This is a genomic window from Alkalilimnicola ehrlichii (assembly GCF_003399765.1).
In the GTDB taxonomy this organism is placed as follows: domain Bacteria; phylum Pseudomonadota; class Gammaproteobacteria; order Nitrococcales; family AK92; genus AK92.
Genome location: NZ_NFZV01000003.1, coordinates 114,380 through 170,965, shown reverse-complemented (window position 1 = coordinate 170,965; position 56,586 = coordinate 114,380). Strand labels below are relative to the sequence as shown.

60 protein-coding genes and 1 pseudogene (2 of these 61 only partly in view) are annotated in these 56,586 nt (G+C 57.5%); 46 read left to right on the top strand and 15 right to left on the bottom strand.

The features are described 5' to 3' along the window. The 5 genes from CAI21_RS04495 to CAI21_RS04475 all read left to right on the top strand — a co-directional run. Positions 1 to 1,502: the 3' portion of an acetyl-CoA carboxylase family protein gene (locus CAI21_RS04495; protein ID WP_220347758.1), read on the top strand. It extends 1,417 nt beyond the left edge of the window; only the last 1,502 of its 2,919 coding nucleotides appear in the window; its start codon lies beyond the left edge, outside the window; its stop codon occupies positions 1,500 to 1,502. Between the two features lie 163 nt (positions 1,503 to 1,665). Further along, positions 1,666 to 2,133: an Mpo1 family 2-hydroxy fatty acid dioxygenase gene (locus CAI21_RS04490; protein WP_116301202.1), complete on the top strand. Its 468-nt coding sequence runs from the start codon at positions 1,666 to 1,668 to the stop codon at positions 2,131 to 2,133. Between the two features lie 47 nt (positions 2,134 to 2,180). Further along, entirely contained in the window at positions 2,181 to 2,699 is a 519-nt protein-coding gene (locus CAI21_RS04485; protein ID WP_116301201.1) for a GNAT family N-acetyltransferase, read from the top strand. 44 nt (positions 2,700 to 2,743) lie between these two features. After that, a complete protein-coding gene (tesB, locus tag CAI21_RS04480; RefSeq protein ID WP_220347757.1) occupies positions 2,744 to 3,601 on the top strand; it encodes an acyl-CoA thioesterase II in 858 nt (285 codons plus the stop codon). A 458-nt stretch (positions 3,602 to 4,059) separates the two neighbouring features. Beyond that, on the top strand, positions 4,060 to 4,431 hold the full coding sequence (locus CAI21_RS04475) for a VPLPA-CTERM sorting domain-containing protein (RefSeq protein ID WP_116301200.1): 372 nt from the start codon (positions 4,060 to 4,062) through the stop codon (positions 4,429 to 4,431). A gap of 4 nt (positions 4,432 to 4,435) precedes the next feature. Here the strand turns inward: CAI21_RS04475 and CAI21_RS04470 are convergent, their stop codons facing one another. After that, positions 4,436 to 5,059, bottom strand: a complete 624-nt coding sequence (locus CAI21_RS04470) for a GNAT family N-acetyltransferase (RefSeq protein WP_116301199.1) — start codon at positions 5,057 to 5,059, stop codon at positions 4,436 to 4,438. 136 nt (positions 5,060 to 5,195) lie between these two features. Here CAI21_RS04470 and otsB point away from each other — a divergent pair, with 136 nt between their 5' ends. The 15 genes from otsB to CAI21_RS04400 all read left to right on the top strand — a co-directional run bounded on the left by otsB (position 5,196) and on the right by CAI21_RS04400 (position 22,025). Next, positions 5,196 to 6,725 carry a trehalose-phosphatase gene (gene otsB / locus CAI21_RS04465; protein WP_181919264.1) on the top strand — a complete coding sequence of 510 codons (1,530 nt, stop codon included), beginning with the start codon at positions 5,196 to 5,198 and terminating at the stop codon, positions 6,723 to 6,725. After that, entirely contained in the window at positions 6,722 to 9,145 is a 2,424-nt protein-coding gene (locus CAI21_RS04460; protein ID WP_116301197.1) for a glycoside hydrolase family 65 protein, read from the top strand. Before otsB ends, CAI21_RS04460 begins: the two co-directional genes overlap by 4 nt. Before the next feature lie 59 nt (positions 9,146 to 9,204). After that, positions 9,205 to 9,969, top strand: coding sequence for a MipA/OmpV family protein (locus CAI21_RS04455; protein ID WP_116301196.1), 765 nt, complete (start codon positions 9,205 to 9,207; stop codon positions 9,967 to 9,969). 288 nt (positions 9,970 to 10,257) lie between these two features. Further along, entirely contained in the window at positions 10,258 to 10,401 is a 144-nt protein-coding gene (locus CAI21_RS23075; RefSeq protein ID WP_181919263.1) for a DUF2628 domain-containing protein, read from the top strand. After that, the gene (locus CAI21_RS04450) at positions 10,371 to 10,667 is read left to right on the top strand and encodes a hypothetical protein (protein WP_116301195.1); all 297 of its coding nucleotides are present in this window, start codon (positions 10,371 to 10,373) and stop codon (positions 10,665 to 10,667) included. Before CAI21_RS23075 ends, CAI21_RS04450 begins: the two co-directional genes overlap by 31 nt. A gap of 242 nt (positions 10,668 to 10,909) precedes the next feature. Then, a complete protein-coding gene (locus CAI21_RS04445; RefSeq protein WP_116301194.1) occupies positions 10,910 to 11,362 on the top strand; it encodes a DUF2628 domain-containing protein in 453 nt (150 codons plus the stop codon). 78 nt (positions 11,363 to 11,440) lie between these two features. After that, complete coding sequence (locus tag CAI21_RS04440; RefSeq protein WP_116301193.1) at positions 11,441 to 12,358, top strand: alpha/beta fold hydrolase; 918 nt, start codon at positions 11,441 to 11,443, stop codon at positions 12,356 to 12,358. Next, entirely contained in the window at positions 12,330 to 13,934 is a 1,605-nt protein-coding gene (locus CAI21_RS04435) for an asparagine synthase-related protein (protein ID WP_181919262.1), read from the top strand. The genes CAI21_RS04440 and CAI21_RS04435 overlap by 29 nt, the downstream gene beginning before the upstream one ends. After that, the gene (locus CAI21_RS04430; protein WP_116301191.1) at positions 13,931 to 14,131 is read left to right on the top strand and encodes a DUF3565 domain-containing protein; all 201 of its coding nucleotides are present in this window, start codon (positions 13,931 to 13,933) and stop codon (positions 14,129 to 14,131) included. Before CAI21_RS04435 ends, CAI21_RS04430 begins: the two co-directional genes overlap by 4 nt. A 305-nt stretch (positions 14,132 to 14,436) precedes the next feature. After that, positions 14,437 to 14,916, top strand: coding sequence for a hypothetical protein (locus CAI21_RS04425; protein ID WP_116301190.1), 480 nt, complete (start codon positions 14,437 to 14,439; stop codon positions 14,914 to 14,916). 774 nt (positions 14,917 to 15,690) lie between these two features. After that, entirely contained in the window at positions 15,691 to 17,643 is a 1,953-nt protein-coding gene (locus tag CAI21_RS04420) for a putative bifunctional diguanylate cyclase/phosphodiesterase (protein ID WP_116301189.1), read from the top strand. Positions 17,644 to 17,677: 34 nt separating this feature from the next. After that, positions 17,678 to 19,381 (top strand): HAD family hydrolase, encoded by a 1,704-nt coding sequence (locus tag CAI21_RS04415; RefSeq protein WP_116301188.1) that lies wholly within the window; start codon positions 17,678 to 17,680, stop codon positions 19,379 to 19,381. A gap of 998 nt (positions 19,382 to 20,379) precedes the next feature. Then, on the top strand, positions 20,380 to 20,727 hold the full coding sequence (locus CAI21_RS04410) for a hypothetical protein (RefSeq protein ID WP_116301187.1): 348 nt from the start codon (positions 20,380 to 20,382) through the stop codon (positions 20,725 to 20,727). A gap of 163 nt (positions 20,728 to 20,890) precedes the next feature. Further along, entirely contained in the window at positions 20,891 to 21,430 is a 540-nt protein-coding gene (locus CAI21_RS04405) for a cytochrome b (protein ID WP_116301186.1), read from the top strand. A gap of 16 nt (positions 21,431 to 21,446) precedes the next feature. Then, complete coding sequence (locus tag CAI21_RS04400; protein ID WP_116301185.1) at positions 21,447 to 22,025, top strand: YceI family protein; 579 nt, start codon at positions 21,447 to 21,449, stop codon at positions 22,023 to 22,025. Between the two features lie 188 nt (positions 22,026 to 22,213). On the opposite strand, the gene CAI21_RS04395 is transcribed toward CAI21_RS04400, so the two are convergent. The 3 genes from CAI21_RS04395 to CAI21_RS04385 all read right to left on the bottom strand — a co-directional run bounded on the left by CAI21_RS04395 (position 22,214) and on the right by CAI21_RS04385 (position 24,091). Beyond that, a complete protein-coding gene (locus CAI21_RS04395; protein WP_116301184.1) occupies positions 22,214 to 22,468 on the bottom strand; it encodes a Smr/MutS family protein in 255 nt (84 codons plus the stop codon). A 26-nt stretch (positions 22,469 to 22,494) separates the two neighbouring features. Beyond that, entirely contained in the window at positions 22,495 to 23,355 is an 861-nt protein-coding gene (gene panB, locus CAI21_RS04390) for a 3-methyl-2-oxobutanoate hydroxymethyltransferase (RefSeq protein ID WP_116301183.1), read from the bottom strand. Between the two features lie 250 nt (positions 23,356 to 23,605). Then, positions 23,606 to 24,091 carry a hypothetical protein gene (locus CAI21_RS04385; protein ID WP_116301182.1) on the bottom strand — a complete coding sequence of 162 codons (486 nt, stop codon included), beginning with the start codon at positions 24,089 to 24,091 and terminating at the stop codon, positions 23,606 to 23,608. 328 nt (positions 24,092 to 24,419) lie between these two features. Here CAI21_RS04385 and CAI21_RS04380 point away from each other — a divergent pair, with 328 nt between their 5' ends. Continuing rightward, positions 24,420 to 25,868, top strand: a complete 1,449-nt coding sequence (locus tag CAI21_RS04380; protein WP_116301181.1) for a glyceraldehyde-3-phosphate dehydrogenase — start codon at positions 24,420 to 24,422, stop codon at positions 25,866 to 25,868. A gap of 20 nt (positions 25,869 to 25,888) precedes the next feature. On the opposite strand, the gene CAI21_RS04375 is transcribed toward CAI21_RS04380, so the two are convergent. The 4 genes from CAI21_RS04375 to flgA all read right to left on the bottom strand — a co-directional run bounded on the left by CAI21_RS04375 (position 25,889) and on the right by flgA (position 29,461). Continuing rightward, a complete protein-coding gene (locus CAI21_RS04375; protein WP_116301180.1) occupies positions 25,889 to 26,854 on the bottom strand; it encodes a 1-phosphofructokinase family hexose kinase in 966 nt (321 codons plus the stop codon). A gap of 93 nt (positions 26,855 to 26,947) precedes the next feature. Then, entirely contained in the window at positions 26,948 to 27,379 is a 432-nt protein-coding gene (locus tag CAI21_RS04370) for a winged helix-turn-helix domain-containing protein (protein ID WP_116301179.1), read from the bottom strand. 397 nt (positions 27,380 to 27,776) lie between these two features. Continuing rightward, positions 27,777 to 28,610: a flagellin N-terminal helical domain-containing protein gene (locus CAI21_RS04365; protein ID WP_116301178.1), complete on the bottom strand. Its 834-nt coding sequence runs from the start codon at positions 28,608 to 28,610 to the stop codon at positions 27,777 to 27,779. A 167-nt stretch (positions 28,611 to 28,777) separates the two neighbouring features. After that, on the bottom strand, positions 28,778 to 29,461 hold the full coding sequence (gene flgA / locus CAI21_RS04360) for a flagellar basal body P-ring formation chaperone FlgA (protein ID WP_181919261.1): 684 nt from the start codon (positions 29,459 to 29,461) through the stop codon (positions 28,778 to 28,780). A gap of 227 nt (positions 29,462 to 29,688) precedes the next feature. On the opposite strand from flgA, the gene flgB reads away from it, so the two are divergent. The 15 genes from flgB (at position 29,689) to CAI21_RS04290 (ending at position 40,746) form a co-directional block, all read left to right on the top strand. Next, the gene (flgB, locus tag CAI21_RS04355) at positions 29,689 to 30,051 is read left to right on the top strand and encodes a flagellar basal body rod protein FlgB (protein WP_116301176.1); all 363 of its coding nucleotides are present in this window, start codon (positions 29,689 to 29,691) and stop codon (positions 30,049 to 30,051) included. 4 nt (positions 30,052 to 30,055) lie between these two features. Next, positions 30,056 to 30,484: a flagellar basal body rod protein FlgC gene (flgC, locus tag CAI21_RS04350; protein WP_116301175.1), complete on the top strand. Its 429-nt coding sequence runs from the start codon at positions 30,056 to 30,058 to the stop codon at positions 30,482 to 30,484. Next, positions 30,484 to 31,158, top strand: coding sequence for a flagellar hook capping FlgD N-terminal domain-containing protein (locus CAI21_RS04345; RefSeq protein WP_116301174.1), 675 nt, complete (start codon positions 30,484 to 30,486; stop codon positions 31,156 to 31,158). Before flgC ends, CAI21_RS04345 begins: the two co-directional genes overlap by 1 nt. 45 nt (positions 31,159 to 31,203) lie before the next feature. Next, the gene (flgE, locus tag CAI21_RS04340) at positions 31,204 to 32,391 is read left to right on the top strand and encodes a flagellar hook protein FlgE (protein WP_116301173.1); all 1,188 of its coding nucleotides are present in this window, start codon (positions 31,204 to 31,206) and stop codon (positions 32,389 to 32,391) included. Between the two features lie 10 nt (positions 32,392 to 32,401). Then, positions 32,402 to 33,127 carry a flagellar basal body rod protein FlgF gene (locus CAI21_RS04335; RefSeq protein WP_116301172.1) on the top strand — a complete coding sequence of 242 codons (726 nt, stop codon included), beginning with the start codon at positions 32,402 to 32,404 and terminating at the stop codon, positions 33,125 to 33,127. 70 nt (positions 33,128 to 33,197) lie between these two features. Then, positions 33,198 to 33,983: a flagellar basal-body rod protein FlgG gene (gene flgG, locus CAI21_RS04330; RefSeq protein WP_116301171.1), complete on the top strand. Its 786-nt coding sequence runs from the start codon at positions 33,198 to 33,200 to the stop codon at positions 33,981 to 33,983. Between the two features lie 8 nt (positions 33,984 to 33,991). Next, on the top strand, positions 33,992 to 34,654 hold the full coding sequence (gene flgH / locus CAI21_RS04325; protein WP_116301170.1) for a flagellar basal body L-ring protein FlgH: 663 nt from the start codon (positions 33,992 to 33,994) through the stop codon (positions 34,652 to 34,654). Between the two features lie 9 nt (positions 34,655 to 34,663). Next, entirely contained in the window at positions 34,664 to 35,761 is a 1,098-nt protein-coding gene (locus CAI21_RS04320; RefSeq protein ID WP_116301169.1) for a flagellar basal body P-ring protein FlgI, read from the top strand. An 8-nt stretch (positions 35,762 to 35,769) separates the two neighbouring features. Beyond that, positions 35,770 to 36,252 carry a rod-binding protein gene (locus CAI21_RS04315; protein WP_116301168.1) on the top strand — a complete coding sequence of 161 codons (483 nt, stop codon included), beginning with the start codon at positions 35,770 to 35,772 and terminating at the stop codon, positions 36,250 to 36,252. Between the two features lie 2 nt (positions 36,253 to 36,254). After that, on the top strand, positions 36,255 to 37,622 hold the full coding sequence (flgK, locus tag CAI21_RS04310) for a flagellar hook-associated protein FlgK (protein WP_116301167.1): 1,368 nt from the start codon (positions 36,255 to 36,257) through the stop codon (positions 37,620 to 37,622). A 36-nt stretch (positions 37,623 to 37,658) separates the two neighbouring features. Beyond that, entirely contained in the window at positions 37,659 to 38,579 is a 921-nt protein-coding gene (gene flgL, locus CAI21_RS04305) for a flagellar hook-associated protein FlgL (RefSeq protein ID WP_116301166.1), read from the top strand. Positions 38,580 to 38,588: 9 nt separating this feature from the next. Next, positions 38,589 to 39,386: a hypothetical protein gene (locus CAI21_RS04300; protein ID WP_220347756.1), complete on the top strand. Its 798-nt coding sequence runs from the start codon at positions 38,589 to 38,591 to the stop codon at positions 39,384 to 39,386. After that, positions 39,383 to 39,622: a hypothetical protein gene (locus CAI21_RS23635; RefSeq protein ID WP_220347755.1), complete on the top strand. Its 240-nt coding sequence runs from the start codon at positions 39,383 to 39,385 to the stop codon at positions 39,620 to 39,622. The genes CAI21_RS04300 and CAI21_RS23635 overlap by 4 nt, the downstream gene beginning before the upstream one ends. A gap of 164 nt (positions 39,623 to 39,786) precedes the next feature. Further along, a complete protein-coding gene (locus tag CAI21_RS04295; protein ID WP_116301165.1) occupies positions 39,787 to 40,137 on the top strand; it encodes a PilZ domain-containing protein in 351 nt (116 codons plus the stop codon). Between the two features lie 258 nt (positions 40,138 to 40,395). Further along, positions 40,396 to 40,746, top strand: coding sequence for a PilZ domain-containing protein (locus tag CAI21_RS04290; RefSeq protein ID WP_116301164.1), 351 nt, complete (start codon positions 40,396 to 40,398; stop codon positions 40,744 to 40,746). A 48-nt stretch (positions 40,747 to 40,794) separates the two neighbouring features. Here the strand turns inward: CAI21_RS04290 and flhA are convergent, their stop codons facing one another. The 7 genes and pseudogenes from flhA to CAI21_RS04255 form a co-directional block, all read right to left on the bottom strand. Beyond that, complete coding sequence (flhA, locus tag CAI21_RS04285) at positions 40,795 to 42,891, bottom strand: flagellar biosynthesis protein FlhA (protein ID WP_116301163.1); 2,097 nt, start codon at positions 42,889 to 42,891, stop codon at positions 40,795 to 40,797. Next, positions 42,888 to 44,026, bottom strand: a pseudogene (gene flhB / locus CAI21_RS04280) (flagellar biosynthesis protein FlhB). The gene flhA and the pseudogene flhB overlap by 4 nt, the downstream one beginning before the upstream one ends. Beyond that, positions 44,019 to 44,813 carry a flagellar biosynthetic protein FliR gene (gene fliR / locus CAI21_RS04275; protein ID WP_116301162.1) on the bottom strand — a complete coding sequence of 265 codons (795 nt, stop codon included), beginning with the start codon at positions 44,811 to 44,813 and terminating at the stop codon, positions 44,019 to 44,021. The pseudogene flhB and the gene fliR overlap by 8 nt, the downstream one beginning before the upstream one ends. A gap of 1 nt (position 44,814) precedes the next feature. Continuing rightward, the gene (locus CAI21_RS04270; protein ID WP_116301161.1) at positions 44,815 to 45,084 is read right to left on the bottom strand and encodes a flagellar biosynthetic protein FliQ; all 270 of its coding nucleotides are present in this window, start codon (positions 45,082 to 45,084) and stop codon (positions 44,815 to 44,817) included. A 7-nt stretch (positions 45,085 to 45,091) separates the two neighbouring features. Next, a complete protein-coding gene (gene fliP, locus CAI21_RS04265; protein ID WP_116301160.1) occupies positions 45,092 to 45,847 on the bottom strand; it encodes a flagellar type III secretion system pore protein FliP in 756 nt (251 codons plus the stop codon). Continuing rightward, complete coding sequence (gene fliN / locus CAI21_RS25495) at positions 45,844 to 46,230, bottom strand: flagellar motor switch protein FliN (protein ID WP_116301159.1); 387 nt, start codon at positions 46,228 to 46,230, stop codon at positions 45,844 to 45,846. The genes fliP and fliN overlap by 4 nt, the downstream gene beginning before the upstream one ends. Continuing rightward, positions 46,227 to 46,916: a FliM/FliN family flagellar motor switch protein gene (locus CAI21_RS04255; RefSeq protein WP_220347753.1), complete on the bottom strand. Its 690-nt coding sequence runs from the start codon at positions 46,914 to 46,916 to the stop codon at positions 46,227 to 46,229. Before CAI21_RS04255 ends, fliN begins: the two co-directional genes overlap by 4 nt. Positions 46,917 to 48,010: 1,094 nt before the next feature. Between CAI21_RS04255 and CAI21_RS04250 the strand changes: the two genes are divergently transcribed. The 10 genes from CAI21_RS04250 to fliD form a co-directional block, all read left to right on the top strand. Further along, positions 48,011 to 49,441 carry a sigma-54 dependent transcriptional regulator gene (locus CAI21_RS04250; protein WP_116301157.1) on the top strand — a complete coding sequence of 477 codons (1,431 nt, stop codon included), beginning with the start codon at positions 48,011 to 48,013 and terminating at the stop codon, positions 49,439 to 49,441. Further along, complete coding sequence (gene fliE, locus CAI21_RS04245) at positions 49,438 to 49,770, top strand: flagellar hook-basal body complex protein FliE (protein WP_116301156.1); 333 nt, start codon at positions 49,438 to 49,440, stop codon at positions 49,768 to 49,770. The genes CAI21_RS04250 and fliE overlap by 4 nt, the downstream gene beginning before the upstream one ends. Positions 49,771 to 49,790: 20 nt before the next feature. Next, positions 49,791 to 51,437 carry a flagellar basal-body MS-ring/collar protein FliF gene (gene fliF, locus CAI21_RS04240; RefSeq protein ID WP_116301155.1) on the top strand — a complete coding sequence of 549 codons (1,647 nt, stop codon included), beginning with the start codon at positions 49,791 to 49,793 and terminating at the stop codon, positions 51,435 to 51,437. Continuing rightward, positions 51,409 to 52,473, top strand: coding sequence for a FliG C-terminal domain-containing protein (locus CAI21_RS04235; RefSeq protein ID WP_116301154.1), 1,065 nt, complete (start codon positions 51,409 to 51,411; stop codon positions 52,471 to 52,473). The genes fliF and CAI21_RS04235 overlap by 29 nt, the downstream gene beginning before the upstream one ends. 9 nt (positions 52,474 to 52,482) lie before the next feature. Further along, entirely contained in the window at positions 52,483 to 53,211 is a 729-nt protein-coding gene (gene fliH / locus CAI21_RS04230) for a flagellar assembly protein FliH (RefSeq protein ID WP_116301153.1), read from the top strand. A gap of 10 nt (positions 53,212 to 53,221) precedes the next feature. Beyond that, entirely contained in the window at positions 53,222 to 54,547 is a 1,326-nt protein-coding gene (fliI, locus tag CAI21_RS04225) for a flagellar protein export ATPase FliI (RefSeq protein ID WP_181919260.1), read from the top strand. Further along, positions 54,544 to 54,969 (top strand): flagellar FliJ family protein, encoded by a 426-nt coding sequence (locus CAI21_RS04220; protein WP_116301151.1) that lies wholly within the window; start codon positions 54,544 to 54,546, stop codon positions 54,967 to 54,969. Before fliI ends, CAI21_RS04220 begins: the two co-directional genes overlap by 4 nt. Before the next feature lie 200 nt (positions 54,970 to 55,169). After that, positions 55,170 to 55,451 (top strand): flagellar biosynthesis anti-sigma factor FlgM, encoded by a 282-nt coding sequence (flgM, locus tag CAI21_RS04215; RefSeq protein ID WP_116301268.1) that lies wholly within the window; start codon positions 55,170 to 55,172, stop codon positions 55,449 to 55,451. Then, positions 55,448 to 55,891 (top strand): flagellar export chaperone FlgN, encoded by a 444-nt coding sequence (gene flgN / locus CAI21_RS04210; protein WP_116301150.1) that lies wholly within the window; start codon positions 55,448 to 55,450, stop codon positions 55,889 to 55,891. Before flgM ends, flgN begins: the two co-directional genes overlap by 4 nt. A 364-nt stretch (positions 55,892 to 56,255) precedes the next feature. Then, positions 56,256 to 56,586, top strand: partial view of a flagellar filament capping protein FliD gene (gene fliD / locus CAI21_RS04205; RefSeq protein WP_220347752.1) — the beginning only. 971 nt of this gene lie beyond the right edge of the window; 331 of the gene's 1,302 nt are visible here — the first part of the coding sequence; its start codon is at positions 56,256 to 56,258; its stop codon lies beyond the right edge, outside the window.

Here is a 56,586-nt window from a genome sequence, read left to right as displayed (position 1 = left end):
GACGCCCGGAAGCGGTCGCTAAACGCCACAAGCTTGGGCTGCGAACCGCGCGGGAGAACGTCGAAGACCTCTGCGATCCGGATAGTTTTATCGAGTACGGGGCGCTGACGCTAGCCGCGCAACGAAGCCGACGCTCGATGCAAGATCTGCTCAAGATGAGCCCTGCCGACGGCTTGGTGACCGGGATCGGCAGTGTTAATGGGGCGCAATATCCGGAAGATCGCGCGCGCACCCTGGTCATCGCCTACGACTACACGGTATTCGCCGGCACCCAGGGCGCCATCAACCACGGCAAGAAAGACCGCATGTTTCAGTTAGCCGAGCAATGGCGGCTGCCGGTCGTCCTGTTCGCCGAAGGCGGCGGTGGGCGCCCGGGCGAAACGGACTCTTACAAAGTTGCCGGCCTGGATGTCCCGACCTTCGCGCAATATGCGCGCCTAAGCGGCTTGGTGCCCCGCGTCGCTGTGGTCAATGGCCGCTGTTTTGCCGGTAATGCGGCGCTGGCCGGCATGAGCGATATTTTAATCGCCACCGAACCCACCACGCTCGGCATGGGCGGCCCGGCAATGATCGAAGGCGGCGGTCTTGGCGTCTATCAGCCGGAAGAGGTCGGGCCGGTTGCCATGCAAGCCCCCAACGGGGTCATCGATGTAGTCGTGCGCGACGAAGCCGAGGCCGTTCAGTGCGCCAAACAAGCCTTGTCGTATTTCCAAGGCGACCAAACGGATTGGGAGGCCGAGGACCAACGCTGGCTACGCCGCAGCATTCCGGAAAACCGCCTCCGGACTTACGATATTCGCGCATTGATCGACACGCTGGCCGACCGGGGCTCGGTGTTAGAGCTGCGGCGCGCTTTCGCACCTGGCATGATCACCGCTTTTATTCGTATCGAGGGCAGAGCGTTCGGGCTGATCGCTAACAATCCCGGCCACCTGGCCGGCGCGATCGAAGCCGATGGCGCCGACAAGGCCGCTCGCTTCATGCAACTGTGCGATGCCTTCGATCTTCCCATCGTCAGCCTCTGCGATACGCCGGGGATCATGGTAGGGCCCGCTGCCGAGGAAACGGCTTTGGTGCGCCATGCCGCCCGCATGTTTACCACTGCCGCCAATATCGATGTACCGCTGTTCACGCTCGTCCTGCGCAAGGGTTACGGCCTCGGCGCCCAAGCCATGGCCGGCGGCAGCTTTCGCGATAACGTGTTCATTGCCTCTTGGCCTACCGGGGAATTCGGCGGCATGGGTTTGGAAGGTGCGGTACGGCTTGGCTATAGGAAAGAACTCGCCGCCGTCGAAGACCCGACGGAGCGACAAGCGCTGTTCGAGCAAATGGTGGCCAAGGCCTACGAGCACGGCAAAGCCACGAACATGGCTTCGGTATTCGAAATCGACGCCGTGATCGATCCGGCTGACTCCCGTCGCTGGCTGCTGCGAGGCCTGCGCTCGATGCCGCCGGCGCCGCCACGCCACGGCAAAAAGCGCGCGTTCGTCGACACATGGTAACGCTCCGAAGAAGCACCGAACCTGCCTTGTCCGAAAGGCCTGGGAGGTTCGGTGTTTTCCTAAGACGCAAGTAGTGGTATTAAGAAAGATGCCGTTCCCGATAAAAAAGAATAACGGTCGTAGGGTACGGGACACAGGCCGCTGTCATGAGGAGGAGAGAACCATGAAAACAATCGACCAATGGTTCGACGAGTATGGCGAAAGCCATAAGAACCCGACGAACAAACTGATTCACTGGATCTGCGTGCCGCTGATCACCTTCAGCGTCATAGGGCTGCTATGGTCCGTGCCGGTGCCGACGGCAATGGCCGCTATTTCGCCGTTACTAAACTGGGCGGTGATTTTCTCGATCCTGGCCGGATTCTTTTACCTGCGGCTATCGGTACCGATATTCCTGGCCATGGCGGTTATGACGATTGCTTTTCTTGCCATCTGCTATGCGCTCGCACAATCGTCGGTCTCGTTGTTGTGGCTGTCGATCGCGATCTTCGTCGGTGCTTGGATAGGGCAATTCATCGGTCATAAGATCGAAGGTAAGAAGCCTTCCTTCTTTAAAGATTTACAATTCCTGCTGGTAGGGCCGGCTTGGCTGTTGGGCTTCGTTTACCGCGCCCTGGGCCTGAAGTATTAACGATAAGCGAGCCCTGTGCGCCGACGCTCGGGGCTCGCGCGAGAGCCATGCTTATACGAAACGCTACGGAAAGCGATTACCCGGCCATTTGCCGGCTGATTCATGATAGGGAAGAACTCTTTCGTGTCTATCCCCGCGGCCGCTATCCGCTAACGGTCGAGCAACTGGCCGAGCTGGCCAAGCAACGGCGCGAGCTACGTGTCGGCGAAGTCGACGGCCGCGTGGTAGCCTTTGCCAACTTCTACAAGTTCGTTCCCAGGCGGTATACCTTTATCGGCAACGTGATCGTTGATCGCGACTATCGCGGCCAAGGCCTCGGCCAGCGCCTTATCAAGCACATGTTGAAATTGGCCTTTGCCGAACATTATCTCCCCGAAGTGCGCATTTCGGTGTTCACCGATAACACAGCGGCCCTACTGCTATACGGCCGCCTGGGCTTTCAGCCGTATGCGCTGGAAGAACGGCAAGCACCCGGCGGCGCGGCCACCGCATTGCTGCATATGCGCATCGCTCGCGCAGGACGACATCAGGGCTGGACTAAAGGTGACAACAGCGTCATATTGTAGCCCCGATACGATTCATCGCAGCAGAAAGAGAGGGGGAGTAGCCGGTGAGCGGTCTGAACAACCTGCTGGAGCTGTTTCAGCTAGAGCAAATCGACGACGACCTGTTTCGGGGCGTCAGCCAAGACCTTGGGTTTCGCTCCGTCTTCGGTGGGCAAGTCCTGGGGCAAGCACTTCATGCCGCCAATCAGACCGTAAGCGACGAGCGCATCTCCCACTCGCTGCATGCCTATTTCCTACGCCCCGGCGACGCCCAGGCGCCGATCGACTATCAAGTCCGCCGCATCCGCGACGGCCGTGGCTTTACCACACGCCACATCGAAGCCATCCAAAATAATCGGCCGATCTTCGACATGCTTGCCTCTTACCAGGTTCCGGAGGAAGGGGCCGATCATCAAGATAGCATGCCGCAGAAGGTACCGGGGCCGGAGGGGCTCAAGTCGGAAGTCGAATTATTAAAGGCGCTGGCCGATAAACTACCCGAGCGGATGCGTGCCGGTTTGGAAGCAGACCGGCCGATCGAGACTCGCCCGGCGGACGAGTTCGATAAACTGGACCCAAAACCGCGCGATCCGGTCAAGTACGTCTGGGTCCGGGCGGCCGGGCGGATGCCGGACGATCCCCGCCTGCATCGCGCCGTGCTGGCCTATGCGTCCGATTTCGAGATGCTCGGCACATCGATGCGTCCGCACGGGGTATCGTTCTTCCAGCCTGATGTCTTGGCAGCCAGCCTCGACCACGCCCTATGGATACACCGTCCGTTTCGTATCGACGATTGGTTGTTGTACAGCCTCTACAGCAGTAACGCGCACGGTGGCCGCGTGCTGGTTCGGGGCCAGTTTTTTACGCAAGACGGAACCTTAGTCGCCTCCTCCACCCAAGAAGGATTGGTACGCGTCCGTTAGCCACACCGCATCAAGCTCACATTGGCGGCGTGCCGGCGACGTGACCAGCGCGCCGTCAAGGGACGCCAACGCTGTCACTGCATTCTGCTCGGTTCGTAGCAGGGCAAAGGTCAGCTAGGCCGTTCGGACCATCGCACCGACACCGCCTTAATGGTAGAAAGCTGTTGTGCGACAGCAGCTTAGGCTTCCCCTGCGTGGGCAAGCCCAATAAATAACGCCATTGAGGCTATTAATAATGAAGAAAATACTTATTTCTCTGGCATTGGGCCTCTGCGCCTTATTCGCCGGCACCTCGCTTTACGCCTCGACCATCGCTTTCGAGGTGGGGAGCGACTCTTCCGTGTCGTTAAACGGCTCGGGCTGGAACTCTGCCAGCGCCTTTCTCGACGCGGATCTCGCAGGTTTACGTTTCGAGCTCGGCGCCGGCGATAGTTATACGTTCGATTTTTCCATATTCAGTGCTGGCACTGCAACACGACATTCGACATCGAGGCCAACCTCAGCTTTCTGTCGCCAGCCGCGAGCGCCGAGGGCAACGGGTCGGCAGTACCAAAACACGGCTGAGCATCATTCCCTTCGGCTGGGTTACCGACGGCAACCTGGTATGGGATACACAGCCGGGAGCCATCGAAAGCGAGCTGGGCGTTTTTTCGGTGTTCTTTGAAGAAATTAACGGCATCACACCCGGTAAACTGGTCACCGTTCGCGCCACGATTACGGATGTGACCCCAGTACCGTTACCGGCTGCCGCTTGGCTGTTCGGCTCGGCATTACTAGCCTTCGGCGGCATTCGCCTACGGCAACGGCGACGCCAAGCGATCGCCGCCTAAGCACTCACGGCTCCGCCGGCGGTCTCCACATCAACCACACGCTGGGACCGCCGGCCGGCAGCTGCACCGTATCGGTCACCATGAAGCCGTGGCGCAGAAAAAACGGCAGCACATCGCGATTGGCCGTTTCCAGATAGGCGCCAACCTGCTCTCCGTCGCAGACACGCAACATCGGCTTTAATAACGCGGTCCCTACACCACGGTTTTGCACGGCCGGGTCGATTGCGAATTGGCCCAGGTAGTAATGCGGCAATCTAGGGTGTCGCGCGGCTAGAACCTGCAACCCATGCATTCGCAACGGCAATTGCTTCAGCCCGACACTGCCGACGATTTGCGGTAGGCGCGCCAACTGAGAGAGCAGACTGGTACGCCAAGCACCCGGCGGAAACCAAACGGCGGCGCCTTCGCGGTTGCCGGTGCTAAAGACGGTCTCATAGGGCACCGCTAGTTTAAGATGCGCCGCCAACACGCGTTCGCGCTGCCGTTGCCCAGGCGCCAGCCAACGTAGCAAAGGGTCTCGTGCCAACGCGCGCGCCATAGCAGCGGCTAGTACCGAAACGTCATCGCGACCGGCTAAGCGTAGCATGACCGGTCGGCGGTTCAGTCTCGTCACCTCCTCAGCTGTCATGATCTCCCCTTGCTTGACACACCTTATTTTTTATCGGCCGGCTCGGCACGAACCAAAGCCGCCAAATTACTATTTAAACAATATTCAACTAATCCCCACCTGTCTTCTAAGGACACGAACTGCTCCGACTCGGAAGATGCTAAGAACCGAACCGGCAACCGTTGCGCTCTCTCGGCAGCACTTTGATGCGGTGATATTCGACCTCGACGGCGTGCTCACCGATACGGCCTCTGTGCACGCTAATGCGTGGCAGCGTAGCTTCGACGAATGGTTGACGGAGCACACGCCGGAACAAGCATGCTTTGACATCGAAGAAGACTATCGCCGTCATGTCGACGGCAAACCGCGCGAGGAAGGCATACGAGCGTTCTTCCACGCGCGGGGCATTCCCATAACCACACATGCGGTACGCCGCATCGCCCGCCGCAAGCAGGCCTATTTCCTAGAGTTACTCGAACATCGGGGCGTGGACTTAATCGGTACCAGCGTACGGGTTTTACGTTTATTGCGAGCGCTTGGGTACAAGACGGCAGTCGCCACCAGCAGTCGCAACGGCCGGCTTATTCTGGAGAAAACCGGCCTGATCGACGATTTCGACGTTCACGTCGACGGCGAGACAATCGCCAAGCACGGTCTGCCTGGCAAGCCGGCACCGGATACATTTCTCTTGGCAAGCGATGAGCTGGGGACGGCTCCCGGCAAAACCGCTATCGTCGAAGATGCGCTAGCGGGAATCGCGGCCGGCAAAGCGGGCGGTTTCGGCATGATCGTGGGCTTAAGCCGCACCGATCGACTTGCCTCGTTCGAAAGGGCGGGCGCCGATATTGCGGTACCGGATTTGGCGGAACTCGACATTACGGAGGTTTATCATCGCGAGTCCGCAGAACGTCTACCCGATGCGCTGCGGAGTCTTAAGGTAGCAACGACGCCGATTCTGTTACTGGATTACGACGGCACACTGACCCCGATCGTAGCACGCCCCGAGGATGCGGCTTTAGCCCCCACCATGCGGGCCGAACTGGAACGGCTAGCGCGTTACTGTCCGGTTGCCATCGTCAGCGGACGCGACGTACCGGTGGTACAGGACTTTGTCGGGCTCGACACGCTAGCTTACGCCGGGAGCCACGGCTTTGAAGTCGTGACGGCCGATGGCCGGCGCTACGAGCAAGCGATTGCCGAGCGGCACCTGCCTTTGCTGAATCAATTACACGCCCGGCTGCAAGAAGCCCTAGGTAGTACCCCGGGCGTACAGTTCGAGCGCAAACGTTTCTCCATTGCGGTGCATTATCGCCGCGTGGCTGCCGCCGATCGGCCGCGGGTGCAAACCATTTTGAAGGCCTTGAAGAATGGGTTTTGCGAGCTACGGACCACCCCCGGCAAGGAAGTCCTGGAATTCTTGCCGGGGATCGACTGGAACAAAGGCCGTGCCGTCGAGTGGTTGCTACAAGCGCTTGACCCCGCAGCCCGCCATTACCCGATCTACATCGGCGACGACCTTACGGACGAAGACGCATTCCGCATCCTGCAAGGCATCGGCCACAGCATTCTGGTACGAGATCGAAGCGACCGCGGCACCTATGCCGATAGCACCCTGCCCGATACTACTGCGGTACGCGCCTTTCTAGCGAGACTGGCGGACCGACTTGAAAACGAGGCACGCCTATGAGTTCTTGGGCACTTAACTACGACGGCTGGCAACCGGAGCAGGAAGGCCTACGGGAAGCCTTGTGCACCCTGGGCAATGCGTACTTCGCCACCCGCGGCGCAGGCGAAGAAAGCGAGGCGAATGACATCCACTACCCAGGCACGTATCTTGCGGGCTGTTACGACCGTTTATCCAGTCAAGTGGCCGGACGCACGGTCGAGAACGAAGATCTTGTCAACCTCCCCAACTGGTTACCCTTGCGCTTTCGGATCGAGCGGGGGCCGTGGTTTCACCCTGGGCACGTCGAGCTGCTGCATTATCGACAACGGCTTGACTTACGGCAGGGCATCCTGCGCCGACGGATACGGTTTCGGGACGCCGCAGGCCGTATTTGTCGCGTCGAAAGCCGACGGCTCGTGCACGCTAGCGCTATTCATCTCGCCGCCCAGGAGATAACGGTAACGGCCGAGAACTGGTCCGGCATCGTCGAGTTTCAGTCCGCGTTGGACGGTCGAATCGTCAATGCCGGCGTGGAGCGTTATCGGGCGCTTAACGGTAACCATCTGCGACCGCTTGCGACAACGGCGGAACACGGTCAGCCCTTGGTATTGGAAGTGGAGACGCGAGCGTCTCATATTCGCCTTGCGCAGGCGGCAAGAACACGGCTTTTTCATAACGGGAGCGAGACAGCGACGCGCGGCACGAACACATCGCAACCGGGCTATGTAGCTGCCCATTTTCGGGTACGCCTTAGCAAAGGCGAACAGGTACGAGCGGAGAAAGTGATCGCAATCTATAGCGCGCGCGACCGCGCCATCTCCGCACCGGCTTTGGAAGCAAAAGAGGCGGTACGCACCGCCGGCGACTTTGCAAGCTTACTGCGTAGCCACGCCCGCGCCTGGACTCAACTCTGGCGGCGCTTCGATCTGGAACTAAAGCTCCGCAGCTGTCCCGGCAACACAGAGTGTATGCGCCTGCTTAGGCTGCATATCTACCACCTGCTCGCGGTCGCCTCGCCTAATTTGCAACACGTCGATGCCGGCATTCCGGCACGCGGCCTCCATGGTGAAGCCTATCGCGGGCATGTGTTCTGGGACGAATTGTTTATTCTGCCGACGCTGACCTATCGCATGCCGGAAGTCACGCTGGCGGCGCTCATGTACCGCTGGTATCGACTCGATCGAGCGCGTCAAGAAGCCCGTACAGTGGGCTATAAGGGCGCCCTCTATCCGTGGCAAAGCGGCAGCAACGGACGCGAAGAAACGCAGCACATGCATTTAAACCCGCAATCGGGCCGCTGGTTGCCGGACAATAGCCATCGACAACGACACGTAAGCCTCGCCATCGCCTATAACATTTGGCATTACTATGAGACCACCGACGATCACGAGTTCATGCTCGCCTACGGTAGCGAAATGCTACTTGAAATCGCCCGCTTCTGGGCCGATTTGGCAAAGTATAATCCGGTAAACGGCCGCTACGAGATAAAGGGCGTCATGGGGCCGGATGAGTTTCACGAAGGCTACCCGGAAGACAACCCACCGCGGGGCATTGATAACAATGCCTATACCAACGTGATGGCATCCTGGGTTTTACGACAAGCGCTGACCCTGCTCGAACAGTTACCGCAAGAGGTCAATAAGACACTGCGAGCCCAACTCGATCTTGAGGAAAACGAGCTGGCACATTGGAAGAGCGTCAGTCGTCGTCTGCGCGTCGATTTTCATAACGGCCGTATTATCAGTCAATTTCAAGGCTACGAATCTTTAGCCGAGTTCGAGTGGAAAACGTATCGGGAACGGTATGGGGACATACACCGTCTGGACCGGATATTAGAAGCGGAAGGCGATACGCCCAACCGCTATAAGCTATCGAAGCAAGCCGACGTACTTATGCTCTTCTACCTTTTCTCCGCAGAGCAATTACAGGAGAACTTTGCCTACCTCGGCTATGTCTTCGAAAGCGAATGGATACCGGATAACGTGGCCTATTACCAAGCGCGCACGAGTCACGGCTCTAGTCTCAGCCGGGTGGTACACGCCTGGGTGCTCAGTCGCACCCACCGCGCCCAATCCTGGGATCTTTTCCAAGAATCGCTGCGAACCGACTACAACGGAACCGCCGGCAGCACGACACGGGAGGGCATTCATTTGGGTGCTATGGCGGGTACCATCGACCTGATCTTCCGCTGCTATACCGGCCTTGAAGTACGTGACGAGGCACTCTGGCTCAAACCGCAATTGCCTCACGAAGTCGACCGGCTCTGCATGCATCTGACTTTCCGCGGTCGAACCCTGCACCTCGTGTTCGAGAAAAACCAACTCAGCGTACAAGTCGGCGGGCACACGGAGGGAGTCTTCGTCGGTGTGCAGGACACCCTGCACCGGATACTTCCCGGCGAGCGCAAAGTCTTTCAGCTACCCCGGCGACAGGCAGACTAGGGCGCCCTCAAGCTGATAATATCTGTCGGCTCAAAACCGAACAAAAGGAATCGACCGAGATGGCGAGCGCACGCACCTGCCTCGTAGCGGCCTATACCTTGGCGCTAGCATATTGCGGTACCGCTATAGCCGACCAGCCTCCGACACGGGGCGGCAGCGGTTGGTCGGTAGGCATTGGAGCAGTTGGCTCGACGGGCCCCTACCCAGACAGCAGCACCGACATCACACCGATCCCTTTCCTCGGCTACGACAACGGCACCTTCTATTGGCGCGGCCTTGCCGCCGGCCTGCGAACCGAACTGGCGGACGGGGTCGAAGGCCGCGGCTACTTGCGCGGGCGCATGCAACGTCGGCGCGCCTCCGATTCCGATGTACTCGAGGGAACCAAGGACCGCAGCCGCACCCTGGAAGCCGGCGTCGGCATATCTGCCGGACCGCGCTGGCTACGCGGCTCGCTCGATGTCTCCGGCGACCTCCTTAGCCAGCATAGCGGGCAGGAAGTCCGCGCTAGCGTAACCGTCCCCTGGCTGATCGGAGACTGGGTCGTCCTTAGCAGCGTCGGTGCCAATTGGCAGTCGGCTGAATTTGCCAACTATTACTACGGCGTGAGAACTAACGAGATCGGACCGGATAGGCCGGCCTATGAGCCTGGCTCGTCGCTCAACCCGAGTATGGCAATCAGCTTAATTCAACGCTCGGAAGGCCGAACCGGCTGGTTTATTCGCATCGAGCACGAGTGGCTCGACAGTAATATCCAAGATAGCCCAATCATCGACTCCGGCCACCGCTGGTCAGGGATCGCCGCATTTACCTATCGCCTATGAGCACCCGCAATCGCTCGGGACGAGCCGATAGCAAAATGTGATTCAATATTCTTCTATAAGATTGATTATGAGTTAACCTATATCTACTATACGCGGTTCTGCGCCCGCTTTATCCGTCCTGGCGTAGTCCGGGTAGTATAGCCGTTCGGTACTTTGGCTTTAGTCTAAGCGCACGCATCCGATCTGCCTTGCAGCAACAAAAAAGAAGCGCTGTAGCACTCAGAGCACACGGGTAAAGAAAAAGGGGGCTGGCGACCAGCTTGTATTTTTCACCTATGGGGGGTAACCATGAAAACCTTTAATATGTTCCACCATCCGCATCATGGCCATAAAGCGGTTAAGGTCGGCTTCTCCTGGCCCGGTTTCTTCTTCGGAATCATCTGGGCGGCAATCAAAGGCCTATGGTGGTTGGTGGGGTGTTTGTCGGCCTGATTGCGTTTATGGTCGTGTTCGATATCATCCTGGTCGAATCGGGAATCAGCTACGATGCCTATCTCGCAATCGACATGCTACTAAACTTGGTCGGCATTGGTATTGCGATCTTTGTCGGTATGCGCGGCAATAGCTGGGTGGAAGATAACCTGCGGAAGAAAGGCTACACCGACGTCGGTCGCCTCGAAGCCGTGAATAACGATCACGCCATTAGCGAGTTCGTTAACCAACAAGGTCAAAGCAACAGCTCGGTGACCCAAGCCTAAAGCTGGAGTAGTAAAGCAAGTATGGCAGCGGCAGGAATACGTTCCCGCCGCTGGCTCTCGCAGAGTATCGAGGTCGATGGCGCAACCGTCCTTGGCACTTTGCTAACAGAGCTGCTCAAAAATGCGTAACGACGTTGGCCAAACCGCCCTTGCCCGACAGCGGGCGCTAACGCTCGCCACAGGTTTTTCAGCAGTCCGCGAAAGTATGCCCAAACCCAACCGCTGATTAACATGGGTGCATCATGAAAGCTTTTCACGTATACACACACCCGGAGAAAGGTGCTAAAGCCATTAAGCTCGGCTTTTCCTTCCCGTCATTCTTCTTCGGTATTATCTGGGCTATCGTCAAGCAGCTCTGGTGGCTCTTAGGGGTTTATATCGGGCTTATGGTCGTCACCTGGGTGCTGGATGTCATTCTGATCTCGTCTACCGACTACGAGACGTATCTTGTCATATCCATGCTCATCAGTTTTGCGTCGCTGGGTTTCCATGTCTTCGTCGCTACACAGGCGAATCGCTGGCTGGAGGAAGACCTCATAAAACGCGGCTATACGAAACAAGGCCTGATTACCGCTCACAATAACGAGCACGCGGTTAGCTTGTTCCTTGGGGGCCAAAGCGGGGCGGGGCAGTCGCAGAGCCCAAGCGACAGGCCGCGCAACAACGACGACAATACAGGCACCTTCCGGGCCTAAAGGGACGATACGCGGGCGAGGGCGCGGTGCGTTCTCGCCCGCTTTCGACCGCACACTCAATGTGGGGAGGCGTCGGGGATGACACTTAAACCGCACGAACCAAGCTCCCACTATTTCACCTCGCAGCGCTTACGGCTCCATTACGTCGAGTGGGGCAACCCGGAAAAACCACCGCTTATCCTTGTCCATGGCGGGCGCGACCATTGCCGAAACTGGGACTGGGTAGCCCATGCCCTCCGGGAAGACTGGCGCATTATTGCCCCGGATCTGCGCGGACATGGCGATAGCGAGTGGACGACGGACGGCCACTACGGCATGACGGGCTATATCTACGACTTAGCCCAGCTCATCGAGCAACGCGATCTAGCGCCCGTAACACTGGTTGGCCACTCGTTGGGCGGCAATATCGTGCTGCGTTATAGCGGAATATATCCCGAGCGGGTTCAGCGCATAGTCTCCATGGAAGGCCTGGGACCCTCTCCAAAACTGTTGGCCGAACGTGCAAGAATTTCTACTGCCGAACGGCTACGGGAGTGGGTGACGGAGCAAGATCGTATTGCCACCCGCACACCACGCAATTACCCGTCGATCGAGGCGGCTTGCCAACGCATGCAGGCGGCCAACCCTCACCTAAGCCGCGAACAAGCCGCTCATTTGACCTACCACGGCTTAAGACGCGCCGCGTCAGGGCACTATCGGTGGAAATTCGACCCTTATGTGCATTCCTGGCCGCCGGTCGATCTAAAGCCGGAAGAAGTTCAAAGCCTATGGGCCCGCATTAGCTGCCCCGCCTTACTGGTCTATGGCGCCCAAAGCTGGGCTTCTAATCCGGCCAAAGACGGTCGTGCAAGACATTTCCCCAACGCCCAAGTCGCACTACTCCCTCACGCCGGACACTGGATGCACCACGACAGCTTCCATGATTACATGGTGATATTGCGGGATTTTTTATCGTCGGCGGCGGCCATTGAAGAGGCACCCCCAAACCCCCAGTAGTAGTGCAGCACAGTTCTGCTGGGTAATCGTTTGTGGCTATCAGTACCGCTCGCATGCAGCCCCTCCGGCCGCGCCCTACATCGACCTACGCTGGGATAACGGAGAAGTCACGTGGGACGGCTTAAGTGCCTGCACGCTCGGCCTGCCTATCGCAGGGCCTGACGGTAACGGCGTTTATGCACGCTGGGATTGGGACGGCCATCGCTTACGGGTGGAAAACGACCGCCTGGGCTTTCAGCCGCTGTTTATCTATCACGACGCTCACCGGCTTTTGGTTTCTTCTTCTATCCTCCAGCTCATCCGCTTAGGCGCTCCAAACAGGCTTAACTATCCGGCACTAGCCATTTTCCTGCGCCTGGGGTTCTTTCTCGGCGAGGACACGCCTTTTAGTAAGATTCAGCAGATACCGCCTGCCAGTACGTTAACGTGGGCGGCAGGAAAACTGGCACTCGAACGACGACCGCAACCGCCCGTAGAGCTCAATACGGCACCGCGGAATACGCTAAGCGACGACTTCATCGCGTTGTTCCGGCAAAGCATACGCCGTCGTTTACCGACCACCGACGATTGCGCTGTACCCTTAAGCGGTGGCCGGGATTCGCGCCACATCCTGTTCGAACTCTATACCGCCGGCCAACGCCCGACCTGCGTTACGATGCAGGGCTCGCCCTTGGCGAAACACGACGAGAGCGACACCGCATTAGCGCTCAGTCGTCGCTTAGGATTACCCCACGACTTAGTCCCACAAGCACGATCCCGATTAAGGCAGGAGTACCGGAAAAACCTCCTTACCGAGTTTTGTGCCGATGAGCATGGCTGGTTCTTACCAACCACCGATTATCTCAGCCGGACCTATGCGACTGTCTACGATGGAATCGGTGGCGATGTGCTGGCCGCTGGGTTATTCCTAACGGAGGATAAGCTTCGGCTGATGCGATCGGGGCGTTTCACCGCTTTGGCCGAGCAACTGATGCCGTTCGAGCAGACGTTAGCGCGCATCCTGAACAAGCCCGTGTATGACCGTATGCCACGGGAGCCGGCGCTGGAGGCCGTCGCTAACGAACTCAAGCGCCATGCCGATCAACCTAACCCGGTCGGCGCGTTTTACTTTGCCAATCGTACCCGGCGCAAAATTGCGTTATCGCCCTTCGCCATGATTAGCGGCCCTTTGGTACATGCGCCATTCCTCGATCTAGAGCTTGTCGCGCACCTTCGCGGCATCCCGGCAGAGCAGCTGCTCGACCACCGCTTTCATACGGAGACTATCGCCCGCGCCTACCCCCGCCTTGCCGACCTACCTTATTTCAACGGTAAGCGAGAGGTCGTACAGAACTTTGCCTATACCGCGCGGGCAAGCCTCGATAGCTTGGCGATTGGATTGCAGCATAAGCGGCGTCGGTTGCTAAGACCCGGCTACCTATTCCCGCGCAGTGTACGTACACTCTTACAAACGGATTACGGATTGGAGTTTACGCTCCGCATCGCTCCGAGAATACTGTACCTGCTCCAACTCGATGACTGGTGCGACACATCGGTAGCAACCACAACAGGCGAGCAGTGGGCGCTCGAAACATGACCAGCCACATCATCGGATTCTACTTAGACGAACAGGGGGACTGGGTCGCCGAGTTGCGCTGCGGTCATCGGCAACACGTCCGCCACAACCCGCCGTGGTTCAATCGTCCCTGGGTCATTACCGCTACCGGCCGCGAACGCGCCTTGGGCTTACCCCTCAGGTGTCGTTTATGCGAATCGGAAGCCGAGCAGCAGTAGAATTTCCGTCACATAGGGTTCGTTAACGACGAACCAAGACTTTCGATGTAAGAAATTTCTGACATCGCGTGTAGGTTCGCGCCGATATTTTTCGAAATAGGCATGACGAACGGCCAAGGTTCTGGTAATTTTAGGCTGCTGGGTCGCCTTCCCCCCAACCCAACCCCCAGGCGATCTAGCTTACCCCGCTCCCCCAGCGGGGTTTTTTATTTGTGGCGGTCAGACTGCAATAATAGGAAATGCTGAACTGGCATACTGGCACAGCACCGTGCAGAACTGAGTTTACCTATAGCGAGAGCCTTCCTATGCGGGGACTGCTAAACCGACCGAAGATGTCGTTCACCGACGGCATTGCATCGCGCTTTGCGTTTTGGATTATCAATCGCAAAGGCCCACCCGACGACCTTGTCCTACGCGACCTAGAACGAGAGCGTAAACGCCATTTAGCCCGTTTGTCGGTAGAAATCGCTTTCTATCTGACCATAGGGCTCGCCATGCTCGCCTTCTTCCCCGAGTGGTGGCTCGTTATTATTGCCCTCGTGGCAGGTCTGAGCATTCCTAAAATGTGGCAATTAGGCCGCGACTACATCGCCACGCCGACGCTGCTGCAACCGGCCAATCGGGTCGAGGGGCTGCTGGACGAGGTAGAAAAAGCGCGCCAACAATCGGAAACCGTGGCGCAGTACTATCGGGAAATCGAGCAACTCAAACGGCCCATACTGCGCATCGAAGCCATTGCCATGGCGACCGTACCTCGACTTAACGAAAAAGATTGGCTTGAGTAAAGAAAACCTATTCAAGCACCGGCCGCGCCTACCACGGGGCGCTCGGCCTTGAACAAGATGCTCTCAAAGCACGCCTTATCATGCCCGCATTTGCTGTCCCACCTGAGCGCACACTCATCTTTTTGCCCGACCGCCCGATGTTTTCTTTAACAGGGTACTGACGAATTCTTCTCGGTAACCTGTTAACGCGACACGGAAAAAACATTGCAGATCGATCACGCCCGGACATTGCCTGATCGAGCGATAGCCCGAGTGCGTACCGAGGCGCAGTGAGCGATCAAAATTCGAGGGAAGGCGCTTTCGGTATTCTGCCGGCCAGCACCGTTTTTCCACTTCCGGGCTACGGCGGAGCAAGCCTTGCTAGCCGTCTCTCAATTCTTGTATTAGTCTTTTGTAAGATTTTTATTTGAACAACTCATACATCCGGTTAGGATGCCGTCATAAGAAGAACAGGCACCGGGGGGAAGCAAGAAAATATTTGTGCATTTTCGTCCAGGCTGGTGAGCAAAGCGCCACGCCAAAAGGCCGCCGCTGCCATCTTGAGACAGTTCGTATAAGGAAACACGACATCGCCCCGTGCCAGAGGCACAACACCGCCCATGTGCCTCGTAACCCGCTAAGGTAGGGCTAATAAGTTCAGTGTTTCCCTAAATAAGACGCGCAGGAGCCCGGCACCGATACTCCGCCTTTCGCTCGACCCAAACGCCGGCTACCGCGCCAAATTAGACAGCAGCAACCCGGAATGCCGGGTCTTATGTTATTGGGGAAAAGAACATGAGCGAGATAAGCGATTCAGCGAAGATTCGCGCGGCTCTCGCCGAAAAACTGTTCAAAGCCATGCACGGCTTCCACGGCTTAGCAGCCATTGGCGTCATCTTGTTAGCTTTTCTGCTTTGGAGCGAAGCCAATCAGTGGTTACTGATCGCCTGGGTCATGTATATGATGGGCTGCGAAGGCCTGCTCAGCTTACTGTCTCGCGCTTATCGGCAACAACGCCAACCTACCGCTCACCCCTGGCTAAGACACTATGCCATCTTGCATTTGATGGCATCGGCGGGCTGGGGCGCCACGGGCATTCTGTTTATCCACGGCCTAGACCAAATCCATATGTTACTGCTAGCGATTTTTCTCGTTACGGTAGCCGCCCTGGGCATGAATCAACTCAGTTACATTTGGCGGATTTACGTGGTTGGCGCGGTCATCACCGTCGTTCCGGCTACCGCCGGTTTAATTTACCGGGTCGGACCGGAACCGTGGGCCGCGACTACCGGAATGACCGCAGCACTCGCGGTAGCTATTCTCTGCACGGTTGCCGCACGCAATTATGATCGCCACGTTCATGACATACGCGATCAACTGGCATTGGCCGACACCCGCAATGCCTTAGAGAAGGAAAGACTACGTCGACAAGAAGCCGAACAACGTATTCGCCAGCGCGAGGCCTACGACTCGCTCACCTCCACCTTAAGTTTTACCGGCTTTAGCGAAGCGGTTGCCGAGCGTCTACGCCACGGACAAACCTTGATTGTCGGCTGCATCAACATCGACGGTTTTCAATCGATCAACAACGCCTTCGGCATGCAGGCGGGAGATAACGTGTTACGGGCAGTCGCAAAGCGACTCGCAAGCTTAACCGGTAGCGCGCTAAGGGTAGGTCGCATCGCCGCGGACGAATTCCTGGTATTGGCACAGGGCGACGGCCCCCATGTGTCGCCCGATGGCTTTGCTAGTAAATTGCTAACGACGTTGGCCCCTTCGGTCACCGTGAACGAAGCCGAAGTTGAGCTGCCGGTCAGCATCGGCGTAGCGCAAGGACCTCACGACGGGCAGCAGAGTCAAGACCTTATCGAGCATGCCGTACTTGCCATGCGGGCGGCCAAAGCCAGCAGCGGCAGTAGTTATCGCCTCTACTGTAATTCTCTGTTGGATAAAGTACGCGACGAATCGTCAATCAAGTTCGAACTCGCCGGCGCCTTACAACGGCGAGAGTTTCAGCTCTATTACCAACCCAAAATCGACTTACGCACCGACAAAGTCATCGGCGCCGAAGCGCTGCTTCGCTGGCATAGTCGAAAACTGGGCTGGGTCAGCCCGGCACGTTTTATTCCGCTCGCCGAAGCGAGTGGAAGTATCGGCGCTATCGGCGATTGGGTCATCGAAGAAGCGGCCGCGGCCGCGGCCCGTCTTAGCCGCCTATTTCCGCTCCATTTGGCGGTTAATGTCTCGGTGCATCAATTCTCCGACGGCCGCCTGGCCGAGTGTCTGCTCGATGCTATTACCGCCCACGGTTTACAACCCCAAGCCCTCCATATCGAAATTACCGAGAGCGTCTTCATGACGGACCCGGAAACCGTCAGTCAAATTCTGCGCACCGTACGCCAGCTAGGCGTACAAGTGGCGCTGGACGATTTCGGTACCGGCTTCTCGTCGCTCGGCTATCTACGCCAAATGAGCATCGACTATCTAAAGCTCGACCGAGGCTTCGTTGCCGACATCCCAAACGACAAACGGCAAACGGCTATTGTGGACGCTGTGATTTCCCTAGCACGAGCACTGGGCGTGCGAGTGGTAGGAGAAGGCATAGAGAATTACCGCCAGTACGGCTGGCTACGACGGGCCGGCTGCGACATCGGCCAAGGCTTTCTGATAGCCAAACCCATGCCCGAGGATGAGTTCTTGAGCTGGTTACAGACCCGCGAAACCCAAGGCACAGGCACTCACGGCTAAACGGTTAGGACAAGGCGCCAGCTCGGAGGTAAACATGAACCCAAACCGACAACCTCTTATCCGACCCCGGGTGTTGTTATTCGACTGGCATGGAACCTTAGTCGATACCCTGGACGCGATGTTTGCCGCGATGGAAGAACTTCTACCGCAGCTAGAAGAACTGGACCTGATCCAACGCTTGCAACCGGAATCCGCTTGCCGCACACCGGATGACGCCAAACTGGTTCGTTATATTCGCATTTTCCGGCGCCTACATCCTCGCATTCTGGCGGAGCGACGCGTCTCGCGGACCGACATCTTCAACGCTATATTCGGCGCCGACCGGGAAGCAAAGCATATTGCCCACCAGGCCTATAACCAATGTTATAGCCGTCACGTCGGGGCGGTTAAACCGTTCCAAGAGGGCGTCTACGACTATTTGCGCACGTTTCAGCAACTAGGAATACGCGTTGCGGTGGCAACCAACCGAAGTCGGGAATTTTTAGACCGGGAACTTGCGCTCGTAGACGGCGGCCGGTGGGCGGAACTGTTCGATACGACCGTTTGTGCTAACGACATCTCCGAATACAAACCCTCGCCACAGCTCATTTTCGCAGCATTAGAACAACTCGGCGAGACGGCCGATGCCGGCATCTGGTACGTAGGCGATAGCTACTCCGACATGGAAACGGCACATAATGCCCAAGTAACGGCCATTTTCTACAATGGACTGCGCTGGGAAAGCGGCTGGTTTCGCCAATTGTATGCCGAGAATGCAGAGAAAAGCCCCCACGCCGTGATCGACAGCTTCGAGGGTTTAACAAACCTCATCGGACAAGCGGAGGGCATCTGTAAGGACACCTTAAATCGGCTGCGCCCTGCCGCATACCCACCGCCTTCGCCGCCGCCGCCTCGGATCGAACCGGACTGGCACCCGGCTGTGGCGAAGCTTGCGGCGCCCAAAGTCATACTGTTCGATTGGCATGCAACGCTCGTCGATACCATCGACGCGATGTATCGAGCAGTTGACGACATGCTGCCGGAGTTTAACGAGCTTGGCCTAACGAAGCGGCTTATGAGCCCAAACGAAGCCCGCTCGCCGGAAGACGCCAAACTGGTAGAATATGTCCGTCAGCACGCTGCCTTGCATCCGAAAATCAAGGCGGACCGCAAAATCTCGCGCACCGACATCTTCGAAGTTTTGTTCGGCGACGACCAGGAAGCCAAACAAATCGCCCATAAACGCTTCAACTTCCACTACCGAAACCACTTTGGCACTGTCCGCCCCTTCGAGCCGAATGTCCGCCAAATGCTTTCCGCATTACGGGCCTTGCCCATCAAAGTCGGGGTGATTACCAATCGGGATCGAGAATTCTTCGAACAGGAGATCGCCGCGGTCGAAAATACCGGCTGGACCCATCTCTTCGATACCGATGTCTGTGGCGACGATACTCCATTACGCAAACCCCACCCCGACCAGCTTCTAAAAGCGGTCGGCAACCTCGGCTACGCGACTGGGCCTACGGTCTGGTACGTGGGCGATAGCACAACGGACATCATTTCAGCAAAGCGTGCCGAGATGACAGGCGTATTCTTCAATGGCGCGCAATGGGATCTGCCCTGGCTTAGGAAAATCTTTCCCGGCACCGAGCGTCACCCTCATAAGCCGGACGTCGTGGTCAACGACTTCTCGGAATTCTGGGCCTTGGTGCTGACCTGTTGGGGCAAATTCGATCAGCAAGCGCTTAGAGAACGCTAGCCTACTTAGCACACCGCCAAAAGCCCAACAGAGACGCTTCCAGCAGCCAGCTAGGCTTTCATCGGTCGCGGCATGAGTTGACGCTCAAAGCGTAACCCACCGACCGGCGAACGTTGCTTTAGGCCCCAACCCACGCCACGAACGGTAAACTTGCCATCCGTTCGCAATCGCTTCTCAGTTATACCCTAACACCGCCACATGACTAACCGTTGGCCGCGAATTGTCTCGTCGAGGAGACGTTTTGCCGAGTTGGTCGTACGCGCCGTAGCCGAACGTCGCTGTGGCGTAGGGCGAGATACTTGAGACTCCTTTCCTTGCATTACTAACTCCTAACATCCTGAGGCATGTCAATAAGATAAAACGCTCTCTATATCGAGACAGCGGTAGCTTGAGGAATGTTCCGTAAACCGAGTCAGAAAACGTTGAGCAACCGCCAGGGCAGGCCAGAAGAAGCCTTCCTCCGCCCCCTGTCAGGGCTTCAACCTGCTTCTCCTGATGACAATGGGGCTGCAAGTAATGAAATCCAGACGCACGCTAGCCTTATAATGCTGCCCTAATTAGAATTTATTAATTTAAAAATTCTTTTTATAAGCATATCGCGATGCTGACTAGTGGCCGCTCACCGTTGCGTTGCCGATGCAGCGGGCTTGTGCGTGCTCACAGGGAGCGACGCTCTAAACCGGTAAAGCGACAGGTGAGCGGCCACCAAAGGCCTACCTGCACTTTTATACCCATGACCAGGAGTAAGACTTCGTCAGGGTGCCGAAGATAATTTCGGCACCCTGACAGGACGGCACACGGATGCGCCGCATGTCGAGCAAGTGCGCCAGCGCTTGGTCGACGCAGCGCCCCGCCAGCGGGTGCACCGCGCGGGGCAGGGAGCAGAAAAGTCTAGGAGAGACTTGTTCTGCATTCTGTTAGAGCGCGAATCCACGAGACCGTACAGATCAAGCCATTGTCTCTTGGCTTCGGCCGTTCGTCCTGATTTAGGGGAATTCATGAAAAAGCCCATTTTGTCCATTCTAATTGGCCTTGGCTTAGTTGGTGGTGCAACCGGATGCTCCGTCGCACCACCGGATTGCTCCGATCATGAGGCTACCGAATTGGTGTTAGAGATAACCCGCGATGAATTCGCTACGGTATTTGGTAGCAGGGCGGCAGCCGAAATCGAACTCGACTTGAGCGAGATCGAAACCGTTAACATCAACGCCCAAACCAAAGCGCGCTCCTGTTCGGCACTACTAACCATGAGCAGCCCTGAGGCTACCTACAGCGATACCATTAACTACACCATTGAAGCTGCCAACAAGCGCGGCGAATTTGAAGTGGTGGTTTTCGGCCTATAAATCAAGCCCGGCGCAGGGACGCGCCTGAAATAAACAATGTTGCGGCCCATCCCACCGACCCACCATTGTCCCAAAAACTGCAACAATCTGTTGCACTAAACTAGCATTATCAGTATCAAGTCAACTGTTAAGCTATAGCCTTCTCTACCTTGAGCAACCGTTCATGATGCGAGGCAATCGACAACGTTACGGAGTGGTCGCACGATTGCTCCACTGGAGCATTGCGCTGCTATTACTCGTGTTGCTTATAACCGGGTGGTGGGCGACGGAGCTGAGTTATTACGACCGTCTCTACAACACGGTGCCGTACTGGCATCGCTCGCTCGGAGTGTTGACGACCGTATTAATCGTATTGCGGATCGTCTGGGCGTTGATTGACCGACGACCGCCGCTGACACACAGCATGCGGCGTTGGGAGAAGGTTGCCGCCCGCACCGGGCACATTAGTTTGTACGTTTTAATGCTGTTGGTTCCGATCAGCGGCTATCTAATGTCCACCGCCGACGGGCGGCCTGTCGACGTATTCGGATGGTTTCAGGTGCCGGCGCTGCTAGCGGCCTCTTCGGGTCGAGAGGAACTGGCAGGTAACGCCCATTATTTTCTCGCCTTCGGCGGCGCGTGGCTCGTGCTGCTGCATATCCTCGCGGCGCTAAAACATCAATTTATCGACCGTGACGGAACGTTACGAAAAATGATTGGCTAATAAGGAGCTTCTGTCGATGCGCAAGACTCAACTTTTCTCCGCCCTGGCACTGGCAGGCGGTCTGGCCCTTTCCAACTCGGCTTTCGCGGAAGTCAAAGAGTACAAGGTCGACCCGACTCATAGCTTTGTTATGTTCAGCATTTCCCACTTGGGCTTTTCCTTCGTCGAAGGCCGTTTCAACGAGTTGTCCGGGGAGTTCACCTACGACAGCGACAATCCGGCCAACAGCGACATCACCATGCGCGTTAACACCGCCAGCATCGATAGTAATCATGCGGAGCGGGACCGTCACTTACGCGCTTCGGACTACCTTCATGTCTCCAGACATCCGGAAGCCACGTTCACAACGACCCGTTTCGAGCCCAATGGCGACGACGGGATCTTGCACGGCGATCTGACCCTCTACGGAACCACTCAGCCGATCGAAGTAGACGTTAAGTTTGTCGGTGCCGGGGAAGACCCCTGGGGCGGTTACCGCCGCGGTTATGTCGGCACCACGACGATCACGCTGAGCGATTTCGGCATGAACTTCCAGCTCGGCCCCGACGCCGAGACCACGGACCTGCGCTTCGTTATCGAAGGCATCCGCCAGTAAGACTGGCAAGGTCCACAGCCCCACGAGGAAAGCTCTCCGAGCTTTCCTCGCTTTTGAGAGGCCGGCTCCCCCTCATTCGCCGGCCTCTTTTTTGCTTCTTCGTGCTTTAGTAGGTCATTGAGCGTCCACCCCTACCCACGCAACACGAAGCCTCAGAGAATAAGCCATGCTTATCAAGCACCACCCGCCTAATGCCGGAAATGAACGAACAACCGGCCGGGATTCTTGGTGTCTTTCTCGACCCGATGATACAAAGCCTTAATATCAGGCTGTTCCAAAAACCTCAGAACACGCTTTTTCAACTGACCGCTGCCCCGTCCGTGAATGATTTCCACCAGCTTCACGCGTTTTTTGCAGGCATCTTGCATCGCACCCAGCAGGGCTTGATCGATCTTGCGGCCATTATTGAAACAATCGTGCAGGTCGATTTTAATCTTTGCCATGCTCGTTCATCATCCGCCGGCAGCGTTCATCGGCCTCGTCGTGCCGTGCCGACTAACGCTTCTGTCGCGCTCGCAGCGCCAAAACAATGCTCCATGCTCGGGAAGCGACGATTGCGCACGTCCGCCGCATAGCAAGCAACGGCCTGTTCGGCTTGCTTTCCAAGTTGAGCGTAGCGCTTTACGAAGCGGGGCGTAAAGTCGACAAACAAACCGAGCATGTCCTCGGTCACTAACACTTGACCGTCGCAGCAGGGGGAAGCGCCAACCCCAATGGTGGGGATGGATAAACGCGTACTGATATCTCTGGCGACAGGTTCGCAAGTCGCCTCTATGAGTACGGCAAAAACACCGGCATTGGCCAAAGCCATAGCATCCTGAACCAGCCGGCGAGCCCCGCCCGGCTCGCGCCCCTGCGTGCGGAATCCGCCGGTTGCATTCACATATTGCGGCATTAAACCGATGTGGCCCATAACCGGAATCCCGCGGTCGACCAAGAACTGCACGGTATCGCGCATTTCGCGGCCGCCTTCGAGTTTCACCGCCTGCGCCCCGGACTCTGCCAGGATACGGGCCGCTGAGCGAAACGCCTGGCGGGGCGACTCCTCGTAGCTGCCAAATGGCAAATCGACCACCACGCAAGCCGTCTTTGCGCCTCGTACCGCCGCTTGCGCGTGTGCAATGATTAACTCCAGGGACATCGGCAAGGTATTGGCATGGCCATAGCACACCATGGCCGCCGCATCGCCAACGAAAATCAAATCCACATAAGGGTCGACGACCTCCGCCATACACTTGGAGTGCGCAGTCAAGCCCACTAAGCGCTGACGTCCTTTCATCGCTTTGATATCGGGAGTTTCTAACCGCTTCGTCCTTTCATGCTTACCCATCGATCGCCTCATCCGTGACATCGCTTGAATGCTCCGCATCAGCCGATAGACCGTTGGAGACAGGCCGCTAGCTGACACGGAACCGAAAACCCGGCTTTAGCCGGCGCAAAACAGGGAGTAAATGGAGGAGGGGCGGCCCTACATCAATGCTTCCTGATATACAACAAGGGCTGCTATCGGGCACCGAGCGGGTTATCGGCTAGAAAATCTTGCAGCATCCAGACAAGGCACCGGCAAAGCCGGCAGCACTTCAATCGCTGGCTAACGCTAGCGGATCAAGACTGATGTTCTGTTGATAAGCCAACCAAAAGCGCAGCACTTTATCGAATAAGCGATCGTGGCCCGCTACCGGCCATGCCAGCTCGCCATCGGTGTCGGGCATCAGCAAAGCCCAGTCGAAGTCCGCTTGTAACGCAAGCGTACCGCAACGGTAGGCTGCCGCAAGCTCAGCCGCTTCCCGCAAATCCGGATAGTGCTGGTGTACGGCATCGCGATACGCATCGAGAGAAGCATACGGCAGACGCTCGCTGCACTCTCGATAGTAGTACTCGATGATATTATCCAACGACTCCAGCGCATTGAGGAAATAACGCAGCTGTTGAAACCGCGCAACCAACCCCGTGTCTCCCGCCTCGGCGTGTTCGCGCCTCACCCGCAAATAATCCATGCAGTTGGCAAGCGCAATGTGCGTCAGATAATGTCGATGGTTGCCCAAAGGCCCGGTCAATGCAGTCATGTAAAACTGTTCGGCTCGTTAGCTAAACATTCGCAACTTCTAATATCGGCAGATTGCCCGCCAGGTTGATAAGCAAGCTCTCATTTTCCTCACGCGAAACGTGGTATATTTCGCATACTCGTTCTCGTTCAACCAATTACGTAGCACAGCAGGCGCAACTGCCAGATGACGTGGAGCGCGGTTTTTCGTAAAATCCGCCCCCGTCGAGAGGCGTCTGCCATTCAACGACGTCTTCTACGCAGTGAGGCAGGAAATCGCCGCGTCCGGCTTTTCCGGCACGGCGGCTTCCGCGGGCCCACCTTAAAAGCCAGGCAATCACGGAGCACTCATGAACCAAAAAGCGCCAGACGCCTATCTCAACGACTGGACCCAGCGCCAGGAACTCGCCGAACGCATGCTGCCGATGATCGGCAAACTCTATAGGGACAAAGGAATTGTCCTACGCATCTATGGCCGCCCGCTGATCAACTGCACCACCATCGATATTCTTAAAGCCCATCGTTTCGTTAAGCAGTACGAAACGGAAGGCCTGTCCATCCACAACAGCTTTCCTATTTTGGAACAGCTCAGCAAGATGGAGCTGTCCCCCGCCCGTATCGACCTTGGCAAGCTGACCACGGGCTATCTCAACGAAGCAGAAAAAGAAGAGTCCATTGAGGACTACCTCAAACGCAAGCTGGCCAACATCCTCGGCGGCCGCGGCAAACTACAGCTCGACAAACCCCAAGACGTCGTGCTCTACGGCTTCGGCCGGATCGGCCGGCTGCTCGCGCGCCTGCTGATCGAGCGCACCGGCAGCGGCAACAAAATGCGTTTACGCGCCATTGTGGTTCGCAAAGGCAAAGGCCACGACATCGAAAAACGCGCCAGCCTTCTGCGCCGCGACTCGGTACACGGCCCATTCAACGGCACCATCCACACGCTGGAGGACGCCAACGCCATCATCGCCAACGGTAACTTCATCCAAATTATCTATGCCGACTCGCCGGACACCATCGACTACACCCAGTACGGCATCGAAGATGCCCTAGTGGTCGATAACACCGGTAAGTGGCGCGACGAAGAAGGCTTAAGCCTGCACCTGAAGTCGAAGGGCGTTTCCAAGGTGCTGCTGACGGCACCGGGCAAAGGCGATCTGCCGAACATCGTTTACGGCGTCAACCATAACGACATCAAAGGCGACGAGAAGATCGTCTCGGCGGCAAGCTGCACCACTAACGCCATCGTACCGGTACTCAAAGCGCTGAACGACGAATACGGGATTCAACATGGTCATGTAGAGACGGTGCACTCCTACACCAACGACCAGAACCTGATCGACAACTACCATCCCGGTGCCCGCCGCGGCCGTGGCGCCGCCCTTAACATGGTGCTGACCGAAACCGGGGCGGCCAAGGCCGTTGCGAAAGCGCTACCCGAACTCAAAGGCAAGCTCACCGGCAATGCGATCCGGGTACCGACGCCGAACGTATCGATGGCCGTACTCAACTTAAGCCTGGGCCGGGAAACCAGCAAGGAAGAGCTTAACGCTTATCTGCGCGATATCGCCTTACATTCCGAGCTACAAGAGCAGATCGACTACACCGCCTCCACCGAGCTAGTCTCCAGCGACCTGGTCGGCTCGCGTCACGCCGGTGTTGTCGATTCCGCCTCCACCATCGTCAATGGCGATAAATGCGTGTTGTACGTTTGGTACGACAACGAGTTCGGCTACAGCTGCCAGGTGGTTCGCGTAATGCAGGAAATGGTCGGCATCTGCTTCCCCAACCTGCCGTAAGCGCACGCGATACGCTACCGTCAACGCCGAGGGCGCCCGCTGGCGCCCTCGGCGCTCTCGCAGCCGATCTCCACGCATAGCGTATCGATATCTTCTGGGCGGAAAAGCGCGGTTGCGGGCGTCAGTGCCGCCGCGGTGCCCGCGGCCACGCCATAGTGGGTCGCTTGTACCGTCGTCATTCCGCGCGCCTGTTGTAGAACGAACAGCGCCATAAAACTATCTCCGGCTCCGACAACGCTATCGGCCCGCACGGGCGGTGCAGGTATGTGCAGCTGCTGTCGGCAATCGGTCAACAAAGCACCCTCGGCACCCAGCGATAAAACCACCACCTCCACCCCGCCTTGCGCCACCAACTCGCGGCAGGCAGCTCGACGGTCAAAGCCTTGGGCATCGGCAAGCCCCCAAAGCTCCGCCAGCTCGGCAAGGTTGGGCTTTATCATATATACGCCTTCTGCCAGCGCCGCCCGTAACGGCTCGCCGGAAGTATCCAGAAACAAACGAGCACCGGCACCGCGCGCCGCGCGCGCAAGGCGCGCGTAAAAGTCAACGCCAACCCCAGGCGGCAAGCTCCCGCTGGCCAACCAGTGGCGAGACTCGGCGCGATCGCGCATTGCGCGCAAACACCGCTCGGTTTCGTCGAGCGTAAGCTCGGGCCCAGGCAGGACAAATCGATAATGCGCACCGGTATCGGAAGCCTGCACGGTGATCGACTCTCGCGTCACCCGGCCAATCTGGATCGGGCAATGCGCCAAACCTTCGTCGCCCAACAAGCAACTCAACATCTCGCCGACGGCACCGCCGGCGGTATAGATCGCCAATACGTTGCCGCCACAGCGATGAATGCCGCGGGCAACGTTAATACCGCCACCGCCGGGATCGTACCGAGCCGACCCTGTCCGCAGCTTGTGTTCCGGCACGAGCGCATCGACGGCAACGGTCACATCAACCGTGGGGTTCATCGTTAGGGTAAGGATACGGTTTGCCATACCGCAGGCCTCGGAAAACAGCTGCTTTCCTTCTCTATCCTGCGGCCCCCGCGACTCAGGCCCAACCGCGCCCTAGTGGCCGGCTGGTGCGGCCTACCGGGGAACCAGCGGAGCTTGGGCGAGGGCAGGCTCGTCGGCGGCGGGGCGAAACACGGCGCGCGGGTTAAGCATGTAGCCGCGGCGCGGCAAGGTCTGGATGATGGCGCGTTTTTTCTCGTCGCCCAGAACCTTGCGCAGCACGTAGATCTGTTGGTTCAGGCTGCCGTCGCTGACCACACGATCGGCCCACGCGTAACGCAGCAACTCTTCGCGCGGCACCAGCTCCCCGGCGCTCATCAATAAACGTTCCAGAATACGGCTGCCGGCGTAACCGAGGTCGACTCGACGCTCGACCTCGCCGTCCATCAACGTCAACTGGTACAAGGTAGGATAAAAATAGATGTCGCCGCCCGCGGCGCTAGCTTTGAGAATTGCATAGGGCAAATCCGCTGCTGTCTCGAAAAGGAAGTTATTATTGTTCCGCATACCCACAACCTCTTATGGCTTACCGATACGATCCTCTAACGGGCACTTGAGTTGTTATTGCCCGATCGTTCGCAAGCCAGCCAAAAGCCCGAAGGTTGATTCCTTTCCGATAGTGCGCCCTTAGCCGCGCTCGCGGTTACAGACGAACACGCTGCTGTCATGCCGCTAAGCGGCTGTACTCGTCCTTAATTAGGGCTACGGGCTACTGCCGTTCGCTGTGCAATACACAACGACTGGCCTATAGCTTAGTGATACGCGAAGGCGGGGGATAGAGGCGGAATGTGAACTACGTCCGAATTCCAGACATCGACAACGCCGCCGGAATAGCCTGGGCGGCTCGGCGGTAGCGGGAAAACGCCCCGACGCAGCGCCGGGGCGTTATGACATAACGCGCTGCTTAGCTGAGCAGGGTCATGATCATGTTCGGCATCTGCGACGTCTGACGCAGCATGCTCAGGCCGGACTGCATCAGCATGGACTGCTTGCTGAGCTGGGCACTTTCGGACGCGAAGTCGGTGTCCATGATACGGCCACGCGCAGCGTCGGTGTTGTTGCCCATGTTAGCCAGGTTGTTGATGGTGTGGTTCAGACGGTTCATGTAAGCACCGAATTCACCACGAGCGGAGCTGATCGCATCGATCAGGTCGTCCAGCTCGGCCAGCTCGGCAACCGCGTTGGTGGAGTCGGCACCGCCGATATCACCCAAAGCGGTGGGGTCGATGTCGTCCAGGTCGATGCCGGTGATGGTCAGCTCTTCCGCAGCGGAAGCACCGATCTGCAGGCGAACGTCATCGGAGAACACACCGTCTGCGGTGAACAGCGGGTTGTTGGCACCGTAGGAGGTGTTGTCCAGAATGTTGTTCAGCTCGCCGATCAACTGCTGGTACTCGGCGTCCAGCGCGTTACGCTCGGTTTCGCCGTTGGTTTCGTTCGCAGCTTGCAGGGCAAGGTCGCGCATACGCAGCACGATGTTGGACATTTCGTCCATCGCGCCTTCGGCGGTCTGCAGCAGGGAGATGGCGTCTTGCGAGTTACGGGAAGCCACGCTCATGCCGCGGGTCTGAGCTTCCAGACGGGCAGCAATCTGCAGGCCCGCTGCGTCGTCGGCAGCGGAGTTGATGCGGTAGCCGGTACCCAGACGCTGCTGGCTGAGCGACAGCGCGTCGTTGGTGCGGTTGAGGCTGGTCTGGGTGACCAGAGCAGAGTAATTGGTATGAATCGACAGAGACATAGGATGATCCTTCCACTCGTTTGTTACCAAGGCGCTGACTGTTTTTCAGTGCCGGCCAAAGGGGTAGAGCGACCGCGGAGCATCCAGAATTAAGGCGGGAATGAAAATTTCTTCAGAAAAACACATATTCTCTTTTAAAACAAAAACCTAAGTCGGCCACCTCGACATCAGAAGGTACTCGTAACGACACCGGGGCCAACGATTTTGGCGTGAATCGTCTGCTCGCTGGAGATATTTTTCACCCGTATCACATCGCCGACCCGGCCTTCGCCGAGCGCCTCGCCCAAGGTGGACGCCTCGATCCCGTGATGGGTGGCAACAATCCTCACCCGCTGGCCGCGCCTCACTGCCGGCGGCTCCTCGATCAACGCCGGCGTCAGAGGTTGGCCGGCTCTGATGCGCCGAGAGGCGGCCTGGCCTGTCACCTCCTCAAGCCGATGATAAAACCCCTGCCGCAGGCGGCTGATATTGGTCGGCTCCAAGGCGACATCGTCCATCGATAATACTTGGCCCCGGTCGATAATCGTGCGAGCTTGAACGGCCGGCATAACAACGCTGACCTGAGTAGCCACGTAGAAGCGCCACTGCGGTTCTACACAAGTCACTTCGAAACGCTGCCGCTCGGCGAATGCCTCCTGCACACGCTGCGGCGTTACCTCAAGCGATCGACGACAGGCGGCAAACCGATCGACATTAGCCGGCAGGCGAAGCTGCTGTTCGAGCGTGAAGCTCTCCCACCCACGCCGGGCGGCCTCCTGCCCGACCGCACTTTTTAAATAGCGATCGAGCGCCCGCTCGACCTGCGCCTCAACCTCTGCCTGGACACCGAAGGACAGGAAACTCGTAACCAATGCGATTCCTATCAAGAGGCTCCGAGCGGAAACAGAATTTCCGCTTTTGAGCTTCGCCACGGTCAAAACCGGAAATGTACCGCCGCGACAATGCCATTTCGATCGTGTTTTCATCGCCAAATCGCTGTGTTAATGCCAACCGAGCAAAGTCGGCATGAGTTGTGCATTACGCGAATGTGGTTCCATACGCATTCTTGCGAGCCGTCGTTGTTGGAAGGGTACTACTAATGAGTATACGGATCGATGACGCCCTAGACGTTCATGTGCGCGCTTTGGAGTTGCGCACGAAACGTAGCGAAATCCTAGCGGCCAATCTGGCCAACGAGGAAACCCCCGGCTTTCAAGCCAGGGACATCGACTTTGCGGCGGAGATGCGTCGCGTCGAACGTGCCGAGCAACAGTTCGGGCTCCTCGGCCAAGACCCCCGGCTGATGTTCCGTATACCTCACCAGGCTTCGCAAGACGGCAACACGGTAGAGCTGAGTGTCGAGCAAGCGGAATTCTCCCGCAACGCTACGAGCTTTCAAACCAGCCTGACCTTTCTTAGCAATTCGATTCGCGGCCTGAAGCAGGCCATCGAGGGACGTTAACGCCATGTCGTTCGACTCCATTTACAAGATCGCCGGCTCGGCCATGAACGCGCAGATGGTGCGTCTTAACACCGTAGCCAGCAACCTGGCCAACGCCGATTCGGCGGCACCCAGCGCGGAGACCGCCTACCAGGCACGTAAGCCGGTATTCGCCGCTATTTACGATAACGACAGCCTGTTTCGGGGCGTCAATGCCAGTGGCGCACGTGTCCAGGTGCTCGATGTCATCGCCTCCGGACGCGAGGCGCAGCGACGCTACGAGCCCGGCAACCCGCTAGCGGATGCCGACGGCTACGTGCACTACCCGGACGTGAACGTCATTGAAGAAACCACCGACATGATGTCGGCAACGCGCAGCTTCGAAACAAATGTCGAAGTGCTTAATCGTGTCATGAGCATGCAAATGAGCCTGCTCCGGCTCGGAGAAGTCTAATGGTAGCGGTTACTAATAATGGTTCGGCAAACGGAATGGCCGGTACAGGAAGCGAAAACAACCCGATGGGTGCGGTCAACATCGGCGAGTTCCGCAATCTGGAAAATACCTTCATCACCCTGTTGGTCGCACAGATCCAGAATCAGGATCCCACCAACCCCTTGGACAGCAGCGAGTTTCTGAATCAGTTCTCGACCATGTCGCAAGTGCAGAGCATGGAGAACATGGTCAGCATGACGAAGAACAATCTCGTTTTGCTGGACAACCTGCAAATGCTCCAGGCCGCGAAACTGGTCGGCGATGACGTCACGGTCGCCACCGAGCGTCTACAGATCGGCGATAAACCGATGAACGGCCAGATCGAGCTGCAACATCCCTCCGGCCGTACGACCCTGGAGCTAACGGACGTTAACGGCCGGAAGACGACGGTCGAGCTGGGGGCGCAGTCTTCCGGCATGGTGCGCTTTGAACTCGACCCCGAGGCGCTGGGATTAGCGCCCGGAAGCTACTCGGTGAAAGTCGAAGCCGACAGCGGCGAGCGGCCGCTTGTTGAGCTTACCGGAACGGTAACCAACGTACGGGTAACGCCGGACGGTCCGCTGCTGGATGTCGCGGGTCTGGGCCAGGTGCCGTTCTATAAGGTAATCGAATTTAGTCAGGGGGCCGGGGCTTAAACCGGAACTCCTCTATAAAAGCCTATTAATAAAGAGGTTGAACCCATGAGTTTTGATATCTCCCTGACGGGGTTGAATGCCATCAACTCGCAGCTGAATACCATCAGTCAGAACGTCGCCAACACCGGCACGGTCGGCTTCAAATCCTCCCGCACCGACTTTGCCAGCGTTTACGCCGACAGCCAGCCGATGGGTGTGGAAGTCGCCGGCATCACGCAGAGCATCAGCCTGGGCGGACCGCTGAATCCGACCGGCCGCGACCTGGATCTGGCCATCTCCGGCGGCGGCTTCTTCGTCACGCGCGCTGCCAATGGCGACGTGACCTATACCCGCGCCGGCGTATTCAACACCAACCGCGACGACTACATTATTAACAACCACGGCCACCGGTTGCAGGGTTACCCGGTTAACGCCAACGGCGACCTGATGACCGGTGCGGTCGGCGACCTGCGCCTACAAACCGGCAACCTGCCAGCGGAAGCTACCGAGTCGGTAGACTTTGTCATGAACCTCAATGCCGACGACGAGATCCCGGCGGTCGCTTTCGACCCGGACAATGCCGAAAGCTACAACTCGACCTACACCACCGAAGTCTACGACTCCCTCGGCCGCGCCCACGCGCTGACGCAGTATTTTGTCAAAACCGACGATGCTAATAACGAATGGCAAGTTCACTATTTCATCGACGGTACCGCGCTCGGCACTCACGACGTTGAGTTCGACGGCTTTGGTAATTTAGTGGCTGGTGCAGGCTCGAACATCAACTACGCGCCGGGCGCCGGTGCCAACGCGTTGGATATCGACCTTAACTACACCGGTTCCACCCAAACCGGCTCGCCGTTCGTCGTTACCACCAACCGTGCCGACGGCCACCCGCCGGGGGAACGCACCGGCCTTGAGATCGCCGAAGACGGGCAGGTTTTCGCCACCTTCAGTAACGGCGAACGCCTGCTGCAAGGCCAGGTCATTCTGGCGAACTTCGCCAACCCCGAAGGGCTGCGCAACATTAGCGGTACGGCCTGGAGAGAAACGGCCGAGTCGGGCACCGCATTGCTCGGCACGCCTGGAACCGGCCAATACGGCGGCATTAACTCCGGCATGCTGGAAAGCTCCAACGTGGACCTAACCCAGCAGTTGGTGGGCCTTATGGAAGGTCAACGTAATTACCAGGCCAACAGCCGGGTTATCTCCACCCAGAACGAACTGACACAGATTCTGTTCAGCGCGCTCTAAGAGGTAAAGCATGGACCGTCTCGGTTATACCGCAATGACCGCCGCCAACCGCTCGATGCTGTCGTTGGAGGTGCACGCGAACAACTTGGCCAACGCTAATACGCCCGGCTTTCGGGCGGATTTGGAACGTGCCGAGGCCTCGACCGTACGAGGCTACGGCTACGACAGCCGGCACCAAACACTGGTCAAAAACAACGGCGTGGACCTCACGCCGGGCAGCATGATGCCGACCGGCCGCGATATGGACTTTGCCGTTAAAGGCAACGGGTATATCGCCCTGGAAGACAACGGCGGCGAGGCTTACACCCGTTACGGCAGCATGCAGCTGCACGACGACGGTGCGGTGACCATTCTCGGGCGGCCGGTGCTCGGCGAGGGCGGCCCGCTGTTCCTGCCCGAACATACTCAGGTTGAGATCAGCCCGGACGGCATCGTCTCCGTACGCACGCCTGACGACGGGCAGTGGCTGGAAGTCGACCGGCTGCGCTTGGTGGACGCACCGGAAGGCGGGTTTGCGAAAAACGCCTCCGGCTTACTGGTAACCGCCACCGGCGTACCTGCGATGGCAAGCGACGAGGTGCGGATTACCAGCGGCTTCCTGGAGTCGAGCAATGTCTCTCCCATGGAGTCGCTTACCGCCACCATGAGCCTAAACCGCCTGTTCGAAACACAAGTAAAGATGATGCGGGCCGCTTCGGACATCGCCGAAACCGGTAATCAGCTATTGCGCGGCTAACACGCGCGCAATAAGGCGCCTCCCCGAGGAGGCGCCACCGCATAAATAAGTATTTCCGTAGGAGAGAAGCATGCAGTCGGCCCTTTGGATCAGCAAAACCGGATTAGCGGCACAAGAGAAAGCCATGTCGACCGTGGCCAACAACTTGGCCAACGTGAACACCAACGGCTTCAAACGCGACCGGGCCGTTTTCGAGGATCTGTTCTACAAGATCGAACGGGCTCCGGGAGCGCAGGCCGATCAGCTCAATACCGTACCGTCCGGCATTCAGCTCGGCAGCGGCGTCCGCGTGGCCGGGACGCAAAAGGTCTTTACCCAAGGCGATATCCAAACCACGGGGCAACCGATGGATTTGGCCATTATGGGCCGCGGTTTCTTCCAGGTCGAAGGTCCGGACGGTGAGGTTTACTACACCGAAAACGGGCAGTTTCAGCTCAACAACGAAGGCTTGATGGTCAATGTCCAAGGCCTGCCGCTTGTGCCTATGATCGAAGTGCCGGAAGGCAGCACAGGCTTCACCGTGGGTAGCGACGGCACCGTCAGCGCGACCTTGCCGGGCGATAACGTACCGATCGAGTTAGGACAAATCACCTTAGTAAACTTCACCAACCCAACAGGCCTCGAAGCGCTAGGCGGTAACCTTTATCGCGAAACCGAAGCCAGCGGGATACCGAACGAAGGTGTTCCCGGCCTCGATGGCCTGGGCCAGATCCGTCAAGGCGCATTGGAAGGCTCGAATGTGCAAGTCGTCGAGTCGATGGTGTCGATGATTGCCATTCAACGTGCCTATGAAGCGAGCACCCGCATGCTGGATGCCGCATCGGGTATGCAGCAGTTCCTCAACCAGTCTGTCTGAGGCTAGCTATGCGGCACACGTATCTCGTCGTTATCTTAGGGGTGGTTCTAGCCGGGTGCCAATCGATACCCCGGCTGGACCCCACTGAAGAAGTGAGCTATTCGCCGCCGGAGCTGGATTACACCCCGCCGCCGACCAGCAGCGGCGGTGTTTTCCGCGCCGGATACGGGGGGCTACTAACCCAGGATCGCCGTGCCTTACGAGTTGGCGACGTGCTAACCGTCGTACTGGACGAATCGACCCAGTCGAGCAAAAGTGCCGGCACCAGCATCGGCCGCTCGTCGGATGTAGGGGTAGGTGTGCCGCGTGTGTTCGGGCGCGATTATTCGCGCGCGGAAACCTCTTTTTCGGCCGATCGCAGTTTCGACGGCAACGCCAGCAGCAAACAGGCAAATGCCCTGCGAGGCTCGATTGCGGTCACCGTTCACGAGGTACTCCCAAACGGGGTACTGGTCGTGAAGGGGGAAAAATGGCTGCGCCTCAATCAAGGCGACGAATTCATCCGCCTGTCGGGGCTGGTACGGCTAGAGGACGTTAACCGCTACAACCAAGTGCTATCGCAGAACATCGCCAACGCCCAGATCTCCTACGCCGGGCGCGGCGCACTCAGCGACAGCAATCGGCCGGGCTGGCTGACGCGCTTGTTCAACCATCCGATATTCCCGTTCTAGGGGGGCTTTATGCGCCGTTGGGTATTCGCAATCGCCGCCTTCGTCGGCCTCGCCGCACCAGTACACGCAGCACTGCTCATGGATTTGGTCGACGTCGAGGGCATCCGTGGCAATCAGCTGGTCGGTTACGGGCTCGTCGTCGGCCTGGACGGCACGGGCGATCGTAGTCAGGTACGCTTCACCGGCCAATCGGTTGAGAATATGCTCAACCAGTTCGGGGTCAACCTGCCGCAGAACACCAATCCGAATCTGCGCAACGCCGCCGCGGTAAGCATCACAGCGACCGTGCCGCCGTCCTACGGGCCAGGCCAAACCATGGATGTTACGGTCTCCTCCATCGGCGATGCCCGCAGCCTACGCGGCGGACAATTGTTAATGGCAGCCTTATACGGGGCCGACGGCGAAATTTATGCGCTTGCTCAAGGCAACGTCTTGGTCAGCGGCGTGCAAGCAGAAGGACGTAGCGGCTCTCGGGTCGCCATTAATGCCCAGAACACAGGCACCGTCCCTAATGGCGCCACCATCGAGCGCGAAATACCGACCGACTTCGCCGAGCGTCCGGAAGTCATTCTCGGCCTGCGGAGCCCAAGCTTTCAAACCATGAGCCGCATCATCGATGCGATCGACAACACCTTCGGCGACGGCACGGCCACAGCGCTGAACTCGACGCGGGTGTCGGTTAATGCGCCGGCCGATAACAATCAGCGTATTCAGTTCATGGCCATGCTGGAGGAGCTGGAAGTCGATGTCGGTCGGGTCCGGCCGCGGGTGGTGTTTAACAGTCGTACCGGCACGGTTGTGATCAACGATACGGTTCAGGTCGGCGCCGCCGCCGTCGCTCACGGCAATCTCAGCGTTACCATCAGCGAAGATTTCGAGGTGAGCCAGCCGGGGGCGCTCTCAGCCGGGGAGACCGTGGTCACGCCACGCACGGACATCACCGTGGAGCAACAAAGGGGCGGCATGTTCCAATGGCCGGCGGGCGCGAGTTTGGAACACATTGTTAACACCATTAATAGCTTGGGCGCCACCCCCGACGACGTAATGAGTATTTTGCAGGCCTTGGAGCGCGCCGGCGCTCTGGAAGCCGAACTGATAGTGATGTAGGTCCCATCATGAGCATAGTTTTTCTTTCGCAGCCGCCCAGCAGGCTGGCCAACAACGAGACAGGCAACGACAAGAACTCGCCCCGCGAACAGCTTGAGGCCGTCTCGGAGCAGTTCGAGGCCTTGTTTCTACAGCAAATCCTTAAGCAGATGCGCAAGGCCGGCGAAGCACTGGCTTCGGACGATTCGATGCGCCGTCGGGAGATGGATGCCTTCTACGAGATGCACGACCAGGTGCTGGCCGAATCGCTCGCCTCGCAGCGACAACTCGGCATTGCCCAAATGCTGGTCGATCAGCTTGGCGGGCGTCTGGAAGCGGCAGAGCAAGCCATAAATAACAACCCGCTGAGCGAGAGCAAGCAGCAACCGAATAATGAATTTAATTCCGGTGCCGATGCGGTCGCTTTACAAGATAAGAAGCACTCAGCAGTGACGACCCATCCGTCGGCCGCCTTTGCACAGCCGATCCGGATCGAACCGAAGGATAGCTAATCGTGACCGTTCTCAGCCAAATTGGTTACTCCGGCCTACAAGCGGCGCATACGGCACTGACCGTAGCCGGACAGAACATTGCGAACGTCAACACGCCCGGTTTTAACCGGCTTGCGCTCGATACGCATTCCGTCGCCGGGCACGGGCGGTTAAGCGGCGGCGGCGGTGTGGAAGTCACCGGTATTCGCCGGATCGTCAACGACTTTAATAACCAGCAGTTGTGGCGTGCCACCACCGACGCGAAGTACCACGAAACGAGACAAACCTATTTGACGGCGCTGGAAAGCCTGGTCGACAGCGACGGCTCCAGTATCAGCATCGGGTTAGACAATCTTTTCGCCGCGCTGAGCGAAGCAACGACTGCTCCCGACTCTATCGCGCTGCGTCAGCAAATCCTCAACGACGCAGAAGAGCTGACACAACGCTTCAACGGGCTCAACGGCAATATCCAATCGCAAATCAATGCCGTACACGGCCAGCGGCAAAGCATGGTCAACGAGATCAACGGTATTTCCAACAATATTGCCGAACTCAACGACCGCATCATTCAGCTTGAAGCGAGCGGTCGCGACACCGCCTCGCTGCGCGACCACCGGGACGCGTTGATTAAGGACCTCAGCGAGCTGGTCGATATCCGCCCCTTGGAACGTGCCGATGGCGCTATCGACGTTGCGTTGGCCAATGGGCAACCGTTAGTCAGCGGACGACGGGCATCGGAAATCGAAGTCGTGCAAACCGGCGCTGGCGAGCAGCAATTGGTTCTGAGCTTTGCCGGTACCGATTTTGCGCTCAATCAACAGCGTCTCGGCGGCAGCCTTGGTGCGCTTTACGATGTCGAGTACGGCTCCTTACGGCCGGCGCAGGACGAGCTGCACGATATGGCAGGCGCCATCGCCGAGCTGTTCAACGACACGATTACGCAAGGTTTCGACTTAGAAGGCAACGCTGGACAAGAGCTGTTCGTCTACAACCCGGCTAGCACCACCGGCATGTTAACGCTCAACCCGTTGCGGCCCGAAGAGCTGGCGCTGTCCTCCGAACCGGACGAAGTCGGTAACAGCGACATTCTGAGCCAGCTGATCGAGATTCGCCACGCCACGATCGAAGTCGCCGGCAGCAATGTGCCGGTCAACGACGCCTACGCCGGGCTCGTCGGCCGCGTCGCCAGCACCAGCCGCCAAAACCAAGCGGACTTGGAAGCGGCAAAGTCGGTGCAAAATTCGGCACAGGCGCAGCGCGACCAGGTAAGTGCCGTTAACTTGGACGAAGAGGCCATCAATCTGATGACCTACACCCAGGCTTATCAAGCGAACATGCGCGTCATCTCGACCTCGAACGAGTTGTTCGCCTCACTACTGACGATGTTCTGAATTGGCCGCAACCGATTACTGCCGTGAGAGAAAGCTATGCGGATTACGACGCCTCAAATCACCGCGATGATGCAAAGCTCCATGAGCCAAAGCTCGGCAGAGCTTGGACGGCTGCTGCAACAAATGGCGACCAACCAACGGATGCTGATGCCCTCCGACGACCCGATTTCCAGTCTGCGGGTAATGCGTATTCAGCGTGAGGAAGCCACGCTTGAGCAGTATCGCTCGAACATGTCGAAGCTCTCAGGCAGCCTGTCGACACAAGAGACGAACTTATCCTCCATGTCCGACGCCGTGCTCAGCGTGCAGGACCTCACCCTTTGGGCGGCTAACGTCGGGGCTCACTCCGCGGACGATATGCGCTCCATCGCCGGCGAACTCCGGATATTGAGCGACGCCATCTTCGATTACGCAAACGTACGGGACGAAGAAGGGCGTTATTTATTCTCCGGCACGCAAACCGACCGGCCGGCGATCGTTTTCGACGAAACCGCCGATCCGCCGTATTCGATGGGCGCCAACCAAGCCTACCGCCAGGTTGCGGTCGCCAACGGCGTGCAGATTGAGGAGAACGTCACCATTTCGCAAGCGCTTGGGCCTGACGTGCAGCTTCTCAACGATCTGCACGATATGATTGTCATGCTGGAAGATCCTGCTCTCAACCCGCGCGACCCGGACGTGAGCGATCAGATCAAAACCGTGCTGGACACGATTACCACGACGCACAACAGCCTAAACGGCTCTATTGCCGAGCTGGGCGGGCGGCAGAACAGCATCAGCTTACTCAAGCATAGCAACGAGGACGTTTCGTTAGTTAACCAACGTATCGAAAATGAGCTATCGTCCCTTGACTATGCGGAGGCTTCGATTGATCTTTCACAATATCAACTAGCCCTACAAGCGACGCAGCAAACCTTTTTAAGGATTCACGAGCTGTCGCTGTTCTCGCGTTTATAGGAACAGAGCATGAAAGTCGGTAAACCGCTGCCCCCCGTACCAGCGGTACAGTCTCAAGATCGCCGCCAAGCGGTACGGCATGAGTCGTCCGCGGTACAAACGAAAGCAAGCGATGCCCCCAAATCGGAGGTAGTAAGACGCTGGTCGCAAGGCAACGCCAGCTATAACATTCAGCTTAATCGACAGCTTTCCTCTCTACAGCTGGCCGACGGCTATTTAGCGGCGGTCGAGGCCCGACTTTCTCACCTTAAGTTCCAGGTCAGCCGCCAGATAAGCGCGGCCGACAGCGGCAGTAACCCGGCTATTCAAGAAGCGCTCCGACAGGTGAGGCAGCTGCTTGAGCAACGCAGCGAGCTGACCAACGGCGCACTCGACCCTTCGTTTAAGCTCAGCTTGAACGAACCGCCTCGGGTTCGGGTTACGCTCCAGGGCCTGGACTCCATCGAGTCGATTCAGCAGTCGGGGCAAGAAACGCTCGTCTTCCACGGCGGACGGCAGTTATCCGAGCCGCTGGTGGTATTGCTGGAAGATAATATGAGCGAAGCGCAGGTTCTGCGCCGCTTTAACGCAAGCCTTGGCCGGGCCGGCATCCGCGCCGAGCTGGATGTCGACGGACAGCTCATTTTTCGGCGCGAGAATCCAACTGGGAGAAGCTTAACGGGCAACTCGCGGTGCGCGGCGAAGGCAAGCTGTTCCCGAAAGACCAGTACACGGCCGTGCAAAGCCAATCCGAGCGCTTGCTGCCGTTATCCGAGAATACGCCACTGGACTCCACTCGGGAGCTGCGCACGGCGCTCGACTCGGTGATCGCCGCGCTTGAGCAAGTCGCGGCGTTGCGCGAGCAGATGGCGGAGAAAAAGCTTGAGATCCGCCAGTTCCTCGCTCGCCACGCCAATCAAGACGAGCGCGAATGGGCGCTGAACTATGCCCAATCGATCCAACAGTCGTTAACCAAGAATCCGGCGAGCTACGAAGCGGTAAGCCAGACGGTACTGGCACAAGCTAACATCAGCCGCTTTACCGTCGTCAGCCTCCTGTCGTAGTCAGGAGTCAACAACGCTGTTGCAGTAGAACGCTTCGACTGCAACAGCTAGCTATTAAGAAGCGACGAAGCGCCGACAAGCTGTCTTTGTTGGTCGCCCGCGAAGGGAATCCGACGTCACCACAATAAAAGCATCTACTAAGTGACTTAGGACCGGAACACACCATGCGTCGAGAACGTCGTTTCAGCAATGTTCATGTGCACAAGATCAAGGTAAGCAATAGCCTCAACGGCAAGCCGCTGGGCGTGATCCGCGATCTATCGTCGAAAGGCATCGGCCTGGTCGGTAAACAACCGTTTGCCTCCGGTGCCTGCTACGCTATGCGTCTGCACATCGCCGACAACGACGGCCACACCGAGCACGTCGATGTCAAAATGATCTGCCGCTGGATTAAGAAAAACCCCAGCCGTCCCGTCTATCAAGCCGGTTTCGAATTAGACCAACCTTCCCAGGAATTTGTCGACTTCGTCGAGGATATTTTAGCCAGAGGCCGAACGGCCGCGAAGAGAAGGTAATCCGCCGAGCAACGAAGCCGTAACCTCAGCCGGTGCAAACCCGCACCGGCCGCTTTGCTCCTTGCCGCCTCCTTGTCCTAATCGCAGACCGCCCTTGGCGGAATGCTTTGCGACAACGGCAAAAACCACACATACTAATAAGCAAATAGACGCCGATACGCTGTCCTCAGCGATCGCCCGGGAAGGGCATGATCGGAAGAGCAGCCGGCGACATGGCGATCAAATACATTTCTAAGTGGCTTAAAACCGGAACACACTATGCGTCGAGAACGTCGTTTCCATTACATGCACATGCGTAACATCAAGGTAAGCAATAGCCTGAGCGGCGACCCGATGGGCGTCGTCGGCGATCTGTCGCCAAAAGGCCTGCGGCTTATCGGCAAACAACCGTTGGCCATCGGCGCCTGTTACGAAATGCGCTTACACAGCACCGATAAAGATGGAAACACTGAGCACGTCGATGTCAAAATGATCTGCCGCTGGGTCAAGAAAGACCCCGAGCGGTCCATCTATCAGATCGGCTTCGAGCTGGATCAGGCATCCAAAGCGTTTACCGACCTTGTCTCCCGCACCTTAGTCAGACGCGGCCCGGTCGCGATTCAAAGATAATTCGGCAAGCGCCGGCGACGCTTGCCGTCTTAACGCGTAAGCAATCACCTACCCTAACGTGCCGATAACGCTCACATTGACGCGCTCGGGAATCTCGTTTTGCGACAAGACGTGTAGGCCGGGGCTAAACACGCGAGCGTAGCGCGCCAATAGCGGCCGTAATTGCGGCATCACGGCGAGAATCGGCGGGTGACCCTCTTTGCGCAATTGCTCTTTCGCCACCGGCATCGCCGTTTGCAGCTGGTTAAGCAAGCTCGGCTCGACCGGGATATTATCCAGGCTCACCTGACCGGCTTGCTGCGCCACGGTAAGCGCATTCATCAGCGTGTTCTCAAGATTATTGTCGAGCATAAACACGCCAAGCTCGCGCCTCTCGCCCGCAATGGCGGAGACAATCGTCCGCCGCAACGCATAGCGAACATCGGAGGCCAGAAGAATCGGGTCTTTGGTGATTTCGCTACTTTGGAGCAGGGTCGTGCCGATGGTGACGATATCCCGTAGCGGCACTTCCTCCTGGAGCAGCTGGCGGTAGACACGATGCTGCACCGTGTAGGGCACCTGATTTTTCAGATCCTCGGCAAGCTTAGGCGCTTGCGCGGCCAAACGCTCCATGAGCTGTTCGACGTCGTCGTGCTCGAACACATCCGGCAAGTACTCGCGGATGGTCTTGTTTAAATGAGTCGCCACCACACTCGCGCAATCGATCACTTGGTAGCCCAAATTCAAAGCCTTCGGCTTATCTTCCGGCTCTACCCAAACCACCTGCATACCATAGGCAGGATCGGTATCGATGATCCCGTCGACCTCGCCGTAGAGCTGCGGCGAGGGGATCGCCATGAGGCGGTCCGGATACAACTCGGCACCGTCGATCCGCTCGCCATTGATGTAGATGTTGTATTGAGAGGACTTCAAGCGCAGGCTGTCGCGGATATGAATTTCCGGCAGCAAGAAGCCTAAGCGTTCGGACAAGGTCTGCCGCACTCCGCGCACCCGATGCGTCAACGGTGCGCCGGAAGCCTCGTTAACCAGATTGACGAGTTTATAGCCCAGGGAAACAGAAAGCCGCTCCACCAGCGGAATGTCTTCCCAGGTCAGCGTCTGCGCCCGTTCGCGCTCCATCGCGCGGTTCAGCTCCTCGGTCTGCTCCAGCGTCTCCGCTTCCGAGGGCGGTTGGGTACGCGCGACACGCCATCCGATAAAGGCAATTAACGCCGCAAACGTGATAAACGGCAGGTGCGGCATACCCGGCACCAAACCGATGATGAGCAGTATCCCGGCAACGGTATACAGCGAGCCGGGGCGGGCCAGCATCTGTTCCCGGAACTGCTGGGTAATATCCGACGATTCATTAACCCGAGTGACGATGATCGCCGCAGCCGTGGCGAGCAATAGCGCGGGAATCTGGGCCACCAGGCCGTCGCCGATGGTCAGCAGCGCGTACTGACGAAAGGCCTCGCCGGCGGCAAGGTCATGGACCATTACACCGATTAGGAAACCACCGAACAGGTTGATCAGCAGGATCAAGATGCCGGCAATAGCATCGCCGCGGACGAACTTGGAGGCACCGTCCATCGCACCGTAGAAATCCGCTTCCTTAGCGATTTCCTGCCGTCGTTTCTTCGCCTCGTCTTGGCCGAGAATGCCGGCGTTAAGGTCGGCGTCGATGGCCATTTGCTTACCGGGCAGGGCATCCAGGGTAAACCGAGCGGTCACCTCGGAGATACGCTCGCCACCCTTGGTGATCACCACGAAGTTGATAATCGTCAGAATAACGAAGACCACCAAGCCGACGATAAAACTACCGCCGACAACGACCTGACCGAAAGACTCGATAACCTTACCGGCCGCGGCATCGCCGCTGTGCCCGTTGAGCAGCACGACGCGGGTCGAGGCGACGTTGAGCGTCAAGCGCATCAAGGTCGCGACCAGAATGACGGTTGGGAACAGCGCAAAATCCAGCGGGTTACGGGACGAGACGCTGACCAATAGCACCAACACCGCCATCGCAATGTTGAAGGTAAACAACACGTCCAACAACTGCGGCGGCAACGGCAGGATAATCATCGCCAGGATACTGAGGATGATCGCCGGAATGCCAAGCTGGGCGATCCGCGAGTTCGGAATCATTCTCTGCAGTAGGCTCATTCTTGGGCTCTATTTGCTAGTTCTTCGGGAATCGGGATATTGGTCGCCAATACCGGCTTGTTGCGGCGTCCCTGCCGCCAGGCTTTCAGCTGCACGATGTGGCTCAATACGTGAGCTACAGCCGTATATAGCTGCATTGGAATCTGCTGATTAACCTGTGTGCTGTAATAAATCGCCCGTGCCAAAGGCGGCAATTCGATCACCTCAAGCTCGTGTTGCTGGGCAAGCTGGCGTATGTATAGGGCCGTTTCGTCCGTCCCTTGGCCAACACATAAGGCGCCTCGGCCTTTTTCGGGTCGTACTTCACGGCCACCGCAAAGTGGGTTGGGTTCGCGATCACGACATCGGCCTCGGGCACCACTTTGCTGATTTGCCGGTGCGCGACTTGACGCTGGAGCTGGCGAATGCGGGCCTTAACTTCCGGGCGACCCTCCTGGCTTTTGTGTTCTTCTTTGCGCTCCTGCTTAGTCATGCGCATCTTCTTCAAGAAAAGATAACGCTGGAGCGGTATATCAATCAGGGAAAACAGCACAAAAACCAGTAATAACGTAAAGGCAAGATTAAAGGTCAGCGACAAAGCTTCTTGAATGGCAGTGACCGTGTCGGTGCGTTGCAGCTCGATAAGATTGGGCATGGCGTACCAAATCTGCCAGGCCGCCACCGTTAATAGCAGAGTGATTTTGCCCAAAGACTTCAGTAACTCAGTCCAATTCTGTAACGAAACGATGCGCCCCAAGCCCTTGATGGGGTCGATACGACTGAGCTTCGGGGTATAGTTTTTCGACGAGAAGACCCACCCACCGGGGATCAACGCGAAGACAACAACCAAGATCGGGGTCAACAGAAACGGCAGCATGAGCGTCATGAAGATGATCAGGTTTTGCGCCATGATCAGCCCGACATCCTCGAAACCCACCTCACTGTGGGCGAAATTCACGTACGAGAAGCGGAAGCTTTCCTCCACCAGGCCAAAAATGTAACCGGCACTGACCTTGAGCAATAGCAGCGTCGCCAGCAGCGACACCATCGTCGCCACGTCCTTCGAACGCGTGACCTGGCCCTCCTGCCGAGTCTTTTTCAGTTTATGCTCGGAGGCCTCTTCTGTTTTTTCTTGACCGCCTTGATCCTCAGCCATTGCCGCTTTCCCGCATCATAATGCCGATGCTGTCGAGTAACTGCTGGGTGAGATTCAAATAGCTCTCGCCGAGATTCGGTAGCGTTAAGTAAATCAGCGTCAGCCCCATAACGATGGCCATGGGAAAACCGAGCGAGAACAGGTTCATCGACGGCGAAATCCGGTTGAGCAAACCAAAGCAGAACTGCACGAGAAACATGCAGAATACGATCGGGGTCGAAATCAACACCGCCGCCGAGAAAACCCAACCGAACGCATACAGCACGGTGCTGAAGCCGTCGTAATACAGCCCGCTACCGATCGGCCAGTAGATAAAGCTTAAGTAAAGCACGCTCATCACCACCAAGTGCCCGTCGACGGCGAAGAACAAGAGCACAAGGAGTATGTAATACAGCTGGTAAAGAATCGACGAGGAAGAAACGCCGTGCACGGGATCGTTAACCATCGCCATACTCAAACCCATCGGGGTCGAGATAATGCCGGCGACCAAGGTATAAATGGTAAATACCAATTGCAGCGCCAGTCCGAGCATCAAACCGACCGCGATCTGCTCGAAAACGGCCGCGACACCTTGCATCGAAAACGGGTCCAGAATCGGCAAGTCGGGGATTGCCGCGCCCATGGCTACGGTTAGCGCAACGGCCAGCGCAACCCGTACTCGCACCATGATTGCCCGCTGACTAAACAAGGGCGCGAGGCTTAGCATCGCCATGATGCGACAGAACGGCCACCAATAGGCTAGGAGGAGGTTGAGATACTGGCTCAGCTGGAGCAACGGGGCGTCCATGCTACCCCACCAGCCGGCCCGCTTGCTGGAAAATCTCGATGAATAAGTCACTGATCGTTCCCATAATCCAGTGACCGGCCAGCACCAACATCGCCAAGGTAATCATAAGGCGGGGCAAGAAGGTGAGCATTTGCTCGTTAATTTGCGTGGCCGCCTGAAAAATGGCTATGAGAAGGCCGCCAATCAAGCTCGGCACAACCAACACCGCTACCACCAGTGCGATGACGTAAACGGCGTTGGAGACGATATGAACGGCGGTATCGGGAGTCATAGCCTAGCTAAAAAGGTTGTATACTGGTGGCTAGCGTCCCCATTAAGAGCGTCCAGCCATCCACAGCCACGAACATCATTAACTTAAAGGGCAGCGAGATCATCATCGGCGAGAGCATCATCATACCCATCGCCATCAATACGCTGGACACAATTAAGTCGATGACCAGAAACGGTATGAAGATCATAAAACCGAGCTGAAACGCGGTCTTCAACTCGCTTAATACAAACGCCGGCAACAAGAGCGAAAACGGGATATCCGCCACTTCCTCCGGCGGCTCTTCGCCGGCAATGGCCATCATCGTCTCCAGCGCCTTATTGTTGGTTTGCGCCAACATAAAACGACTGATCGAATCCCGCGCTTCCTCCAGCGCCTGTTCCATCGTGATCTCGTCGGCCTGGAACGGCTCGTAGGCATGGTCGTGAATATCCTGCCAAACCGGCCGCATGACCAGCAGCGTCATAATCAACGCAATGCCCACCAGCACGTTATTCGGCGGGCTTTGCTGCAAGCCCAGCGCTTGTCGCAGAATCGCCAGCACGATGATGAAGCGGGTGAAGGATGTCATCATGATCAGCATCGCCGGCAAAAAGCCAAGCATGGTCATCAGGATGAGAATCTGCACCCGCACGCTGAACTCTTGCCCGCCATCGATATCGTTGATGGCGAACAAGGGGATCTGCGCCTGTGCTATCAGGGGAAACAAGCCCGCGGCCAGCACACCGAACAGTGCGACGACAACCAGAGCTCGGCGCTGCGTCATACGTTCAGGTCCGCTAGATTGGCACCGCAAAGCTCCACCACGCGCAGCCCGTAGTTGCCGTTCATGACGACGACTTCGGCTTTCGCAAACAGTGCCCCGTTAACCTTAACGTCAAGCGGCTCGCCGGCTAATTTGTCGAGCGCGATAACACTGCTGTTGTCGACTTCCATCAGCTCCTGCAGGGTAATCTCCGCGGAGGCCACCTCTAGGGTTACCCGCACCGGAATCTTGCCGAAAAGGTTAAACATATCCGGCTTAGCGGCAGGAACTTCTTCCTGCTTTTCTTCCGGCGCTGCCGTCGTCACCTCTTCCTGTGTGTCCAAGTCGAGCCCACCTTCGTTGATGAGATCGTCCAGTTCGTTGTCGGATACGTCGCCTTTCATGCCGATTTAACCGTTTCCAATGAAGTGAGATACAAAGCGCCTTCGGCCTCGCAGATGAGTCCTGTAAAGCATTCCTGCCGATTAATCCGGACTTCGTAGCGGTCAAAAGGACGGACCGCTACGACATCCCCTGGGGCCAAGCCCAGAATCTGCGCCAACGGCATCTGCCAACTCGCAACAACGCAATCGACCTGTACCGGCAAATGCAGCAGGTTATCGATTGGCTTGCCGCGCCCCGAATTAGTTATCGGCTGGGCAAAGCGATGTATGAGTACGTCTACCAGATCGGCATCGAGGTAAATGGCGATGGTCGACGCACGCCCCGTGTTTTGGCTTTGGTAGCGAAACCGGGCCACGTATTCCCACGCGACCTCTTCGTAGCTGTTATCGTGCTGGGTCAATTCGCCAAAAGTATCCCCGGCCAACATTGCGCGAGCGAAGATATCGATAACTTCCACCCCGAGGCGCTTACGTAAACGCTGCTCGGAGGCACTAACCGGCGGCGTATCCTCGCTGTTAAGCGTCGGACTACCAAAATAAGACTCTAATGCTTCGGTTAATAAAACCCGATCGATGGAAAACCCCACCTTGCCGTAAGCACAGCGGTATATAAGGTCTGCCACCTCTCCCTCAACGGCATCAATATTAACGCCTTGAGGCTTAATATTGATGCGATAATTACGCATAAAATAATCGGGAATTAACGAAGGATGCTTCTGGGCAGATTCATATATCTGCTGCGGTATTTTATGGTATGGCCTCCCAAGCTTTTCCAGTTTCAATTTGGTCAAGCTCTCAGAAGGGACGCCATGATAAACTTTAGACTTTGCGCCCATTTTTGTGATCCATGTCATACAGTGATATTAGGCAACCGGAGGAGCAATATATGACTTTGCTCACTTCCGACACCCCCCTCGCCAATAATACACTTGGGGTACAACACACCCCTTATCGCCACAAATGGCCGTTGCTTTAATTTAACAACGCGCTTGTTACAAGCGCTTGACGCGCAGCCCATCACGATAATGATGGCGCCCATCTACCTCTTTAGCATGCGCCCGTTCTACCTAAAAAACCAATGCATCCCTTTGATTTGTTAGGCCTGTCACAAAACGGGCAACAAGTTTCCGAGCCGCAACGGCGTGAGCTGAGGTCACCAGCGTGAGCCCCGCCAACCCTAAGATCACCTTAGTCTCGTGGCTTGGCAAAATTTAAATCAAAATTTATCAAAAAAATCACGGCACCTTATAATAAAAGTGATAATTTCGTCACAAAAAGACGAAACAAATCTGCTATCAATAACTCTACAGACGGCCTACGACGGGGCGTTAGCCACCAACGACCGCCTAGGGCTACCGATAAGCAAAAGTGTGAAAAACCCGTCAGTTTTCCCCTAAAGTTTCCGCGCACACTGCCTATAAGAACATATACAAGGAAGCGTCCATATCGATTCGGCGATGCTGCAAAGCGGAAGCTCTCGCAAGGATGCGATGGGAAAGCGGATGTCCCGGTCACTCGTAGAGAAACGATTGATGCGACCAGGAAGGACGAAGCCGATTCGACGCTTCATGGGGGCTGAGCAAGACAAGATGCGACGAAAACAACGGCGTTCGGTGCCCAGCATCTCGCCCCGAACGCGGCAGCCATGAACGGCTGCCAGCACAGGCATCGGAATTGATCTTGCTCAGAAGCAGACCGTTCGGGGGGAGAACACCTACCGAACCCCTCTTGCTCAGCAACCGCGCAGTCGCTTGAGCAGAGGACAAGTAAGAAGGTGCTAATGGTGAAAAGCCTGGGTCAAATCACAGACTTTCCCGCAGAAGGGCAAAAGGGGGGAGCGCCCGCACCCAATACTTTATTGGTTATCGGTACCGCCGATGGATCAATGCAGTCGTTGCTGGCAACGGGTGCCTCTAAAGAAGGCTACCAGACGCTAAGTTTCTCCCACACGGAACAGATAGACGCGGATGCATTAGAAGCGGCGAGCCTGTTATTTATTTTCGTCTCCGACATCCCGCAACAAGCGTTGCTACCTCAAGTCGCAGCTTTGATTGATAAAGCTCGCGACATCAGCGTTATTCCGGTCGTCGGTTACCAAGATCAAGAAAAGGCCGCCTCCCTTTTAGAGCTCGGCTGCGCCGATTTCTTACTCTCGCCCTTTAGCGAATCCCAATTAAGAGCGTTACTGCGCCGGCAAGAGCAAGTGCGGGCCGCGGAAGAGGGTTTCGTAACCTCCTCGCCGGTCGGTCGCCGCTTGCTCGCCATGGCGCAACGCGTTGCGCTGGCCGACGCGCCGATCCTCATAACCGGCGAAACCGGCACCGGTAAGGAATTGATGGCGCGCTACATTCACCGTTTCTCCTCCGGCGAGGAGGCGCCGTTTGTGGCCGTCAACTGCGCTGCCATACCGGAACCCATGCTCGAATCGATTCTTTTCGGTCACGAGCGCGGCGCCTTCACCGGAGCCGTGACCGCGCAGCCCGGTAAGTTCGAACTGGCTAACGGCGGCACGCTGCTACTCGATGAAATTGGCGAATTACCGCTCGATTTACAAGCCAAGTTGTTGCGCGTCTTGCAGGAGCAGCGCGTCGAAAGATTGGGCGGTCATAAAGAGAAAGAATTAAACGTTAGAGTCATTGCGGCCACTAATCGCGACCTACGGCGGGAAGTCGCCGAAGGCCGTTTCCGCGAAGACCTCTTATTCCGGATCGATGTACTGTCGCTGCATATCGCACCGTTGCGAGATCGACGGGAGGACGTCATCCCGCTTGCGCAACGCTTTATTCGGCAATACGCGCCGCAGGAAGCCGGCCACGAGTTACTCACCGAGAGCGCTAAGCGCGCCATGCTGCTGCACGAGTGGCCAGGCAATGTGCGAGAGCTGGAGAACGCCATGCAACGGGCGCTGGTGCTCCGCAACGGCTTATTCATTCAACCGCACGATCTTGGTCTACCCAACCCCGAACCGCAAGCACCTGCACCGGAGCCGCTGCAAGAAGCGGCCGTCGAGGGCAAAGCTGCACTACGGGCACGCGGCAAGTGGGCCGAGTATCAGTACATCATCGATGCAATTCGGCGCTTCAACGGACACAAAGCGAAGGCCGCGAAAAGCTTGGGTATAACCCCGCGTGCATTGCGTTATCGCCTCAAAGCGATGCGCGAGCAGGGGATCGATTTGAATTCCGACTGGTTAGGGGAAAGTCAGCAATGAGTTCGATTTTGCAGGTTCAGCAGGGGCTCGCGAGCGAAATGCAGCAACTCGCTACTATTGCCGAAGGACAGGCCATCAAACCGGCTGCTGTCTTTAATCAACCGCAAGCAAACACGATCGGCGGCTCCTTCGAAGCGGCTATTCGCGCGATCGATACCCAGCAACACCGAGCCGGAGCGGCAACCGCGGCCGTTAGTCGCGGCGAAAGCGACGATCTGGTCGGGGCCATGGTGCAAAGCCAACGGGCAAGCATCTCGTTTACCGCCCTAATGGAAGTGCGCAACAAGGTTGCGTCGGCATTCGACGAAATCTGGCGCATGCCGGTTTAACTGGTCTTGAGTGGTGAAACGTGCTGCAGAACGTTGCGAATAAACTAGGCGTCGAAGACCTAAAGCTGGATCCGCGCTGGACCCTTTTGGGACTGGCCGGCCTTGCCATTGTGCTCGCCCTGCTGGTGGTGTTCTATCTTTGGCGCGATAACGTCGCCTTCCAGCCGCTTTACGGCGCCGGCGAATCCTTTCCGGCTGCGGAAGTCATGCAAGCGCTGGACGATCAGCGAATTCGGTATCGGGTGCATCCGCAAAGCGGGCAAGTCATGGTTCGCGAGGATCAGCTCGGCGAGGCGCGCATGTCGTTAGCCACCCAGGGTATACAAGTATCCGTACCGCCAGGCTATGAGCTGTTCGACCGCGACGAGCCCTTAGGTAGAAGTCAGTTTGTCCAGAACGTGCGCTTAAGGCGCAGCATCGAAGGCGAATTGGCGCGTACCGTTATGGCACTGCAAGGTATCGAGCAGGCGCGAGTTCACTTGGCTCAGGAAGAGAACAACTCCTTTGTCGTCAGTAACCGTAACCCGCCTAAGGCCTCGGTTATGGTGCAGTTACGCCAAGGCCATCGCCTGGCACCGGAACAGGTGAACGCGATCACTAACCTGATCGCCAACAGCGTTCCGGGCCTCGAACCTAAAGATGTCAGCGTCGTCGATCAGTATGGCACCTTGCTCTCGCGAGGCGCTGCTGGCTGGGGCGGCCCCACTCAAAACTGGGGCATCGTCGAGGAATATCAGGAAAAGGCCGTCAGCAATATCGAAAAGGTATTGGCTCCCATCGTCGGCCACGGCAATTACCGAATCAGTGTCGCCGCGGACATCGACTTCAGCCAGCGGGAGGAGACCTCGCAGTTGTTCGGCGAAGAAGGCCGGTTACGCAACGAAATTCTCAACAACGAAACGGTATTCGGACAACTGGCACTCGGCATTCCAGGCTCGTTGGCCAACCTCCCTGCCAATCAGGGAGCTGCCGCAGGTAACGAAGAAAACGAAGGCAACAACCCTTCCGCCGTTAGCGAGCAGGCACAACGAAGGCTGGACTACGACCAGACGATCAGTCACGTTCGCTATCCCTCTTTCGAGCTACGCCGACAAAGCGTGTCCGTCGTGCTGAACGCCCAAACCGGCCCCGAGGGCGGTTGGACCCCGGAGCTGCGCGAAGAGCTTGCCGCGACCATCACCAGCGCGGTCGCTTTTAACGAGGCTCGCGGCGACGTACTGACGCTAAATGTCTTTCCGTTCGCTCCGGTAGAAATGCCCGTTCAGGAGACGATCTGGTGGCAAGATCCCGATGTCCATGCCTTGGTACGGCTCGGCCTTGCCGGCTTACTCGGGCTGTTCCTGATTATGTTGGCGGCTCGGGCCATTCGCGCCGCGCGCCCCACACCGTTGCCGGCTCCCGAACAGATCGAGGAAGAAGAGGAGCAAGAGCCAGCGGCGATGCCAGAAGCATTAGTTCAACAGAACGAACGCAAAGCGCTTGCTAACCGGCAAGTCTTCAGCGAACTCAATCCGCTGGCGGAGATTCCGCTGCCCGATCCCAGCTCCGGCCTGGAGCTGCAAATCGAGCACCTGCGGATGCTAACGGAGAACGACCCCGAGCGGGTTGCGGAAATCATCAAACACTGGATAGGACGTAATGAGCGAGATCGAAAGCCCACGGTCTGATGCCAAACGCTCGTCGAAAGAGCTGACCGCGCCCGAACCTCAATTGCGCTCGGTCAGCTCGCTCGAGCAGGCTGCGATCCTCATGCTGAGCATGGGAGACGAAGTGTCCGCATCGGTGTTGCGGTATTTATCGCGCGAGGAAATCGTCAATATCAGTCAGGCGATGGCTCGGGTTAGCAACATCAAGCGGCCCGTCGTCTCCGACGTGATCAGCCGCTTTTTCGACGAGTACAAAGAACAAAGCAGCATCAAAGGCGCCTCCCGTGCGTACTTGAGCAACATGCTCAACAAAGCGCTCGGTAGCGACATCACGCGCACCCTGCTCGACGGTATCTACGGCGAGGAAATCCGCGCCAAGATGGCAAAGCTGGAGTGGCTCGACCCGGCGCAGTTCGCCACCTTGTTGGCCGAAGAACACGTGCAGATGCAGGCCGTCTTCCTCGCGTTCCTGCCGCCGGCAATGGCCACTTCGGTGCTCGAGTGCATGCCGCAGGAGCGCCAGGACGATCTCCTTTATCGGATCGCCAACCTAAGCGACGTCAGTAGCGACGTTATTCAAGAACTTGAACAGCTGATCGACCGTAGCCTGGAAGTGCTCTCCATGCAGGGCTCTACCGTGCACGGCATCAAACAAGCGGCCGACATTATTAACCGCTTCTCGGGCAACCGAGATCAGATGTTCGAGATCTTACGGGCGCGCGACCCACAACTGGTCAGCAGCATCGAAGACCAGATGTACGACTTCTTCATTCTCTCCCGGCAGCCGGAAGAGGTTCTGCAGGTTCTGCTCGAGGTTATTCCGCTCGACGAGTGGGCAGTCGCCTTAAAGGGTGCCGAGCCGGAAGTTGTGAAAGCCGTCCACGCCGCGCTGCCGCGCCGGCAGATGCAGCAGCTAAACAATATCAATCGCCGGCAAGGCGCGATTCCCATCAGCCGGATCGAGCAAGTCCGCAAGGAAATCATGGCGATGGTGCGTGAAATGGCAGCCAACGACGAGATCCAGCTGCAACTTTTCCGCGAGCAAACTGTAGATTAAGGGGACGGCATGGCGATAAAAATCATCAAAAATGCCGGCGCGTCATGGCGGCAGCACCGCTTCCCGCCGCTATCCCAAACGCTACGACAACCTTCCGGGGTCGGAGAAACGGCCCAAGCGGAAAACGATCCCGCCGCCTTACAGCGGGCGATCGCCGACGGCTTTCAGGAAGGGGTTGAGAAAGGGTTCAGCGAGGGCCTTGCGCAAGGACACGAGGCCGGCCACCGGGAAGGCCTTAGCAAAGGTTTCGAAGAAGGCGTCCAACAAGGACGCCAACAGGGTCATGAGCAAGGATTGGCAGAAGCCAGAGAAAACTTCGCTCAACTCGGCCAACTCATGAACAACGCCCTGGCCGAACTCGACGCCGTTCGCCGGACCTTCAGCGAAGAACGACGTAAAGAGTTGCTGGAGCTGGTGCAGAAGGTGGCCAAACAAGTCATTCGCATGGAGCTGACCTTACACCCGAACCAGCTCTTGGTGCTTGCCGAAGAAGCCTTGGCGGCCATGCCCGGCAAGCAAGAAGAAGTTCGCATTCTGCTCAACCCCGAAGAGTATGCCCGCATCAAAGATCTCGCACCGGAGGCTGCCGCCAACTGGCGTTTAGTGCCGGACGACAAACTCGGCCTTGGCGAATGCCGCGTCGTCACCGCGCATGCGGAAGCCGACGTGGGTTGTCAACAACGGTTGGAATCCTGCATGGATACGCTGGCCGAACACATGACCTTAGAAGACAACTGAGATCATCGCTATGGGCGCGACCTTCAAGCTCGACGAAGCCTTACGCTCGCTGGACACGGTGCAGCTGGCTAAAGTTAGCGGCCGCTTAGTCCGCGCCACGGGGCTCTTACTGGAAAGCCTCGGCTGCGATCGTTCGATCGGTCAACGCTGCTACATTGAAACCGCCGATGGGCGTTTACTACAGGCACAAGTTGTCGGCTTCAATCGCGATATAACGTACCTGATGCCCTTTAAAAAACCGGTCGGCCTCACCACTGGCTCCCGCGTTTACCCCGCACCGGAGACGATCAGCCTAAAGATCGACGACTCCTGGTTGGGCCGCGTAGTCAACGGCTTAGGCGAACCGCTCGATGGGCGTGAAGCACCAACCGGCTGCGACGTGCTGCCGGTCGAGCCAACCGAGGTCAACCCGTTAGCGCGCAAGCCGGTAACCGAGCCGCTCGATGTCGGCGTCCGCTCGATCAACGCACTGCTCACCGTCGGCAAAGGCCAACGGGTCGGTTTATTCGCCGGCAGCGGCGTGGGTAAGAGCGTGCTATTGAGCATGATTACCCGCCATACGAAAGCGGATGTGGTGGTCGTTGGGCTTATTGGCGAGCGCGGCCGCGAGGTCAATGAGTTCCTTACCCATTCGCTGGGTCCGGAAGGGCTGAAGAAAGCCGTGGTAGTCGTCGCACCGGCCAACGAGTCGCCGCTTATGCGGCTGAAAGCGACCGAACTTTGCCACAGCATCGCCACCTATTTCCGCGACCAACAGAAAGACGTGCTATTGCTTGTCGACTCGCTGACCCGCTACGCCATGGCACAACGGGAAATCGCACTGGCATTAGGCGAACCCCCGGCGACAAAGGGTTATCCGCCATCGGTGTTCGGCATGCTACCGCAATTGGTGGAGATGGCCGGTAACGGCGAGCAAGCGAACGGCAGCTTAAGCGCGCTGTACACCGTATTAGCCGAAGGCGACGATCAGCAAGATCCGGTCGTCGACACCGCACGGGCCATTCTCGACGGCCATATCGTGCTATCGCGCCGTTTAGCCGAAGCCGGCCATTACCCCGCCGTCGATATCGCCGCGTCGGTAAGCCGTTGCATGGGTCAGGTCAGCACGCCGGAGCACCTCAAAGCCGCTCATCAACTCAAAGACCTGCACTCGGCCTACGAACGAATCAAAGACCTAATCCCGCTCGGCGGTTACAGCGCGGGCGCCGACGGCAAAACCGACCGCGCCGTCCAACTTGCTCCGGTCATCGAGCGCTTTCTTAGGCAAGACACCGGCCAAGGCGCCAACCTCTCGGACAGTATCACCGGCCTCCAAAATATTGTGGCGAATACATGAAAGAACAGATAACACTGCTCAGTAAACTGGCCCACGTGCGCGGCAAACGGGTGCGGGAAATCGAGGCACGGGTCGTCTATCAGCGCAACCGTTGCCAGCATTACCGCGACAACATTGCCGGCCTCACGCGGCTGTGTAACTTCACGGCCGAAATGCGCACCTCCATGCAGCGACACAATCAACAGCATTACAAAGCCACGCTGCATAAAATGATGGAGCTACAGCAACGCGAACTTGCCGCGGCGGAAAATGCATTAGCGCGGCTTGAGCGGGAACTGCAAGCGGCGCTTCGCCATGAGAAAGTGGTCACAAATGCCGTCGATGCACGGCGTGCCGAGTGGTCGCGGACGCTTGCCAAGCAGGAACAAAAAATACAGGATGGTCTGGCCGTCCAGACCTGGTGGCAACACCAGGCTTCGTGAGCGATAGTGGCCGATAAAGCATGAGTGTCCTCGCCCTTGCATGAGCCAAGGCGCAGGTTAAGAAGCAACGGCTTCTCCATGCTTATTTAATTTTCCACTACGGACGGTCGCTCATATAGAGAAACGCTGCTCGTCGCCTAACCCCCTAGGGCAAGGAAAGCGGTCGGCGTTTCCTAATAGACCCGGTGCTGGAAGACATCATGGAAATTAACAGACACTTTCGAATCACTCCTCCAACGGCCGTTGACGGCCCCGGCTCCACCCGAGAGGAGGCAGCCCACCGGAAGGAGAAGAGCGTACCGCTTCAGGAAGAAGCGACGCTGCCTATCGGCCAAATGCAACAGGCCCTACGGGCGATGCCGGACGTCGACCTGGAAAAGGTCGCCGAGATCAAACTCGCGTTACAACGCGGCGAAGTCTCACTGGACGTAGAGGAACTGGCACGCAGCGTAATGGCCTACCATCGCGGTAGTGACGTGTGAACCAGACCCAGAAACTGCTGAGCGTCGTCGCCGACGACATCCAAGCCGATCTCCGTGAGTACAGCCGCATTCGCGAACTCATGGAAGCGCTCTATGACGGCTTGCTCGAACGCGATTCCGTACGTATCGGCACGCTTAACGGGGAAATCGCCGAACTGACGGAACAGGCGAAACTACGGGCCGAGCGACGCAGCAAGATTCTCATTGCCTTTCGCCTGGAAGCGGATGCAGACGGCATGCAACGCCTGTTTTCGGCGTTCAACGAACCGCTTAAGACACACGTGACGGATAACTGGCAACAACTCGGCGACCAGATCGCCGAGTGCCAACGCCTGAATAATCGTAACGGTAAGCTTCTTGCCATGCATCAGGAGATTCTCGGCCAACTAATGGGCACTAAAGATCCCAGCCAGTTGTATCAAGAACCCGAGAGCTATTAAGGCAACGCCGACTAACACCCCCTGGGCCAACCGGCCGGTGCGACGCCGGTCCACCTTGAGACGCCGCACGACCTACCGCCCCCTTGCTTTAAGCCCCTGCCCAAGGGCAAGACAATTATTCATCCTTTCCTTAATAAGGCAGCTCTAGTAGTCGCCTTTCTCTAGTAATAGCCGGCGAGCCTTGCCACGGCCTTTTACAGCTCGTAGACGTTGCCGCAAAAGCGGAAACGCAACTTCCCCCTCAGCTGTGCCGGCAGCGGGAAACGGAAGTCGGCTTTCAGGCTAAAGGCCCGAAAACCAGGTTCTGGCTAAGCAGAATCGCTGGCATCAATATTGCTATACAAGTTCTGGGAGAAATTTCGATATGATGAATATAGACGCCGATTACGTCCGAGAAATGTCCACCCAGTTGGCCAGCTTTGCCGTGCATGGCCAACTGCAACGCCTGGACCGCCAGGAAGCTCGCTACCAAACCGAGCTGAGTGCGCTCCAGGCGCTGCGCAGTGCGCTGAACGATTTCAACCGCACGGTGACGGACTTGCGAAGCGCTTCGCAAATGGTCATCAGCAGTGCGACCTTCAGCCACGAGGATTATGCTACTGCCGACATCGGTAGGAAGGCGACCGACGGACGTTATCAGTTCCACGTCGAGCAGCTCGCCAGCGCTCACCAGCTCGCTCTTGAAGGCCTCACCG

Excerpts from the sequence above, each read along its gene's own strand:
- CAI21_RS04385 (WP_116301182.1), bottom strand. The coding sequence starts at position 24,091 with ATGACTGCATTGACCGGGCCTTTGGGCAACCATCGACATTATCTGACG.
- CAI21_RS04400 (WP_116301185.1), top strand. The coding sequence starts at position 21,447 with ATGCGCAAGACTCAACTTTTCTCCGCCCTGGCACTGGCAGGCGGTCTG.
- flgL (WP_116301166.1), top strand. The coding sequence starts at position 37,659 with ATGCGGATTACGACGCCTCAAATCACCGCGATGATGCAAAGCTCCATG.
- CAI21_RS04380 (WP_116301181.1), top strand. The coding sequence starts at position 24,420 with ATGAACCAAAAAGCGCCAGACGCCTATCTCAACGACTGGACCCAGCGC.
- CAI21_RS04410 (WP_116301187.1), top strand. The coding sequence starts at position 20,380 with ATGAAAAAGCCCATTTTGTCCATTCTAATTGGCCTTGGCTTAGTTGGT.
- fliH (WP_116301153.1), top strand. The coding sequence starts at position 52,483 with ATGGCGATAAAAATCATCAAAAATGCCGGCGCGTCATGGCGGCAGCAC.
- CAI21_RS04335 (WP_116301172.1), top strand. The coding sequence starts at position 32,402 with ATGGACCGTCTCGGTTATACCGCAATGACCGCCGCCAACCGCTCGATG.
- CAI21_RS04450 (WP_116301195.1), top strand. The coding sequence starts at position 10,371 with ATGGTGGTTGGTGGGGTGTTTGTCGGCCTGATTGCGTTTATGGTCGTG.
- fliR (WP_116301162.1), bottom strand. The coding sequence starts at position 44,813 with ATGGACGCCCCGTTGCTCCAGCTGAGCCAGTATCTCAACCTCCTCCTA.
- CAI21_RS04455 (WP_116301196.1), top strand. The coding sequence starts at position 9,205 with ATGGCGAGCGCACGCACCTGCCTCGTAGCGGCCTATACCTTGGCGCTA.
- fliN (WP_116301159.1), bottom strand. The coding sequence starts at position 46,230 with ATGAAAGGCGACGTATCCGACAACGAACTGGACGATCTCATCAACGAA.
- CAI21_RS04315 (WP_116301168.1), top strand. The coding sequence starts at position 35,770 with ATGAGCATAGTTTTTCTTTCGCAGCCGCCCAGCAGGCTGGCCAACAAC.
- CAI21_RS04485 (WP_116301201.1), top strand. The coding sequence starts at position 2,181 with ATGCTTATACGAAACGCTACGGAAAGCGATTACCCGGCCATTTGCCGG.
- CAI21_RS04320 (WP_116301169.1), top strand. The coding sequence starts at position 34,664 with ATGCGCCGTTGGGTATTCGCAATCGCCGCCTTCGTCGGCCTCGCCGCA.
- fliE (WP_116301156.1), top strand. The coding sequence starts at position 49,438 with ATGAGTTCGATTTTGCAGGTTCAGCAGGGGCTCGCGAGCGAAATGCAG.
- CAI21_RS04235 (WP_116301154.1), top strand. The coding sequence starts at position 51,409 with ATGAGCGAGATCGAAAGCCCACGGTCTGATGCCAAACGCTCGTCGAAA.
- CAI21_RS23075 (WP_181919263.1), top strand. The coding sequence starts at position 10,258 with ATGAAAACCTTTAATATGTTCCACCATCCGCATCATGGCCATAAAGCG.
- flgE (WP_116301173.1), top strand. The coding sequence starts at position 31,204 with ATGAGTTTTGATATCTCCCTGACGGGGTTGAATGCCATCAACTCGCAG.
- CAI21_RS04290 (WP_116301164.1), top strand. The coding sequence starts at position 40,396 with ATGCGTCGAGAACGTCGTTTCCATTACATGCACATGCGTAACATCAAG.
- CAI21_RS04490 (WP_116301202.1), top strand. The coding sequence starts at position 1,666 with ATGAAAACAATCGACCAATGGTTCGACGAGTATGGCGAAAGCCATAAG.
- flhA (WP_116301163.1), bottom strand. The coding sequence starts at position 42,891 with ATGAGCCTACTGCAGAGAATGATTCCGAACTCGCGGATCGCCCAGCTT.
- flgB (WP_116301176.1), top strand. The coding sequence starts at position 29,689 with ATGAGTATACGGATCGATGACGCCCTAGACGTTCATGTGCGCGCTTTG.
- CAI21_RS04300 (WP_220347756.1), top strand. The coding sequence starts at position 38,589 with ATGAAAGTCGGTAAACCGCTGCCCCCCGTACCAGCGGTACAGTCTCAA.
- CAI21_RS04415 (WP_116301188.1), top strand. The coding sequence starts at position 17,678 with ATGAACCCAAACCGACAACCTCTTATCCGACCCCGGGTGTTGTTATTC.
- flgC (WP_116301175.1), top strand. The coding sequence starts at position 30,056 with ATGTCGTTCGACTCCATTTACAAGATCGCCGGCTCGGCCATGAACGCG.
- CAI21_RS04270 (WP_116301161.1), bottom strand. The coding sequence starts at position 45,084 with ATGACTCCCGATACCGCCGTTCATATCGTCTCCAACGCCGTTTACGTC.
- CAI21_RS04370 (WP_116301179.1), bottom strand. The coding sequence starts at position 27,379 with ATGCGGAACAATAATAACTTCCTTTTCGAGACAGCAGCGGATTTGCCC.
- flgH (WP_116301170.1), top strand. The coding sequence starts at position 33,992 with ATGCGGCACACGTATCTCGTCGTTATCTTAGGGGTGGTTCTAGCCGGG.
- CAI21_RS04445 (WP_116301194.1), top strand. The coding sequence starts at position 10,910 with ATGAAAGCTTTTCACGTATACACACACCCGGAGAAAGGTGCTAAAGCC.
- CAI21_RS04405 (WP_116301186.1), top strand. The coding sequence starts at position 20,891 with ATGATGCGAGGCAATCGACAACGTTACGGAGTGGTCGCACGATTGCTC.
- flgM (WP_116301268.1), top strand. The coding sequence starts at position 55,170 with ATGGAAATTAACAGACACTTTCGAATCACTCCTCCAACGGCCGTTGAC.
- fliP (WP_116301160.1), bottom strand. The coding sequence starts at position 45,847 with ATGACGCAGCGCCGAGCTCTGGTTGTCGTCGCACTGTTCGGTGTGCTG.
- panB (WP_116301183.1), bottom strand. The coding sequence starts at position 23,355 with ATGGGTAAGCATGAAAGGACGAAGCGGTTAGAAACTCCCGATATCAAA.
- CAI21_RS04220 (WP_116301151.1), top strand. The coding sequence starts at position 54,544 with ATGAAAGAACAGATAACACTGCTCAGTAAACTGGCCCACGTGCGCGGC.
- CAI21_RS04430 (WP_116301191.1), top strand. The coding sequence starts at position 13,931 with ATGACCAGCCACATCATCGGATTCTACTTAGACGAACAGGGGGACTGG.
- CAI21_RS04365 (WP_116301178.1), bottom strand. The coding sequence starts at position 28,610 with ATGTCTCTGTCGATTCATACCAATTACTCTGCTCTGGTCACCCAGACC.
- CAI21_RS04375 (WP_116301180.1), bottom strand. The coding sequence starts at position 26,854 with ATGGCAAACCGTATCCTTACCCTAACGATGAACCCCACGGTTGATGTG.
- CAI21_RS04460 (WP_116301197.1), top strand. The coding sequence starts at position 6,722 with ATGAGTTCTTGGGCACTTAACTACGACGGCTGGCAACCGGAGCAGGAA.
- CAI21_RS04395 (WP_116301184.1), bottom strand. The coding sequence starts at position 22,468 with ATGGCAAAGATTAAAATCGACCTGCACGATTGTTTCAATAATGGCCGC.
- flgG (WP_116301171.1), top strand. The coding sequence starts at position 33,198 with ATGCAGTCGGCCCTTTGGATCAGCAAAACCGGATTAGCGGCACAAGAG.
- CAI21_RS04250 (WP_116301157.1), top strand. The coding sequence starts at position 48,011 with ATGGTGAAAAGCCTGGGTCAAATCACAGACTTTCCCGCAGAAGGGCAA.
- CAI21_RS04470 (WP_116301199.1), bottom strand. The coding sequence starts at position 5,059 with ATGACAGCTGAGGAGGTGACGAGACTGAACCGCCGACCGGTCATGCTA.
- CAI21_RS04345 (WP_116301174.1), top strand. The coding sequence starts at position 30,484 with ATGGTAGCGGTTACTAATAATGGTTCGGCAAACGGAATGGCCGGTACA.
- CAI21_RS04420 (WP_116301189.1), top strand. The coding sequence starts at position 15,691 with ATGAGCGAGATAAGCGATTCAGCGAAGATTCGCGCGGCTCTCGCCGAA.
- CAI21_RS04295 (WP_116301165.1), top strand. The coding sequence starts at position 39,787 with ATGCGTCGAGAACGTCGTTTCAGCAATGTTCATGTGCACAAGATCAAG.
- otsB (WP_181919264.1), top strand. The coding sequence starts at position 5,196 with ATGCTAAGAACCGAACCGGCAACCGTTGCGCTCTCTCGGCAGCACTTT.
- fliI (WP_181919260.1), top strand. The coding sequence starts at position 53,222 with ATGGGCGCGACCTTCAAGCTCGACGAAGCCTTACGCTCGCTGGACACG.
- CAI21_RS04425 (WP_116301190.1), top strand. The coding sequence starts at position 14,437 with ATGCGGGGACTGCTAAACCGACCGAAGATGTCGTTCACCGACGGCATT.
- CAI21_RS04440 (WP_116301193.1), top strand. The coding sequence starts at position 11,441 with ATGACACTTAAACCGCACGAACCAAGCTCCCACTATTTCACCTCGCAG.
- CAI21_RS04255 (WP_220347753.1), bottom strand. The coding sequence starts at position 46,916 with ATGCGTAATTATCGCATCAATATTAAGCCTCAAGGCGTTAATATTGAT.